The sequence below is a fragment of the Iodidimonas nitroreducens genome (assembly GCA_000710935.1).
GTDB lineage: Bacteria > Pseudomonadota > Alphaproteobacteria > Sphingomonadales > Rhodothalassiaceae > Iodidimonas > Iodidimonas nitroreducens.
Genome location: BAYV01000010.1, coordinates 1 through 57,671 on the forward strand (window position 1 = coordinate 1; position 57,671 = coordinate 57,671).

Sequence of the window (57,671 nt, forward strand, 5' to 3'; positions counted from 1 at the left end):
GCCGCCGCCGCCATCGCTGGCGACAACAGATGCGTGCGCGCCCCCGGACCTTGGCGCCCCACGAAATTGCGGTTAGAGGTCGAAGCGCAGCGTTCGCCCGGTGGCACTTTATCCGGGTTCATCCCCAAACACATGGAGCAGCCCGGTTCCCGCCATAAAAATCCGGCATCGGTAAAGATTTTATCCAGGCCTTCCTGCTCGGCCTGATATTTCACAAGGCCCGAGCCGGGCACCACCAGGGCTTCGATGATCCCGGGCGCCACGGCATGACCCTTAACCACGGCCGCTGCCGCCCGCAAATCCTCGATCCGGCTATTGGTGCACGATCCGATAAACACCCGATCCACCGCCAAACCATCGAGCGCCATCCCCGGTTCCAGCCCCATATAATGAAGGGCACGTCCGGCGGCTTCGCGCTTGCCTATATCCGCAAAATCATCGGGATCCGGCACCCGCGCGCCAATGGGGGCCACCTGTTCCGGGCTGGTTCCCCATGTTACATGCGGCTCTATCCCATTGGCATCGATGGTGATCTCCCGATCGAAATGGGCATCGGGATCGCTATAAAGACTGCGCCACAAAGCCACGGCCCCCTCCCACTGTCCCGCCTTGGGGGCAAAGGGTCTGCCACGCAGATAATCGAATGTTTTCTCATCGGGGGCGATCAAACCCGAACGCGCCCCGGCTTCGATGGCCATATTGCACAGGGTCATCCGCCCTTCCATGCTCAGGGCCTGCACGGCATCACCGGCAAATTCAATCACATGGCCAGTACCGCCATTGGTCCCAATCCGGCCGATGATCGCCAGCGCCATATCTTTGGCCGTAACCCCGATGGGCAAGGCACCGCTCACCGTCACCCGCATATTGCGCTGTTTTTTCAAAGTCAGGGTTTGGGTGACCAGCACATGTTCGACTTCGGATGTGCCAATGCCAAAGGCCAAAGCCCCAAAAGCCCCATGGGTTGAGGTATGGCTATCCCCGCAAACGATTGTGAGGCCGGGCTGGGTAAAACCCTGCTCAGGCCCGATGACATGCACAATCCCCTGCCGGATATCATCGATATCATAGATTTCGTGGCCCCATTTTTTGGTATTGCGGCGCAAAACCTCGATCTGTGTGCGCGACAGGGGATCTTCAATCGGCAAGCTGCGATCCGTGGTGGGGATATTATGATCGGGAACCGCCAAAGCCGCATCGGGGCGACGCACCCGATTGCCATCGGCCTCCAGCTTTTCAAAAGCCTGCGGGCTGGTGACTTCATGCACCAGATGCCGGTCGATATAGATCAGGCCCGATCCATCGCCAACATCGGCAACCAGATGCCGACGCCATATCTTGTCATAAAGCGTCAGTCCTTGCGACATGATCCACCTCCATCAACGGCCATTTGTGATATTTCCTGTGCCTATAGGGATGAAAGGCACTTGGCAATAAAAAAGCGGATGCTGTTGCGCACCCGCTTTATCCTGTTGATTGGCCGAGGCCGGATTGATTGGCGATCAGCGGGTTTGCGTGGGCCAATAACCTGATAGCAATCGCTCGCCAGTATGGCCCCCGCCGATTTCATCAATCACCCGACTGCCAATGCCCGACAGATTATCGCCATGCATGCGATAGGAAAACAGCGGTTCGGCGATATGCGTGCCGCGCCAGCCATTATCGATGATCCGCCGCCATTTATGATGCTTGGTCCCCTTGCGGATGCCTTCATCAAAAGGGCTGGCTTCCATCACGGCAGCCATCAGGGTCAACGCCGGTTCGGGAATGAAACTGAACCGTTCGATCAGGGTTGGATCGAAAGCGGTGGATTTACCGCGACCGATCTCGGCTCCGGTTTCATCCACCAATGTGCAATTGGTATAGATAAACCCAAGCTGCGGATCTGATTTCCGTGCCAGATTAAGCTCGGCAATGCAGCGGCTGGCATAGCTATCCGTCAGCAGATCATCGGCATCGAGAATAATCACATATTCCCCAACGCAATATTTCAGCCCCGCATTCATCGCGGCCAGCTTACCGGCATTGGATGGCATTTCCACCACCTCGATCCGCGAAAGATCATTCGGACGCTTGATGGCATCGCGAATGGCTTCCAGCGAATGATCAGTGCTGCCATCATCAACGATCACCAGTTCGATGGAATCGTAATCCTGACGGAAAACGCTGGCAATGGTATCCGCGATGAAACGGCCATAATTATAATTGGGGATGATAACGGACAAAAGGCCCGGTGAAGTCAGTGATTTCATTGGCGCTGTCTCGCAAAAGTCTCCGAAGAGGTCACGGCCCGGAGGCGGGTATCGGGAGCGAAAAGATTTCGCGTCGAATGGTCAAGTTGGTTCAAAAGGTCAGAGCATCGCATTTTGATCCGAGCCTTTTCTTCGTCAGTCAAAGCCATTTGCTTGGCTTTTCGGTCATCTTCAAAGCGGCTGGCATTGTTATCATCTTTCGAGTGATAACGAAATTGTTCAAGCATTTCCAGACGCTCATGATCATCGGGGAAAAGCCCAAGCCCCCGCTCGATGATCTGTGTAAAGCTGTTTGGACCCAAATCACGGTAATTCACAAGAGAAAGATTGGCTTTGCACCCCAGAACAGCTTCAAAATATTGTGCGTAGCATGCTGCCAGATAATCCACATCACTTAATTTTTTGCCAATATCCACGGGCAATCCGCTTAAAAAAGCCCCTTGCGCTGTTCCTTTGGTCAATAAAACGGCGGTCGTCTCTTTTTTCACCGAGGCGATCACCTCGATCGGATCGCGATAGAGAAAAAGCCCCGGAACATCGGGAAAGGCGGCGGCGATCAAATCGGCATAAACCACATTCCAGCTGATGAACTTCACAAAAGCCCGCCGCTCATTGCCCACGCGCCGCCGTGTCATCGCCAGAACAAGATTGCGCAGGCGCCGGAGCACCGTTGGGGTCGGCTCGGCCCTGTGCTGCCAATTCTGCGTGATCAAGGCCCAGAAGCCGCGCTGCAGGGGGGCACCCTGGCTGATCATCATATGATGGGCCGGACGGGCCAAGGCCTTGGTGGTCAGGGTCGAGCCACAACGCGACACATGATGAATGAAGGCCGATGGGTAAAGGCTATCGGCAAAAAGATCGTCCTGATCAAGAATATCCACAGGGCAAGAAAATGCCGTGCCGATCGCCTGCGCGCGGGCCAGTTCGGCAATCGTGAAAATATATTGCCATTCCCGAAATGGATGCTGGCCCAGATCGCCCCAGATCACCCGCCCCGCGCCCGCCGGGTCGATCGCCAAAGGCACCAGACCGGGGGTCAAACGGATCAGGCGCGCCGCCTCATCCACGTCCACATGGCGCTGGAACGCATGGGGGACGAGATCAGCCACGACCTCATGATCGGGCAAGGCATATAAAACATCACGGGGCTTTATGGGTAGAGCCTTTCATGCTGCGCGCTTTCAGAGCCAGCTTATAATTCTAATGGACAAAAAACGTCGCAAAAAAGATGGCCCAAAGACGGGAAAGACAAAAGCCACCGAAAAAAGGCAAAAAAATGGCAATTTCTGTCATTAAGGCGTTTTTGGGCGATGAGCGTTGATTTTGCAAGGCATCTGAGCGCCAAATCAACCCCGCCCCCGATAGGGCTGCACCCCGGTATCAGGAATCCAGAGGCCCAAGGGCGGCTTGCCGCTTTGGAAAAACACATCGATGGGAATGCCGCCCCGAGGATACCAATAGCCGCCAAGGCGCAACCATTTTGGCTGCAATTCTTCGATCAGCCGCTCGGCTATTCCAACGGTGCAATCCTCGTGAAAAGCCTGATGATTGCGAAAGCTGCTGAGATAAAGCTTCAGCGATTTGCTTTCCACCAGCAAACGCGCCGGCGCATAATCGATCACCAGATGGGCAAAATCGGGCTGGCCGGTGACCGGGCACAGGCTGGTGAATTCAGGACAGGTAAAGCGCACCAGATAATCCGAGCCCGGGCGTGGATTGGCGACCGTTTCCAAAATGGCATCTTCGGGCTTTTCCGGCTGCGAAGCGCTGCCGCCAAGCTGTGAGAGATTTTCATAAATATTATTTGACATGGATCGGTGTTTGCCTCCTTCAAAACGGCCTGATACAGGAAATAAAAGCTGAATGGTCAATGATCTGCTGACTTGGCACATTATCATAAAGTTTGTTCAGTTTTCGTTCAGAATATGATTGGCACAATAAGATCATGCGCGGCAATGGGGTGAAACGGGCTGTTTTGATCCCATGCACTGGTAAAATGCAGGCGGCTATCTGCATGATCGGAATTTGCAACACGACCTATGAAACGCCGGAGCAACATTTTTGATGCAGGAGCAACATATGGCTGAGCTGCCTCAGGCCCGTTTTTCAATCGGACAGGTCGTGCGTCACAGGATGTTTGGCTATCGGGGCCTGATTTTTGATGTCGATCCGTTTTTCTTCAATACTGAAACATGGTATGAGTCGGTCAAGGCGTCGCGCCCGCCCAAAGATTCGCCCTGGTATCATGTGATGGTGGATGGGGCCGATCACGTCACCTTTGTGGCCGAACGCAATCTGATTGCCTCGGATGATAGCGCCAGCCCCATCAGGCATCCGCTGGTGCCGGAATTTTTCCGTAATGGGCAATATGGCAGTTATCATCTGCGCACTCTGCCCAATTAATCGCTCTTGGCGTTTATCGGTTTTCTCCCTATGCGTTGCATCCTGAAGCATGCCATCTTAATGTGCTGGCTTTGATGGCCATGTCATCTTTCTCACTCGCTTCAAAGGTTGCCCGATGAAACGCCAAGCACCATCGCCACTGGTTTCCACCGATTGGCTGGAGCAGCATTTGTCTGCCCCCGATATTCGCGTTCTTGATGCCTCCTGGCACCTGCCGGATTCTGATCATGATGCCCGCGCCGATTATCGTACCGCCCATATTCCGGGGGCGGTTTTTTTCGATCTTGATGAAATTTCCGATCCCGATGCCGGATTGCCGCATATGCTGCCCTCCCTTGAAGCCTTTTCCAGTGCCATGCGGCGATTGGGGATCGGCGATGGCAGCACGATCATTGTTTATGATACCGGCGATCTGCATTCTGCCGCGCGGGCATGGTGGATGTTTCGGGTTTTTGGCCAGCGCGATGTGTTTGTGCTCGATGGCGGGCTCGGCAAATGGCGGCGCGAAGGCCGGCCATTAGAAGATTTACCCCCCGGCCCGCGGGAGCGGCATTTTTCCGCCCGGCGTCATGATAATCTGGTGGCCGATCTGGATGCCGTGATCAAAGCCAGCACCAAAAATACCGCCCAAATCCTTGATGCCCGTGGAAATCCCCGCTTTTTGGGGCTTCAGCCCGAACCGCGTGCGGGGGTGGAGCCCGGCCATATTCCCGGTGCCATCAATGTGCCCTATGCCAGCCTTTATCAGCCCGATGGCACGCTCAAATCACCGCAGGATCTGCAACAGATTCTTGAATCCGCAGGGGTCGATCTCAAAAAACCGGTCATCACAAGCTGTGGTTCTGGGGTCACCGCCTGCTCCATCGCTTTGGCCCTCACCGCCATCGGCCATCGGGATTGGTCGGTTTATGATGGCTCCTGGGCCGAATATGGCAGTCAGCCTGCCCTCCCTAAAGTTACCGCTGCCAAAGTCACCGAGGCCAATATCAGGGCGGATAGCGCTCGTCCCGCCTGATCTTCAATCTTTCTGATCTTTCAGAATAATAAGACCGGACCCCCAATTCCATGAAACGCGATACCCAGATCATTGAAGCCGGACGCCGGTCTGATTGGACCCATGGCATTGTCAATCCGCCTGTTTTTCGGGCATCGACCTGCCTTTTTGAAACCATGGATGATCTGCGGGCGGGGATCAAAAATCCTGATGCCAAGCTTTTTTATGGCCGCCGGGGCACCCCCACCCATTGGGCCTTGCGCGATGCCATCACCCAATTGGAAGGGGGCGTGGATAGCTGGCTTTATCCATCGGGCATGGCGGCCATCGCCGGGTCTATATTGGCTGTGGTGGCAAGCGGCGATCATATCCTGGTCACCGATAGTGTTTATGAACCCACCCGGGCTTTATGTGATCATATGCTCAAACGTTTCGGTATCGAAACAACATATTATGATCCCTGCATTGGGGCTGGATTCGCTGAGCTTTTCAAGAAAAACACCAAACTTGTGGTGACCGAATCCCCCGGTTCATTGACCTTGGAAATCCAGGATCTGCCCGCCATCTGTGCCATTGCCCATGATCATGATGCTTTGGTGCTTTTGGATAATACCTGGGCCACCCCCCTCAATATGAAGGCGCTGGAGCTGGGTATTGATATTTCGGTTCATGCCGCCACCAAATATATTGTTGGCCATTCCGATGTGATGCTCGGCATTGCCACGGCCAATGCCCGGGCCTGGCCAAAGCTGCAACAGGGCGCGGTGCAATTGGGGCAAACCACCAGCCCTGATGATGCATGGCTTGCTCTGCGCGGGCTTAGAACCCTGCCCATTCGCTTGAAGCAGCATGAAAAAAGCGCGCTCCAGATTGCCCACTGGCTGCAAAAGCACCCCATGGTTGATCGCGTGCTGCATCCAGCCCTGCCTGAAATGCCGGGCCATGACCTTTTCAGGCGAGATTTCACCGGCTCCTGCGGTCTGTTTTCCTTTATCTTAAAGCAGGGCAGCTATCAGCAGATCGATCATTTTGTTGATGATATGCGCCTGTTTAAGCTTGGTTTTTCATGGGGCGGTTTTGAAAGCCTGATCCTGCCCACCGATCCCGCACGGGTGCGCAGCGCCACCCGATGGCAGGCTATGGGCCCCCTTGTAAGGCTTCACATCGGCCTTGAAGATCCCGATGATCTGATTGATGATCTGGCTGCGGGCTTTGAGCGGTTTGAAAAGGCTATCGCTTAAGGTGCAGACGATTTTGCGGCTTCTGATGGGCGCTTGTTCGGGCTGGCAAGGGGTAATTCCGACGGGCTAACCAAGCCGGCCGAAATGATATATTTGATCGCCTGTTCGATGGTCATATCCAGATAGATACAATCACTTTTTCTCACAAACAGCAAAAATCCCGAGGTGGGATTGGGCGTTGTGGGCAGAAAAACATTCAGCATATCTTCCTTGGCGGTTTTCTGCTGAATTTCATTGGTGGTGTTCGACGAAACAAAGGCAATCGCCCATAAACCCGGGCGCGGATATTCGATCATCACCACATCGCGGAAGGTGGTGGAGCTTTGCGCCATCACCGTTTGGGCAATCTGTTTCACCGTTGTGTAAATACCGCGAATGACCGGCGTCCGCTCCACCAGCGCTTCGCCAAGCCTGATCAGGGATCGGCCGAGAAAATTGGCGGCCAGTGCCCCCAGCATGGTGAGAAAGACAAAAGTGATGAAAAGCCCGATACCGGGGATATTCACCGCCAGGTAGGTTTCAGGATTATAAGCCGTGGGCAAAAGACCGCGAACAAAGCCATCGATGCCCCCGATCACCTTCCAGGTCAGAAAAATCGTGATGGAAATGGGCGCAAAGACAACGAGCCCAGCAAGAAAATACGTCCTCAGCCGATGCCACACAAGCCTATCCGTTTCTATAAAATCCGGTTTCAGATCGCGCTCTTATAGCAGTGATTTCTGATAGATTCGATAGGTCTTGTAGATTTCACAGCCAATCTCGTCGAGAATATTTCGCATGCCAAAATTATCTTCCAAAATCCAGGATAATTCCGCCCATCGCGCCCCCCGGCGCACCACATCGCGGCGAGTATGTTCGATCATCATCAGTGCCAATGCTGCGGAATAGCGGCTTTTTTGCATGATCTTGCGCACACCCATCAGGGGAACCCGTAATCGTTTCGGATAGGATATGAATAATCCGCTGAGCAATCGCAGCCACCCCAAAGGAAGGAGCCTGCCATTAAAGGAGCGCAAAACCATATTCACATCCGGCAAGGTGACAAACATCCCCATGGGCTTTCCATCCACCTCGCATAGGCGCACACGATGCGGGGCAACGATCGGTTTGATGTCCTGCGCCAGATGGGTGGCTTCTTCTGCCGTCAGGGGCACAAAGCCCCAATTATCCGACCAGGCATCATTATAAATATCGATGATCTTATGCAATTCATCCTGATAGCGTCGCATATCGATCTGGCGCAGGGTAATTTTTTCATTCTGCTCAACCGTTTTGATAAAGCGCGCCAAGCGGGGCGGCAAAGGCTTGAGCAGATCAAGCTCATAAGCCAATAAATCCTTTGCCTTCGCATAGCCCAAAGCCATTAAATGCTTTTGGTAATAAGGCCGGGCATGGCCCATCATCAAAACCGGCGGGGTATCAAACCCATCCACCAAAAGCCCGCATTCGCCATTGCTCGATAGATTATAGGGCCCCTCAATCCGCGTGCAGCCTGCGGCCTTCAGCCAATCTTCGGCCTTGCCCAGCAAGGTGGCAAAAACCGCGCGATCATCGATGGCTTCGATCATGCCGAAATGGCCGATGCTGTCGCCCCTGTGCTTTTGTGCCAATTGATCGATCTGGGCACTGATCCGCCCCACCGGGCGACCATTTTTCCAAGCAATCCAATAGGCAGCCCGGGCATGATCGAAATAGGGATTTTTGGTGCGATCCAAAAGCGCCAGACGTTCGATCATCAATGGCTTCACCCAGCAGGGGTCCTGCGCATAGATTTCTTCGGCAACCCGAATGAATGTTTTAAGGTCTTTTTTCGCCTTCACTTCGGATAAAGCGATGGCTCCATATAATGACATGATCGGTCGCCCAGTTGATTAATGGGCGGGCCCATCATCAATGAAGCCCGCGCCGCGCAAAACGTGCAAGCCGCCCGAGCGCTTTGGCATCAGGGGCCGATAAACCATATCGGAGAAAAGCAAGAATACTCAAGACGAGGAGCATCAAAAGCACGAGGATTTGAACGGGCGCGAGCGTATTTTTCAGTAAAACCCCTGCAGTGAACAAGATAAGTGATAAACAAATAGAAACAAATAAAGGCTTCAACATTTCTTTACTATAGGGCCATAGACGGGAGAGAAAATAAACCTCGATCAATGCCACGCCCCGGCTGAGAATAAGGCCCGCCGCCGCTGCCAGCGCCGCCCCTGCCGGGCCATGGCTTTCCACCAGCAGATAAAGCAGCCCAAGCATCGCCAGCAAACCAAACAGGCCATTGCCCAATGTCCAATAAGTTGAGGACAGGCTGCGGACCATGGCCGGGGCCTGTCCGAAAAAGAAGGTGAGCAATCGCCCCAGAACCAGAATAACCAGCGCCACCGCCGCGGGTTCGGATTCAGGCCCCAGCATATCAAGCAAGGCATGATGGCTGCCCACCATGGCACCGGCCAAAATCACCCCAAAGGCAACCATCAGGCGGGTTGAATAGGCATACATATCCGCAAGGGTTTCGCGATCCCCCCGCCCTTTTTGGAAAGCCGCAAGGGGTGCCACCACATAATCAAAGCTATTGTGGATCACCTGCATAACACTGGAAAGCTTACGGGCGATGGAATAAAAGCCCGCCGCCGAAGCGCCCGCAGCGCCCGGAATGATGATATTGAGCACCAGCACCGGAAATTCTGAAAAAATGCGCTGGATCAGGGTTGCAGGCATCATCGGCAGGGCAAAATGCAGCATGGCTTTAGCAAGCTTTGGATCATAGCCAGCCATGAACAAGCGCTTATAATCATAAAAGCGGGCGACCAGAAAAAACGACAGAAGGGCCGCAATGGCCAAAGACAGTATATGCGCCAGAAAAAGCCCATAAATGGTGAAACCGGCAAAGGCTAAACCAACCGCAATCAGAATACGCAAAATCTGTTCGTAGAAAAACCTGATCCTGATTTCCGGCCCGAATTTCCGCCGCGATCTCACACTGGCGGTCAGCACTTCAACACTGGTCCAAAGCGGCAGGGTCACGGCATAAAGGCGGATCACCGTCACGATATGCTGGTTATCCTCGCCATTGCCATTGATCATCTGCGCCAGCAGCGGCGCATAGATGATCAAGAAAAGCGCGCCGATGATCCCCGCACCCATAGTGATGACAAGGGCAATCGCCAAAGTGCGGTGGATCACATCTTCATCATCATAAGACGGGATAAAGCGCTGCAAAGCCACATCCATGCCCATCTGCGTCACCCCGCTGGCCATGCGCACAATGGCATAAAGGGTGGCAAACAAGCCAAAGGTGACAGACCCATAAAGCCACAAAAAGATCGGAAATCCAGCCGCTTCAACCAAAGCCCCCATCCGCCCGAGCAAGGCAAGCCCCGCGCCTCGGGTCATTTCCTTTCTGGATTGATCCTGCCCCGCCCGGCTCGGCGCGGACTCCTCCGCGCCGGATGGACCGCCCTTTTTCATGCTCATTCCTCGGAATAGAAAATAACGGCGAGCCCGAGGCTTGTAAAAATCAGCATCGGGCCAAAAGCCGCCAGAAAGGCAGGTGCGGCCCCGAATTTCCCCATCGCCAGCATGAAATTATCCGCCACGAAAAAAGCAAAGCCAAGCCCCATCCCGGCAGCCACGCGGGCAAAGATTTTGCCGCCCCTTTGCACCCCGAAACCTGCAATCGCCCCCAAAATCGGCATCAACAAAGTGGCGAGCGGACCGGCAATTTTTTGATAAAGGGCGGCTTGCAGTTCCGCCACGGGCTTGCCTTCCAGTTTTAATTGATCAATCTGTTCCTCCAAGCGGCTGAAAGAAAGCTGTTCGGGGATCACGCGCAAGGAAAAAAACCGTTCCGGTGGGGATTGCAGGGTCCAGGGCAAAGATGGCTCGGTGGTGATAGCGTGGGTTTCAGCATCAAAGCGGCGCACGGCATATAAGGTCCAGGCGCCATCGGTATGCCATGCAAAATCGGCCCGCACGATCCCGGCAAGCTGGCCTTGATCATTGCGCTGATAGATCGTCACCTTATCCAGAATGACCCGGCTGCCCGATCGGCTGACCGCCTTCACCAAAACCAGCGCATTGCCATCCACCAGCCACAGATCATCAAGAATATCGGGTGCAGGGGGCAGATCAGACGCATAATCAAAGCGCTTCCAATATTCCAGTTCCGCCGTGGAAGGTGCCACCAGCTTTTGATCGAGAATGAAATGCACCACAGAAATCGCTGCTGATGCCAGCAATAAAGGCAGCAAAATGCGGTGCGCCGACATGCCCGACGCCTTCATCACCACAATCTCGCTATGCTGGGAAAGGCTTGATAAGGTCAAAAGCACGGCAAGCAGCGCGCTGAAGGGAATGAAGCGGCTGAGCAATTCGGGAAAGCGCAGGCCGATATAGCGCCATAATTCTGCATCGCCATTGCCCGGCGCGGCCAGAATGGCATCGGATTGCGCCAGCAGATCCAGCATCTGCAACACCACCACAACCCCGATGACAAGCCCCAGAAAGCGGACGAAAAAAACCTTGCCAATATAGCGCCCCATGGTGCGGGACGGCAGAAAATAGCGCCGCAATGGCCGCAAAATGCTCATCATCAAGCCCTTTTCATGGCCGCGAAAACCTGCCGCACCGGCCACAGGATCACTTCAAAGCCGCGATCGATGATCCCGGCGGCCCCGCGCCCGGGGCGGATCACCGAAGACCAGAATAAAAAGCCGCTGAAGCCCGCAAAAAGTGCAAATGGCCCCCATAAGGCGAGATAAGGGGACATGCCATCAAACCCCACCAATCTTTCCCCGGCTTCCAGAAATTCGTTAAACACAATCAGCCCGGATAATCCGGCAACCAGCCCCCCGGCCCCACCGGTTCGTTTATTGGCCAGGCCCAAAGGCGCCGCCAGAAAGGGAATGACCAGCAAAATCATAATATTGATCACCCGCCAATGATAGGTCGCCCGATAGCGCTGCTGCATGGTTTGTGCATCGGATTGCACACTCTTTTTTTCCGATGATCGGCCCATATCCTGAGCCGCCGCGCCATTGGGTGCGATGCCCTTGTTTGGCTGCACATTCGTGGCAGCGGTTTGGGGCATGATGCCGTGCATGGCCCAATAAAGTTCGGGCAGGGTCATTTCCAATTCCTCGCCACCCCGGCGGCGAAATTCCTCGATTTCGGGCAGATTGATGACAATGTCTTGGGATTCAAAGGATAAAACACGGGGCTTTATCTTACCCGGATCAAAATCGATCAGCCGTCCATCATAAAGCCGCAACAAAACCGTTTGCGTATTATTGGTGGCAAAAAAAGCGCCCCGCTTGGCGGTAGCAACGATTTCTTCCGCGCTTCCCACCCCACGTCGGAGAAAAATATCCTTCAGTTCCTGCCCATCGGATTGGGTGCCGCCAACCCGCAGCAACAGGCCATCCGACAAGGACACAAATTCCCCAACATCGACGCTGGCCCCCAAAGCCCCACTGCGCAGTTCGAAATCCAGATGCCGATATTCATAGCGGCTATGGGGCTGCACAAAACCCAAAAGGCCAAATTCAAGCAAAGCCAGAAACAGGCTCAAAAAAACCATCGGACGCACCAATCGGGGCAAGCCGGCACCGCTGGCCATCATGCCATCAAGCTCGCTATTCAAGGATAAGGTGCGAAATGCCAGCAAAGTGCCTAGAAACAACCCAACCGGCAAAGCCATTCCCATATAATGAGGCACAAGATGCGCCAGCATCTGCCATACGATATCGATGGGGCCATTTTCATTGACCACGAAATCGAACAAACGCAGCATCCGCTCCAGCAAAAGCAGGGCGGCAGTAATGACTACGGTGGATAGCAGGGGCACGACCGCCTTGCGCAACACATAATGATCAAGACGGCTAAATCCTGGCAGCATCAAAGCCCCCTTCAAAGGCAATCAGATCGAACAACACACCCACAGGGATCAGAAAAGCGTGAGATTGACGCCTGATCATGTGATTAAGGCCGGAAAAGGCTGGTAAAAGGGCTTTAATTATGAGCAAACAGCAGTTCAACATATTTATGACACGAAGATCCTATCATGAACACCCGAGCAAGGCGCGAAAGGCTCTTTCTCTTTTGCCGCCGGATCAAAGCCCTTCAAAGGCTATAGCAGAGGTTTAAAAGCAAAGCGATCCCTATGCCTCAACCCTGTTGCATTTGCAGTCACCTGCTTAATGCGCATATTGGTTCAGATCACTTTTGATTTTTCTGATAAACCCTTATCGACCGAGGAAGCGACAGACCACAAATGCGGCAACAATCTTTTTCAGCAACAAGCCACCGGCCCTCGCAGGCCCTGATCGGTATCATCTCCAATTGTGTAAGCAGCACCAATCGCGAGCAGCTTGACCGCGTGCGGACAGTGATCGGTAAAAGCCCGCATCTGTTTCATTATGAATTCGACGATATCAACGCCCTGCCCGAAGGCCTGCAATTAATGGCCGATGCCGGTGTTGCCCTGCTCATCATCAATGGCGGCGATGGCACCATTCAGGCAACGCTCACCCATATCATCAATGATCGGCCCTTCACCATCATTCCCCCCATCGCCATTCTGCCCGGCGGCAAAACCAATCTCATTGCCGATGATCTGAAATGCAAAGGCAGCCCGGCCAGCGTGCTCAAGCGCGTGATCAAAACCGTGCGCCGAGGCAAATTAAAAAAACATCTGGTTGAACGAAATCTGATCGCCCTTGATCTGGCGGATGGAAAGCCCCCTCGCTATGGGATGTTTTTTGGCGGTGCTGCGGTGATCAAAGGTATTTTATGGAGCCGCACCCATATCCATCAAAGCAAAGTTCCCACCCGCTTTGGCCATGCTCTGGCAATTATTCGGCTGATTTTAAAGGCCGCTTTCAGCAATGAGGCGTCGCCCTTGCGCTCGGGCCAAACCACGATCACTATGGGTGATGAACAGCGTTATGATGGCGAATTTTATCTCATCCTCGTCACCACCCTCTCCCGGCTGATGCTGGGTTTGCGTCCCTTTGGCCGAGACGGCAATGGGGGATTGAAAACCGCAATCATCGATTCCCGGCCCAAAGTGATGCGCCAAGCCTTGCTGGCCCTTCTGACCCGCCGTTTTCATCAGGGAAAAGTAGCCGGGGTTTATACCGCGCGCACCGATCATATGCTGATCGATGGGGATGATCCGGTGACCCTGGATGGGGAAATCTATACCCCCACCCCGGGCAAACCGATCCACCTTGATTGCGAAAAATCATTGAATTTTTTACGCCTCTAGGGCCATAAACCGGCCATGAACACATCACTGACAAGGACCAACCCCCATCCATCGGCGGGTTCCAATGCCGATCAGCGGCTGGAAAGCCTGATTGCCGCCGAATTATGCCGCCCGCAGCCCGAAGCGGTGTTGGCCGCCGCCCGCCATGCTGCAGCCCGGCTTCAGGGGGCGGATGCTGAACGATCCTGCGTTTTGGGTGTTTTATTTTATGGATCATGTCTGCGCACCGGGCTTTTAACCGACAAAATCCTCGATTTTTATGTGATCGTCAGCGATTATCCCTCAGCTTATGATAAACGCTGGCTGGCCGCAGCCAATCAATGGCTGCCCCCCAATGTTTTTTATGATGAATGCCAATATGATGGCCAGATCATCCGCAGCAAATACAATATCATCAGCCGCGATCATCTCCATCAACTGGTCCGCCCCGAATGCCGCACCGTTTCTTTATGGGCGCGCTTTGCCCAGCCTTTGGCGCTGCTCATCCCCCGCGATGATCGGGTGCTGCCCGATATGACCAAAGCGGTGGCGCAGGCCATTCGCACCACATTGGGGGCCACCCTGCCCCTGTGCAGCCATGGGGATGGGCCGGATCGGATTTGGCCCAAAGCTTTTTCCCATACATATGGCGCCGAATTGCGATCCGAACCGCCCGGCAAGGGCGCAGAGCTTTATGCACTGGATGCCACGCGCTATCAGCGCTTTTTTGCACCGGCGCTTGATGGTTTGGGCATCGCTTATGGCCGCGATGAAAACGGCAAGCCCATCATGGCCCAAAAATTTTCAGAGTCCGCCCGGGGCCGGGCCCGGCGCGCCTGGGCGCAGCGGCGGATGGCTGGCAAGATCATTACTTTCCTGCGCCTGATCAAGGCCAGCGCCACCTTTGATGGCGGCATCGATTATCTGGCCTGGAAGATCGAGCGCCATTCAGGCGTGAAGCTGGTCGTCAGCCCGTGGCAACGGCGGCATCCCGTGCTTGCGGGGCTTTTGCATTTTCTGAAGCTGAAGCGGCGCGGAGCTTTTCGTTGAGCGGCAATTGAAGGGTGTGTGCCGCCGCCTTGAAGGCCTCCAGAATGCGATCCACCTGATCAGCGCTATGCCCGGCACCTAAGCTGCACCGCAAAAGATAAAGCCCCGTAGGCGTTGCGGGTGGGCGGGCAACATTCACATAAACCCCTTCCAGCAGCAAAGCCCGGCACATGCCAAAAAGCTGATCCTGCGTTTCCAGACACACCGCAACAATCGGGCTTTCAACGCTTTCGGTACCCAAATTAAAGCCCAGCTTTTTCAGCCCGCCATGCAGGCGTTCCACATTGCCCCACAGATGCGCCCGCTTGTTATGCGCATTTTTTAACGAGCGAATGGAACTGATCGCCGACGCCACCACCGATGGCGGAAGCGATGCGGTGAACATATAAGGGCGGCAGGCAAAGCGCAGCACCTCGAATTTCGGGTGGTTTGAAAGGCAAAAACCCCCCACAGTGCCAACACTTTTGGAAAAGGTGCCGACGATGAAATCGACCTGATCCTCAACCCCCAATTCCTGCGCCACACCGCGCCCGGTTTCGCCGCAAAAACCCATGGAATGCGCTTCATCCACCAGAACCTGCGCGCCGGCCGCCTTGGCCACCGCGATCAATTCACGCAATGGCGCGCGATCCCCCAGCATCGAATAAATGCCTTCCAGCACTACGAGCTTGGCGCTCTCGGCTGGCAGCCTTTTCAGGCGCTTTTCCAAATCCTCGACACTATTATGGCGGAAACGCAGCACATCCGCATTGCCCATGGCGCAGGCATCATAGATCGAGGCATGGCTATCGGCATCGATGATCACATAATCGCCCCGCCCGGCCAAGGTGGAGATCATCCCCAGATTGGCCTGATAGCCGGTGGTAAAGACCATGGCATGATCCATGCCGTAAAAATCCATCAGCGCCTGTTCCAGCGCTTTATGGCCCTGATAGGTGCCATTCAGAATACGGCTGCCGGTGGTGCCGGTACCAAAGGCATCCAAGGCATCCTTCGCGGCTTCGATGGCATCGGGATCAAAGGTCATGCCCATATAATTATTGGTGCCGGCCAAAATGATCTTGCGACCGCCGATCATCGCTTCGGTGGCCGAAAGCATCTCATCCATCACGATATTCAAGGGATCGGGCTGGCTATCGCCCATCCGGGCGCGCTCGGCGATAAGGGGATCAAATTTATCGAGCAAATCCATGAGATGATTACCTTTTGATGATCTTTTCGACAGCATCGCTCAATTGCTGAATGGTTTCCAGATCGGGCAACATATTCAAGGGCAAAACAATATCAAACTCATCCTCGATGGCCGCAACCAGATCCATCACCGTCAGTGAATCGAAATCAAGATCATTGGCAAAGCTTGTGGCCGGGAAAAGCGACACATCTTTCTGATTGAAAGGGGCAACGATCTTGCAAATACGCTCATAGATGTCTTTGTTGGTCAAATCTTTATTGCTCATCGCTGCATGGTCCTCATCAAATATCAAAATATCAGCCGCGCCAAAATGCCCTTTGGCAAAGCCAGCCACTGCCCTTCATGCCATATAAAGGCCCTAAGCTGAAAAAAACAGGGCTAATCGCCCCGCTTCAGCCAAGCCAGGGTCTCAGCCAGCCCGGCCTTAAAATCGCGCGGGCGCGGCATAAGATCGGCCAAAGCCGGTGGCAAGGGCCGCGCCACCCAATCCCCATGGGCCAATTCGCGCATCTTGCCACGGCTGATGATCAGCGGCTGACCGCTCAGCTTTGAAAAAGCGTCCCCAGCACCGCCGATCAGCGACAAAAGCCCCTTTGGCACCGGCACTGCCCGCACCCGCCGCCGCAAAAGCGCTGACAAAATAGCCGCCAGATCCCGATAATCATAGCCGCCCCGCCCATCAGCCCCGCAGGCTTGATCATCGATCTCCCATATGCTGCCCGACCAGAACGCGGCATCGCCCAGATTAGCGCTTTCGCCGCTTACCTGTTTGGCAAGGGCGCATAGAAATGCGGCAAGATCAGGGGCATAAATCAGGGAAACCCGATGATCAACTGCAATCGGTGCGGGCAAAAAGCCGCCTCTGGCTGTGCGGATGAGCTTCAAAATCTCCACATCCCCCGGCCCGTAAATGCCCGGCGGGCGCAGGATTAATCGCCGCAATGCTGTTGCCGGGCCTTCCAGCAAAAGCTGCTCTGCGGCCTGTTTGCTGGCAGCATAGGGGGAAAGATGCGGATGCCGAGCCGCCAAGCTTGACACATGAATGATCCGCGCCTGCGGTGCTTTTTTGACAATCGCCGCCAAAAGTCTTGCTGTTCCATCGCGATTGGTGACCATGAAATCCGATGCCCGCCGCGCCTTCACCAGCCCTGCCAGATGCAGCACCAGATCGGACCCATCCACCAAAGCTTCAAGGGCTGCGGACTGCTCCAATGAGCCGGTGATCCAGCGCACATGAGCCGACATTGCCTGCCCGGGAGGAGGCGCAGACCGCGCCAAAGCACGAACATCAAAACCGGCATCAACCAAGGCGGCAATCAGATGGCGGCCTAAAAACCCGGTTCCACCCGTGACCGCAACCCTTTTCGGATGCGGACCTGTGGGGGAGACGGAAGACACCGAACCCCCGGGATCAGTATGCAAGGGCAATAAGGCTGCCAGCCAGAAACTGCTGCCGTGCTTTCGACCGGCTCAGTTTGCCCGATGAGGTGCGCGGCAAGGAACGCGGCTGCACCAGTTCGATCCGGCACTGCACGCCCGTAACGCTAAGAATCTGCTTTTTGATCTGTTCGACAAAAGCCTGACGTTCATGGCTTTCGCGCAAGCGGCATTGGACCAGAACGGTGGCGATTTCCAGATGATCGGGGCCGGGTAAAGACAAAGCGGCCACATCGCCACTACGTACCCCGGCCAATTGCTCCACCGCCCATTCGATATCCTGCGGCCAATGATTGCGACCATTGATGATGATCATATCCTTGGCGCGACCAATCACATAAAGCGCGCCTTCGCCCATATAGCCCATATCGCCGGTATCGAGCCAGCCACTTTCCGATAAAACCGCCGCCGTGGTATCGGGATCGCCAAAATATTCGGTCATCACACTGGCGCCGCGCACATAGATACGGCCAATTTCGCGTTCATTCAAAACGGCGCCATCCTCATCGCGGATTTCAATGTCATATTCCGGCAAAGGAATGCCGCAATTAACGATCTCGCGATAGCGGGTGCCTTGGGATTCATGATGTTTGAGCGCCGCCCCCGCAGCCCCCCGCAGGGCCTCGGATGTGGCCTCAAAATGCCGGGCAACCCTGATGCTGCCGTCATATTCGCCCGACAACACCCGCTCATCGACCAGATCCACCTCCATCCCCCGGCCGATTGGCGCGAAGCTCACCGCAAGGGTGCATTCCGCAAGGCCATAGCTGGGCACGAAGGTAGTGGGCTTGAATCCCGCCGGACCATAGATATCGGCAAAGCGGCGGATCACTTCAGGGCGGATCATATCGCCCCCGATCCCCGCCACCCGCCAGGCCGAGAGATCGAGTTCCTTCAGCTGATCATTGCCCACCCGCCGGGCGCAGATATCATAGCCAAAGCTGGGGCTATAGGTGATGGTGCCGCGATTGCGCGACATCAGGCCAAGCCATTGCATCGGCCGTCTGGCAAAATCTTCAGTGGCCAGAAAATCAACCGAAACCTGATTGGCAATCGGCGTGAGCAAGGTGCCCACAAGGCCCATATCATGGTAAAAAGGCAGCCACGAAATGCAGCGATCATCATCGATAAGCTGCACACCATCCCGGCCCTGGCCCGCACAATTGGCCATCAGGGCCTTATGGGTGATGGCAATACCATGGGGAAAACGCGTGGAGCCGGAAGAATATTGCAAATAGGCAAGGCTACCCGCCATGGGCCGGATCGGCTGGCCATCGCTATCGGCAAAAGGCCCATCCAGATCAACCGGCAAAGCATCGAAATCTTCATAAGAGCCACAGAATTTAAGGCCCAATCCGGCAGAAGCCGCTTTGCCGAAATCATCCATGGCATCAGGGCCGATGATGGCGCTGGCCCGGCAGCTTTCCATTTGGGTATGCAATTGGCTGATATAGCCATCCCGGCCGCCAAAAGACGTAGGCAAAGGCAAGGGCACCGGCAGCACTGTGGCATATTGGCAGCCGAGAAAAAAGGCAACGAAATCAACATGGGTAACGGCGATCAAAGCCACCCGGTCACCCGGCGCAAATCCCATCGCGATCAGCTTGCGGCCAATTTTTTCCGCCCGCACTCGCAAATCCGCATAGCGCGCCGAGACCAGAAGGTCCCCGCGTGCCGAATAAAAATTCACCCCGCGCGCGCCCAAGGCAGCATATTCCAAAGCATCGATCAGGGTCGGAAAATCACCAAAACGACGCGGAAGATCATCCTGCGTCGGGGTTGGCAATGCCTCTGTCGCGCCATGGGTTTCTTTTAAAGCCGTCAAATTCAATGAAAAGCCTCAGATTTGGATCATGATAAGGATAGAAAGGCCGGATCGATACATCTGTAAAAAATCTGAAAGAAAGCAAACCGATCCTGCCCGATAGCAAGCTTGGCTTCCAATCACTCTCATGGTCAAATACAAGAGAGTGCAGATGATCCGCAAGCTTTTTGTCTGCCTACATCTTATTGATGAGGCCGCTTAAATGGGAAATATGACCAAAGCATGACCAATCCACCGAATGACCAACGGAACAACGACCCATCCAATAATCTGGATCTGGACAGGATCTACGCCGATATTGTGGGCTTGGAAAACCGGCTGCATTTCGATCATGCGGGATCATCGCTGATGCCGCGCCCGGTGGTGCAATGCATGGTCGATCATCTGGAATTGGAATCAAGGCTTGGCGGCTATGTGGCACAGGAACGCAAAAGCGCCGCACTGGCCGAAAGCTATAGCCTGATTGCCCAACTGATCCATGCCCAGCCATCCGAGATCGCCTTCCTGCCCAGCGCCACCGATGCCTGGGGGCGGGCTTTTTACAGCCTGAAACTCGGGCCCGGCGATAAGGTCGTCACCGCCTTCAACGAATATTGCTCGAATTTCGTCAGCCTGCTTGATCGGCAGCGAAAATCGGGGATCGAGATCATCGTGATCGGCCCCGATGAGTCGGGCGATCTGGATTTGGCAGCGATGGAAGCGGCCCTTGATGATCGCGTGAAAGTGATCGCTATCAGCCATGTTCCCTCATCCTCGGGGCAGATCAATCCGGTTCATGAAGTGGGCCGGTTGGCCCGCCGCCAACAGATCCCCTTTTTGCTCGATGCCTGCCAATCGGTGGGGCAATTGCCCATCGATGTAGAGGCCATCGGCTGCGATATGCTCACCGCCACCGGCCGCAAATTTTTGCGCGGCCCGCGGGGATGCGGATTTTTATATATCCGCAAAAGCCTGCAATCCCGGCTCGAACCGGTGATGCTGACCAATCAGGCAGCTCTTTGGGTTTCCGCCCACAGCTATCAGCTTCGCACCGATGCACAGGTTATGGAAGCATGGGAGCGCAATGTGGCAGCCCAGCTTGGCTTGGCTGAGGCGGTTCGCTATTTGCTGAACATTGGCGTGGAAGCGGCATCGGATCGCAGCCAGATGTTGGCCCGCAAGCTGCGGAAAAAGCTGCACGACCTGCCTGGCATTCGCCTGACTGATCCGGGCCGCCAACATTCAGCGATCATCACCTGCCAGCATGATCGGTTGTCGCCTCAAGAGATCAAAGAGGCCCTTGAGCAGCGCAATATCGCCGTGCAGGTGGCATCGGTAATGCACACGCGCCTTGATCTGGAGGCCCGGGGGATTGAAAGCGCCCTGCGCCTATCGCCCCATTATATCAATCATGATGAAGATATCGGCCTTTTGTGCAAGGCTTTAGCCGCTTTATAATGCCGGCCCCGCTTATAAACTTTTGCGCAGGCGGCGTAATTGGCGGCGCTGCACATATTGGGTGAGCAAAATACCCGACAGGATGAGCAAAAGGCCAAAGCCCCGCAGCAGGCCGAAATCTTCCCCCAAAATGAACACACCGAGCAGGCTGCCCACCACCGGCACCAGATAATTATTGAGCGCCACAAAGGTGGCCCCGATCCGCCCCAGCAAAATCACCAGCACCAGAACCGCCAGCGCCGAAGGCATCAGCCCCAGCCAGATCACTGCCAAAAGACTGCGGATATCAACATGCGATAGCTGCAAGGGATTATCGAAAACAAGGGCAAAGGGGATGATCATCACGGCGCTCACGATCATCACCCCGGCTGCGCTGGAAAAGCTCGACATCCGGCTGGCCTTGCGCAAAAGCAGGCTGGAAAAGCCATAGCCAAGGGCGGCTGTCAGCACTGCGATCCGCCCCAGAACAGGCCAAAGCCCGCCATCTAGATCAAGGGCCTCACTGCCCCCAACCAGAATGATCACCCCGATAAAACCCAGCAAAAGACCGAAAATCTTACCGCCGGTGATTTTTTCATCCCGTGTCATGAAATGCGCAAAAAACAGGGTGGAAAGGGGCGAAAAGGCCATCAAAATAGCGGCATCCGAGCTGTTGATATGGGTTTGCCCCCAGGCAATCAGGCTGAACGGGATGCTGGTGCCCACAGCGCCTGCCAAAATCAGCAGGCCCCAATCCTTGCGATTATCCGGCAGGCGATGGCCCTTTATGCGGGCGATCAGGAAAAGAACGAGTGCGGCAATGCTGATGCGGCTGGCGGCAATGGCCAGCGGGCCAAAGCTGATCAGGGCAAATTCCACAAAAAAGAAAGACGACCCCCAAGACAGTGCAAGGAGCGCAAGCCCCATAAAATCAGCCGGTTTTGGGGCATTGATCGGTTTCACGATAATCCATTTCTTGCTGATCTTGTCTTAAGGCCAATTTATGCGCCATGCTGGGGCCATGAAACAGCGAATGACCATGCGGCCCGCCTCAGGCCGAACCGATCCCCGCGCCCAGCGCCCCTTAAAGCCCCAGCGCCCCTTAAAGCCAATGACGGCGGAAAGGCTGGAAAAGGCGGCCTATCATTATCTGGAACGCTTTGCCAGTTCCAGCGGCAATTTGAAGCGGGTGCTGGAAGGCAAGATCAGACGCCGCAATGATGATTTTGCCCCCTTGAGCGCAGAACAAGCGGGGTGGATCGATGATCTGGTGGAAAAATGCATTCGCCTTGAATTGATCGATGATGAAGCCTATGCCCGCGCCCGGGTGAATGGTTTGCGGCGGCAGGGGAAATCTTCCCGCGCCATTCGCCAATGGCTCAAATCCCGCTTCATCCCTGATGATCTGATCGAACAGGCAATAGAGGAAGCCGATGCGGCGGGTTCCTTCTTGATGGGAGACACAGATGATGATCTGCATCCCGATGCCGAGGCCGCCCTCACCCATGCCCGCAAAAAACGCCTTGGCCCCTGGAGGCGATCAGACAAAGAAAAGCCTGATAGAGAGCCAGAGGACAGGAAAGCGATGCTAAACCGCCGAAACAGGGAAGTTGCCTCTTTTGCCCGGGCCGGGTTCTCTTTTGATCTGGCGCAGAAAATCATCGATAGCCCCGATCAGGAAACGGCCCGATCGCGTTTATTGGGTGAACCATCTTTTCATGAGGATTTAGAATGACCCAAACCCAATGGCAGCTTGATGGCGGTCTTGGCCTTGATCATCTGGCGCAAAAGCCCTGCCACCCCATCGATCCCGGCCCTGATGAGGTGCGGGTGCGCATGACCGCGCTCAGCCTGAATTTTCGCGATACGCTGATCGTGCATGGCATGTATGGCGGCAAACAGCCTTTGCCCCTCACCCCCTTGTCCGATGGGGCGGGCGTGGTCGAGGCGGTGGGGGAAAATGTGCGCGATCTGAAAGTGGGAGATCGGGTGAGCGGCGTTTTTCATCAGGGCTGGCAGGCCGGTCCGCCTGATCGGGAGCGCCTGAGCCATGCTTTAGGGGCAGGGGAAACCCCCGGCCTTGCATCTTATTGGCGGGTGTTTCCGGCTTTGGGCCTTGTGAAAACGCCTGATTATCTCAGCGATCTGGAAGCCGCCACCCTGCCCTGTGCGGCCCTCACGGCCTGGGCGGCGCTGGTCGAGGATTGCCCGGCAAAACCGGGGGAATGCGTGCTGATCGAAGGCACCGGCGGAGTTTCGATCTTTGCGCTGCAAATCGCCCATGCCATGGGCCTGCGCACCCTTATCACCTCATCATCCGATGAAAAGCTCGAGCGCGCCAGGGCTTTGGGGGCCGATGAAACGATCAATTACAAAACCAACCCGCAATGGAGCAAAAACGTCCGCGATCTGACCGATGGCCGGGGCGTTGATCATGTGATCGAAGTGGGCGGCGCCGGAACGCTGGAACAGGCCCTGCGATCCATTCGGATCGGCGGGCGCATCGCCTCGATCGGGGTTTTGAGCGGGATCAAAACCGATTTGACCCTGCCCCTTTTATTCATGCAGCATGCGCATATCCAAGGCATCAGCGTGGGCAGCCGCGATATGCAGATCAATATGAACCGCTTTTTCAGCCATCATCAGATCAGGCCGGTTCTGGATGAACGCACATTCAGCTATCCTGAATTGCCCCAAAGCTATCAGCATATGATCAGCCGCAAACATTTTGGCAAAATCGCCATCAGCATCGATTGATCCCTCATTCTGTGTTCATTTCGCGCCGATTGCTCCACGGCCTTGAAAAGGACGCAAGGGGCCCTTAATGATTGCAATATCGCCGGGATGGCCATAAAGCCGGGGCGGTGATGGATCTGGAAGAATGATATGGCACGGCAGGATACCGAACTGAAAGCCCCGGAGCAGGACTTTCCCCTGAAAGAAGCGCGCGAGATCGTCAAGGGTCTGGCGCGGCCAAAGCCCCTCATTTACTGGGTGGATTTTTTGTTCAGCGCCGGGCTTGGCTGGGCAGCCTTCATCTATGCCGTGATCGCCCCCAGCTTTAGCGCCGGGCAGTTTGCTGCTATTTTCATCGCCACCTTTGCCCTTTATCGGGCGGTGATCTTCATTCATGAACTGGCGCATTTAAAGCGCGGCACCTTTAAATTCTTTCGTCTGGCATGGAATATTCTGTGCGGCTTTCCCATGCTGGTGCCGGCCTATACCTATTCCGGCGTGCATACCGATCATCATCTGCGCAAGATTTACGGCACCCATGAAGATGGTGAATATGTGCCCTTTGCCACCGGCTCGGGGCTGAAGCTGATCGGCTATGTTTTGCTGTCGTTCTTTTTGCCGCTTTTATTTGTTGGGCGCTTTCTCATTCTCACCCCGATCAGCTATCTGCTGCCACCATTGCGGCGCTGGCTCTGGGCCCGCGCCTCATCGCTGACCATTGATATGAGCTATGAACGCCCGCCGCCTGCCAAGCGCGATGATAAAAGCTGGGCCTGGCAGGAAGCCGCCACCATGCTCACCGCCATCGGCTTTACCATCCTGTTTATCAACGGGATTTTGCCGCTGGCCGCCCTTGCCATCTGGTATGTGGTGACGGTTCTGGTGTTTTTGTTCAATTCCCTGCGCACCCTATGTGCCCATGCCTATCGCAATCCCGGCGATCAGCCCATGAGCACGGCCGAGGAATTTCTCGATAGCGTGAATGTGCCGGGCAATCCTTTATGGACCCCTTTATGGGCGCCGGTGGGGCTGCGCTATCATGCCACCCATCATCTGTTTCCATCTCTGCCCTATCATGCTCTGGGCGCGGCCCATCGCAAGCTGGTGGCCGAATTGCCCGATAATCGGCTTTATCTGAAGGCCAGCCGCAACAGCATGTTCGATGCCCTGAAACGAATCTGGGCCGAAGCCGAAGCGGCGAAAAAAAACCGCCGCACACCCATCAGCCCGGGGCCTTCTTCTCTCTCTTCATCTGATCCATCGTCATCCACGCCCGTCTGAGGGCTTCGGGATCATCCACATCCCAATGAATGGCGGGATCATTCACCGCCACCTGCAATAGCGCATCGGGCTTGGAGCGAAGCAGCGCCCCCGCGCCATGGTCCCCTTCAAGGCGGCGGAGATCATCAAACATCGCCGCCCCGCACAGCACCGGATTGCCCGCGCCCCCGGCGGCCATCGGCCTTGCGGCGATGATCCCGGCAGTCTGCAACCCGGCCTTCGCCCTACAAAATCCATTATAAACCGCCCGGATGGTGGCGGCCCGCACAAGCGGCATATCCCCCAGATGGATCATCAAACCGGGGCTATGTGCTGGCACAAGGGCCATGGCCGCACGGATCGAGGTGGAAAGCCCCTGCCCATGATCGGGATTATCCACAATCTGCACGGGATAGGCCGCAAGGGCTGCCCGCACGCTTTCGGCTTCATGCCCCACAATCACCCACACCGGGCCAATATCGGCTTCAAGGGCAGCCGCAACGCTATGTGCCAGCACCGGATGCCCGTGCAAATCCGCTAAAAGCTTGTTCGGCCCGCCCATGCGCCGGGACAGGCCCGCCGCCAGAATGGCGCAAGGAATTGGCCAAAGGTTTGGAGGATAATCGGCCATCAGGCGTCTTTTGGCCTTGGCGCGAAAGGAATCGGGTTCTCCGGGCCTGATCGCAGATATTGGGTCATCTGAGCCATGATGGAAATGGCGATTTCCGCCGGTGTTCGCGCCCCGATTGCAAGGCCAACGGGCCCGCATATTCTTAAAAGTGTGTCATTCTTGCCAAAATCAGCAGAAAGTCGTTCCAATCGTGCTTTATGGGTCTTTCGGCTGCCTAGGGAACCGATGTAAAAGACTTTTGAGTCGAGCGCCACCCTGAGCGCCGCATCGTCCAGTTTCGGATCGTGGGTCAGCGTAACCACAGCGGATCGTTCATCGGGGCGCTCGGCCAACAAAGCCTCATCAGGCCAGGCTTCCAAAAGCCGCACATCGCTAAAGCGGGCGCTGGTGGCAAAGGCCCCGCGCGGATCGATCACCGTCACATCATAGCCCACAGCTTTTGCCATGGGGGCCAAAGCCTGGGCGATATGCACGGCACCAATCAGATAAAGCCGCAGGGCGGGTTGCTCGATCTGGAAAAACAGGCGTTCACCATCCTGTTCGATCAGCTGCGACCGGGCTGATTGCAGGGCCTGAACCAGCGCTGCACTGGATAAAAGTGGATCAGGATCGGATGGCGGCCCATCTGCCGGATCAAAGAACCATGATTTTTGCTGCCTGAGATCGATCAGCCGAACAAGACTGCGCCGGGCTTTTTTTGCCGCCAGCAGGGCCTTGGCCGCTTTGAAGCCATCGCTTTTCAGGGATAAAGGCTCGATAAAAATGGCGATCCGCCCGCCGCAGGCCAGCCCCACTTCAAAAGCGGTGGCATCGGCCACCCCGAATTCAACGATTTTCGGCACGCCGCTTTTCATCACATCAAGGGCATCAAGGATCACCGCCCCTTCCACACAGCCCCCCGATACCGAGCCTTCAAACGCTTCGTCATCGCGAATGACAAGCTGGCTACCCACCGGGCGCGGGGCCGATCCCCATGTGGAAATCACCGTCGCCAGTGCCACGCCATGGTCCTGTTCCGCCCAAGCCACCCCATGAACCAGCGGATCATCCGCCCCCCTACCGTGATCCGGCCCGAAATCATGCTGCGCTTTCATGATCTCAAGCCCCATAGGCATAAAGCACGGCCAGGATGAGCAGCAGCAAAACCGAAACCCATATCCAGGAGGACAGCCCCGGGCGCAGCTTTGGCTCCAGCTTTGCTGATGATGGCTGATCTTCGACCGTTTCGGCCTGCGCTGCATCCTCGACGGCACGAGTCTGGGCTTCAAGCGCCTCTGCTTCACGCGCTTGGGCCGCGCGGTCCTCGGTGAGGGCGGAAAAACTGCCGAAAAATCCTTCGGCATATTTTTTGGCAGTGCTATCGATCAGTCGCGCCCCCATCTGCGCCAGCTTGCCGCCAATACTGGCTTCTGCCGACCAATCAAGGCGGGTTTGATCATCCGATAGCGCATGCAAAGCCACATCGGCGCGGCCCCGGGCAAAGCCCGCCGCCCCCTTGCCCTGCCCGATCAGGGTATAAGACAGCGGCGGATTGACATTCTCAAGGCGCACCTCGCCTTTGAATTTTGCCGTAACCGGCCCCACTTTCGCGGTGATCGCTGCAGCCAGTTCATCATCGCTGATGCGTTCCAAAGCCTCGCACCCCGGAATGCATTCGATCAGCAGGGTTTCATCATTCAAGGCATCCCACACAATCGCGCGCGGGGCTTTTATCACCGTTTCGCCGCTCAATTTCATCTCTCGCTCCTAAAAAGCTGAGCCCATCAAGGCAGATTTCGAGTCAGGCTTGAAGGCCCATCAAGCCCGGCTGATGAACACCACCATCCAACCTGATAAAATCACCCGCTATGATTTAAGCGCTTTCTCGCCGATTACAAAGCCTTGGCTTTGCCTTGAGGATTGCAGCATTCTTTTTTCTGGTGATACTATTTGAAGAACAGATAGACGTGATGAGGGAAGCAGAGGATGGCACCTCTTGGGCACAAGCCTTTAAAGGATATCGAGGCATCGGCCGTTACGGTGAGCGGCGTTGTCAAATGGTTTGATGCGATGAAAGGCTTTGGCTTCATCGAAACCGATGATGATAAAGGGGATATTCTGCTGCATTTCTCGGTTTTGCGCGATGTGGGGCGGCGCTCGGTTCCCGAAGGCACCAGCGTTGTCTGCAAGGCTGCAAAACAGGCGCGGGGATGGCAGGCCGTGCGGGTGATCACCCTTGATCTTTCCACGGCCCGATCCCCCGATGATGAACAGATCAACCATCGGGATGGTTTTATCCGGCAATCCCCGGCCCGGCAGATGGATGATCACCCGCCGCCACCGAAATCCACCGATGATCCGGTTGATTGCACGGTCAAATGGTTCAATCGCTTGAAGGGCTATGGCTTTGTTTCGCAAGGTGATGGCTATCAGGATATCTTCGTGCATATGGAAACCGTGCGCCAAGCCGGATTTCTGGAACTTTTTCCCGGCCAAAAGGTGAGAGCCATTCTGGGCCACAGCGAGCGCGGCCCGCTTGTGACCCATATCCTTCCCCCTGCCGATTGAAATCAGCGCCGCAAAGCGCCCAAATGGATCTGAACATGTCCTTTTTTGCCCATCTTCTCCGCTCTTCTCATGCCTTGCCCAAAGCCTTGCAGCCGCGCATTTTTCTGCTTGGTCTTTTGCTGCTTTTGGTGCCTTTGTCTTATGCCAATGCCCAGGAGCCGCAATCCCTGCCCCTTTCGGATCTTTTGATCGAAACCGATCAGGGGCCGGTGCATTTTTCCGTGCAACTGGCCAATGACGAGGAGAAACGCACCATCGGGCTGATGTATCGCCGGGACATGCCCGAAAATGAAGGCATGCTTTTTGATATGGGCATGCCGGTGCGCGCCAGCTTCTGGATGAAAAATACCTTTCTGCCCCTTGATCTGATTTTTATCCGCTCGGATGGGCGGATTGCCAATATCGAGCCGGGCACCCCGCATCAGATCAGCCCGCCGGTGCAGTCTCGCGGCCGGGTTTTAGGCGTTTTGGAGCTTAATCAGGGCACCGCCCAAAAGCTTGGGATCAAGCCCGGCGATCTGGTTCGCCATGCTATTTTTGGCAATATGGAGCCTGAAAGCAAAGCCGACCAACCACAGCCTTGAGATTTTCCAGAGCGATCAGCGCAGATCGCCCCTTGCGCTGGGCTTTGATGCGCCTTATGAACGGCGCTGTCGGGGAGTAGCGCAGCCTGGTAGCGCATCTGCTTTGGGAGCAGAGGGTCGCAGGTTCGAATCCTGTCTCCCCGACCATTCCCCCCCTTAAAAGCCTGTGATCCGGCGCTTGAACATTTCAAGACCTGTGCTAAGATGCGTCAACACAAACGTTTGCGTTCTCACCACAAGGAAGCATTTCAGAAGAAGCGAACACGCATCCATAACATAAAGCATAAGGGACAAATGATGACAGGGGCCAAATCCAGCGATCTGCCGCAGCTTTCCTTCGTCGGAAAAATCACCATCCTGCTGGCGACAGCCGTGGCGCTGCTGTCCACCCCATTGGCGGCCCCCGCCATGACCGGGATCGTTGAAGCCTTTACCGATCAGGCACAGAACGAGCCCTTCGCGCTGGCCATCATGGCCCTTGTGGAAGCTATTTTTGGGGAAACCGGGCCGCGCTTTCTGGTTAAATTCGTGCTGCTTTCGGTGCCCGCTTTGTTCATCATCATCGGGGCGCCGATTACCGGCTGGATCTGCGATCGCTGGGGGCGGAAATCCCTGCTCAATGTCTCTTTGGTGGTATTTGGCATCAGCGGTGTTTCCACCTATTGGGCCGATAGCTTCCTCTTCATGTTCATCGGCCGCGCCATCCTTGGGATTGCCATTGCCGGGATCAAAACATCCACCGTTGCCATGGTTGGCGATTATTTTGTCGGCGAAGAGCGCAAAAAATTTCTGGGCTGGCAGGGTTCGGCGGTCAAATTCGGCGGCCTTGGTTTCATGCTCATCGGTGGCTATCTGGCCGAACTGGATTGGCAATCGCCCTTTTTGGGCTATTTGCTGAGCTTCGTGCTTTTGCCCTTCGTGATTTTCAAAATTACCGAAAGCATGCCCGAAAAAGGCCCCTCCACCATAGCATCCCGCGCCGCCTACAAGCTCGAGGCCATCCCCAAAGGCCCGGCTTTGTTCGTGTTCATTTCCGCCACATTGGCCTCTGCGTTGTTTTTTGTAACGCCCGTGCAATTGCGCTTTTTTTACGAAGATAAATTCGGGCTTTCACCGCTTTATTTCAGCTGGGCCGTGGTTGTGGCCAATGGCATGGGGGCGCTGGTTTCGATCTGGTATAACAAGGTCAAGGCGCGGCTCAATTACACGTCGATCTATGCACTGATCTTTGGCACCATGGGGTTTGGTTATCTGATCCTCACTTTAATGCCAGGCTATTATTCAACTTTGCTCGGCATGTTGATCGCCGGAATTGGATTTGGGCTTTTTATCCCTAATCAAAGCGATTGGATCATGTCCTTTACCGCCCCCAGCCGCCGGGGCATGGCCGTGGGGCTCGTGACCACAGCCATGTTCATGGGGCAGTTTCTCTCTGCCTTGCTGATCGAGCCTTTTGTGGTTGAAAATAATCCCGATGCCGTATGGCAATCTTTGGCCGTCTTTTTGGCTGTGCTCACCGTGATTTACATAATTTTCGGCCTGATCGAAAAGAAGCGCGGAAGCTGGCAGGTCAAAAAACACCCGTCATAGACTTGCCAATCACAGCCTTGCGGTGCGGAGCCGCAAGGCATTGGCGATCACCGAAACCGATGACAGGCTCATGGCCGCTGCCGCCACCATGGGAGAGAGCAAAAATCCAAAAAACGGATAAAGCACCCCCGCCGCCACGGGCACACCCAATCCATTGTAGATGAACGCGAAAAAAAGATTCTGGCGGATATTGCGCATGGTCGCCAAGGCCAATCTTCGGGCCCGCACGATCCCGTTCAGATCGCCCTTTACCAAGGTGATCCCGGCACTTTCGATGGCCACATCAGCGCCGGTGCCCATGGCGATCCCCACATCGGCCTGCGCCAGGGCCGGGGCATCATTCACCCCATCCCCGGCCATGGCCACCCGATGGCCCTGAGCCTGAAAATCCTTGATGATGCGGGCCTTATCTTCCGGCAATACCTCGGCACGAATATCATCGATCCCCAGCTTTCCGGCCACCGCTTTGGCCGTGCGCTGATGATCGCCCGTCGCCATCACGATCCTGAACCCCAGTTCATGCAAGGCGGTAAGGGCTGCGGGCGTGCTTTCTTTCACCGGGTCGGCCACGCGCACCAATCCCGCCACAGCCCCATCGATCACCACAAACATCACGGTTTCGCCCTCATCGCGCCGGGCGTCGGCCCGGGCAGACCAATCACCGGCCTTGAGCCCCAAATCATCGAGCAAAAGAGCCGTGCCCAAGGCAATATCATGATCATCCACCCGGCCTTTCACGCCTTTGCCGGTGATGGCTTCAAAATCCACTGTTTTGGAAAGTTCATGCCCGCGATCCATGGCTCCTTTCACGATAGCTTCGGCCAGCGGATGTTCCGATCCCCGTTCAAGGCTTGCGGCAAAATGTAAAAGATCCTGCTCCTTATAATCGGCCCCGGCCTCGATCCCCACCAGCCTTGGATGGCCTTCGGTCAGCGTGCCGGTTTTATCAAGGATCAGGATATCAACCCTGGCAAAGCGCTCCAGCGCTTCGGCATTGCGGATCAAAACCCCCGCCTCGGCGCCGCGCCCGGTCGCGGTCATGATCGACATCGGGGTGGCCAAACCAAGGGCACAGGGGCAGGCAATGATCAAAACCGCAATCGCCGAAACCAGCGCATAGGCATAAGCCGGGGATGGCCCGAAAACCGCCCATGCCATAAATGCCAAAACAGATGCCCCGATCACCGCAGGCACAAATTTGCCCGCCACCGCATCGGCCAGTTTTTGAATGGGCGCGCGCGACCGCCTCGCATTCGCAACCATCTCAACAATCTGGCTCAGCGTGCTGTCTTCGCCTATTCTTTTAGCCTCGATCACCAGCGCGCCGGTGCCATTGAGGGTCGCCCCCGTGACCGGATCGCCCGCTGTTTTCTCGACCGGCACGGCTTCCCCCGTGATCATCGATTCATCAACCGATGATCGCCCTTCGATCACCACCCCATCGGCGGGCACCTTTTCCCCGGGGCGCACGCGCAGATGATCACCCACGGCCACATCCTCGATGGCGATCATCTCCTCGCGGCCATCCGCACGGATCACCAAAGCCTGTTTGGCGGCCAGATCAAGCAGAGCCGAAAGCGCCGCACCGGTGCGATCCCGCGCCCCCAATTCCAATATCTGCCCCAGCAAAACCAGCACCACGATCACCGCCCCGGCCTCGAAATAAACGCCCACATGGCCATCGGCCCCGCGAAAGCCCGGCGGGAAGACCTCTGGTGCCAATACCGCCACCACGCTGAAGCCCCAGGCCGCCAGCACCCCGATGGCAATCAGGCTGAACATATTGAGATGGCCGGTTTTAAAGGATATCGCCCCGCGCTTGAGGAACACCCAGCCGGAATAAAAAATCACCGGGGTTGCCAGCAGCATTTCAAGCCAAAGGGCAAAGCTCGTGCCCAGCCAATCGCGGATCGGCAGGCCCAGCATCGGCCCCATGGCCAGCAGCAGAACCGGCAAGGTGAGCGCCACCCCCACAAAAAAGCGGCGTTTGAAATCGCGCAGTTCGGGATTATCGGGCTCTTCCCCTGTGGGCAGACCGGATCGTTCCAAAGCCATACCGCAAATGGGGCAGGATCCGGGGGTGGATTGGCGGATTTCAGGATGCATCGGGCAGGTGTAAAGGGCATCTGCGGATGGATCATCCTTGACAGTTTTGGGGGCCTTGTTTGATGCTGGACCGGATGCTGCCGCGCAACAGGCATGATCGGAATGTGGATGCGCTTGTTGGGTCATTTAAAATCCTGAATTCACGATTTTTTTCTGTTCCATGATTAAGATGCAAACAAGGATCGGCAAATTCAAGGCTGACAAGCATCGCCAAGCCATGCTAAGCACAATGAAAGCGTGATGGCCGATCCGCATTTTCATGTTTGCATTTTCATGGATGACGCAAAGCAAATTGACGACATGAGCACAGCAAGACAGCATAAAATGCGCTTGAGCGCTGTGATCGGCTTGCTCTCTATGCTGCTGTCAATCCTTGTTGCGCCTTCAGCCTATGCCTTTTGCTCTATGGAAAGCGGGATGCATTCCGTTGATATGGCGACAGACAGCACTGCATCCCAGGGCCTTCCCGATTGCACAGCCGCGGCGCAAAGCTGCGATATGTCGGCCACCGATTGCGCCCAGCATTGCGCACAAGCCCTGACGGGCATTACCCCCTTGAGCCCACAACAGGCCGATCATCCGATCCCCCAAAGCATTGCCCATCATAGCGGATTTCATCTCATCGGGATGACGATGGCAACCATGCTCCGCCCCCCGCGAACCGCCTGACAATGAACCCATAGGCGCGCCCCGATAAAGGCGGCGCAAAGCCTGTGATCCTCATCAAAATGTCAGACACCCTCTTTGAGGTGCGGTATGCAATCGATCCGTCTCCCCTTCTACCTGCCGGGGCTTTTGAGCGCGTTATTCGCTTTCAGTGCGCCACAGGCTTTAGCCCAAACACAGCCGCTTCATCTTGATGAGGCGGTGATGACAGCACTGCAAATCGATGATCCATCGGTCGTGCTCCATCGCGAACAGGCAAAAGCCCTTGATGATCAATCGGTGGCGCAATCCCAGCTTCCCGATCCGCAGATTTCGGTCAGGATGCAAAATCTTCCCACCAGCTTTGATCCCGATCAGGAAGCCATGACGCAATATCAAACCATGGTGCGGCAAAGCTTTCCGGCTGGTCGCACCCTTGCCCTGCGCCATGATCAAAAACAGGCCGAGGCCCGGGGTGCCAACCTTGCCGCCAGCTTGCGGCAATTGGAAATCATCCGTGATACCCGGCTGGCGTGGCTTGAAATCTTTTATTGGACCCGGGCCCGGGAACGCATTTTAAAAAGCCGGGACGCCGTAACCGATCTGCTGCAATCGAGCGCGGCCAGCTATGGATCGGGTTCGGGAAGCAGCCAAAGCGTGTGGCGCACGGATCTGGAATTGAGCCTCTTGGATGATCGCCTGATCGAAGCCGAACGCAAGCTCGATATGGCCAAAGCCGATCTCGCCCGCGCCATCGGTGCCACAGAGGCAAGCCGCCCTGTGCCGCCCAATCTGCCCCCCTTGAAACACCCCGAGATGATCGATGCGCTGGAAGCCGGCCTGATCAACCATCCGGTGATTTTAGCGGCCGATAGCCAGATTGAAGCACAGGATCATGCCGTGGATCTGGCCCGCCAGCACTATAAGCCCGATTGGTCGGTTGAGGCGGGATATGGTGTGCGCGGCGGCAATCGGGATGATTTCATCAGCGCCGGGATCACCCTTGATATTCCCCTTTTCACAGCTAAGCGACAGGATCGCAGCCTTTCTGCCGCCCGCCATGAGCGACAAGCGGCCCGGCTTTCCCGCGAAGCCCGCCTTCTTGATCTGAAGCAGCTTTTGCAGCGCAGCCATGCCGCCTGGCAAAGGCTGGCCGAGCGCAAGGCCCTGTATCAAAAGGCGGTCATCATCAAGGCCGAGCAAACCGCACAGGCCTCCGCGCTCGCCTATCAGAACGGGCTGGCCGATTTCCCCGAACTGATCCGCGCCCGTTTGGCCGAGCTTGATGCCCAGCTCACTTTGGATCGGCTCAGCATCGATCATCTGCAAGCCCAAGCGCATTTATTGTTTTTTGAAGGCCGCCTGCCATGAGCCTGTATTCCAAGCCTTATTTAATGCCCATCCTGATCACAATCATCATGATGGCTATCCTCGTCTTTTGTTATTTTGCGCCGATCAGTGGCTTTGGGAGCGGTGAAAGAAATCTGGCACGAAGCACCGATTGCCCCTCCGGGCGCGAAGCCCTTTATTGGCAGGCCCCGATGGACCCAGCTTTTCGATCCAGCAAACCGGGCAAATCGCCCATGGGGATGGACCTGATCCCGATCTGCGATGATCCCGCCAATGGCCGCGATCCCACCAGCATTCAGATCGACCCAAGGATGGTGCAAAATCTGGGTATTCGCACGGCACCGGTTGAGGAGGGCCCCATCGCCCGCAGGATCAGCGCCGTGGGGATGCTCACTTATGATGAAAGCACCATCATCAGCATCGATGTGCGCAGCGAAGGCTGGGTGGAAGATTTAAAGGCCAATGAAACAGGCCAGCCTGTCGCCAAAGGGGATCTGTTGTTCCGGCTTTATTCCCGCCCGCTGATCGCCAGCCAGGCCGATTATCTGCAAGCCCTGGATGCGGGCCATCCTATGGTGCGCGATGCCGCCAAAGAACGGCTGTTGTCTTTGGGCATGACCAAAGCCCAGATCGACATGGTGCGGCGCGAGGGCAAGGTGATACCCCATATCGATATTCTGGCACCCCGGGATGGCATTCTTCTCTCTCTCAATATCAGCGAAGGGGCCTTCATCAAGCCGAGCGAGCCCGCCATGCGCATTGCCGGGCTGGAACGGGTCTGGGCCCGGATGGCGGTGCATGAAAGCCGGATCAACTGGGTCAAAAAAGACCAGCAGGCCATCATGACCCTGCCAGCGCAACCGGGTGTGCGCTTATCGGCCAGCGTTGATTATGTGTATCCCGCCATCGACCCCAAAAGCCGCACGGGACAGGTGCGGCTGGTGCTAAACAATCCGGATCAGGCCCTGATGCCGGGGATGTATGCGAGCTTTGAAATCATGGCCGATCCCCAGCCAAACCGCCTTTCCATCCCATCCATGGCCCTTATCCGCACCGGCGATATGGAGCGGGTGATCGTGGCGCTGGGGGAAGGCCGCTTTCGCCCGGTCGAGGTCAGATCAGGGATTTTATCGGGCGATGAGATCGAAATTCTCGAAGGCCTCGCACCCGGAGACCGCGTGGTGACATCGGGGCAATTCCTGCTCGATTCCGAAGCCAGCATCCAAGGCGGGCTGCTGCGTCTTTTGAGCCATGAAGACCAAGGGGCCAGCCGCCATGATTGATTTCATCATCCGCTGGTCGGTCAAAAATCGCTTTGCCATGATCCTGCTTGCCTTATTGCTCACCGGCTGGGGGATCAACAGCCTGATGCGCACCCCCCTCGATGCGATCCCCGATATCTCGGATGTGCAGGTGATCATCAAAACCACCTATGCCGGACAAGCCCCGCAGGTGGTGGAGGATCAGGTGACCTATCCCCTGACCACAGCCATGCTGGCGGTGCCGGGGGCGGTGACGGTGCGGGGCTTTTCCTTTTTCAATGATTCCTTTGTTTATGTGATCTTTGAAGAAGGAACCGATCTTTATTGGGCACGGTCGCGGGTTTTGGAATATCTTTCCCAGGTGGTGCCCAATCTGCCCGACGGCGCACGCCCGGCTTTGGGCCCCGATGCCACAGGGGTTGGCTGGGTTTATCAATATGCCCTGATAGATCGCAGCGGCACCCATGATCTGGCGGCCCTTACCAGCCTGCAGAACTGGTTCTTGAAATTCGAGCTGCAAATGGTTGAGGGCGTGGCCGAAGTGGCCAGCATCGGCGGCATGGTTCGCGAATATCAGGTGGTGGTCGAACCTGATCGTTTGCGGGCGCATCAAATTCCCTTAAGCCGGGTGATCAGCGCCATCCGCCGGGGCAATCAGGAAACCGGCGGGCGGGTGATCGAGATGGCCGAGGCCGATTATATGATCCGGGCATCGGGCTATATCGATGATCTGGATGATCTGCGCGCCATTCCCTTGGGCGTTGATGCGATGGATACGCCCATCACCCTTGCCGATGTGGCCGAAATCCGCTTCGGACCGGATCTGCGGCGCGGCATCGGAGAATTGAATGGCCAAGGCGAAGCGGTGGGCGGTGTGGTGATCATGCGCTTTGGGGAAAACGCCCTTGCCACCATCGATCGGGTGAAAGAGCGGATCAAGGCGCTGGAAGCGGGCCTGCCCGAAGGGGTCGAGATCGTTGAAACCTATGATCGATCGGATCTGATCGATCGGGCGGTAAAAACCCTGGGCACAACGCTGACCGAGGAACTGATCATCGTGGCCCTGATCTGTGCCCTGTTCCTGTTTCATCCCGGATCATCGCTGGTGATCATCATCAGCCTGCCTTTGGGGGTGCTCACCGCTTTCATCCTGATGCATATCCAAGGGATCAACGCCAATATCATGTCACTGGGCGGGATCGCCATTGCCATCGGGGCGATGGTGGATGGAGCCATCGTGATGATCGAAAATTATCACAAACATCTGGATCGTGCCCAGAAAGGCGATCCGCGCTGGCCCATCGTGGCCCATGCCGCGGCCGAGGTAGGACCTTCGATCTTTTTCTCGCTATTGATCATCGCGCTGAGCTTTGCCCCCATTTTCGCCCTTGAAGCGCAGGAAGGGCGGTTGTTTCACCCCCTGGCCTTCACCAAAACCTATGCCATGGCGGCGGCAGCGGGCATTGCCATTACGATCTTGCCGGTTCTGATGGGGCTTTTGGTGCGAAGGCCCTATGGGAAAAAGCGGGATAATCCGGTCAGCCGCGCTGTGATCGCAGGCTATCGGCCGCTTTTGCATTTTGTTTTGCACCACCGAAAAGCAACCCTCGCTTTATGTTTTCTCGCCCTGATCAGCATCCTCATCCCGTTCACCCGCATCGGCAATGAATTCATGCCTGCCCTTGATGAAGGTGATCTTTTATATATGCCCAGTGCTTTTCCCGCAGTTTCAGCCGGGAAAATGGCGCAGATCGTGCAGCAAACCGATAAGCTGATCAAAAGCCTGCCCGAAGTGGCGAGCGTTTATGGCAAGGCGGGGCGGGCCACCAGCGCCACCGATCCCGCCCCCCTTTCGATGATGGAAACCACCATCAGGCTGAAACCGCGATCCGAATGGCGACCGGGATTAAGCATGAAAGACCTGATTGCCGAGCTTGATGCGCGGGTGCAGATACCGGGGCTGGTGAATGTGTGGACCATGCCCATCAAAAATCGCACGGACATGCTGGCAACCGGCATCAAAACCCCGGTGGGCATCAAGATTTCCGGGCCTGATCTTTCGGTCATCGCGGATTTGGGCCAGCGGATCGAAACGGTAATCGCCCCCCTTCCCGGTGTGGCTTCGGTGTTTGCGGATCGGGTGGTTGGCGGGCGCTATGTGGATATGTCCATTGATCGCCAGGCCGCCGCGCGCCATGGGCTCAATATTGCGGATATTCATGATATCGTGCGATCCGCCATCGGTGGGATGACGATTGGCGAAAGCATCGAAGGCCGTGAACGCTATCCGATCAATATCCGCTATCCCCAATCCCTGCGTGATCAGATCGACCATCTGCGCCTGCTGCCCATCCTCACCGCCGATGGCGCGGATATTCCCCTTTCTGCTGTGGCAGATTTGCAAATCACCGATGGCCCGGGGATGATTCGCAGTGAAAATGCCCGGTTGAATGGCTGGGTCACCATCGATATCGCCGATTATGATCTGGGCCAATTCGTGGATGAGGCGAAAAAGGCGGTGGCCCAAAAAATCGATCTGCCCGCGGGCTATGCCCTTAAATGGTCGGGGCAATATGAATATATGGAGCGCGCACAAAAGCGCCTTTTGACCATCATTCCGCTGGTTCTGGCAATCATCGCCTTCCTGCTTTATCTCAATTTCCGGGCTTTCAGTGCTGTGGTGATGATCATGGGCACCCTGCCTTTGGCGCTGGTGGGGGGCTATTGGCTGATGTATGGGCTTGGTTATAAAATGTCGGTGGCATCGGCGGCGGGCTTTATCGCTTTGGCCGGGGTGGCGGTGGAAATCGGCGTTTTGATGATCGTCTATCTGGATCAATCCGTGGCACGGAAAAAGCTTGAAATGAGCGAGTCCGGTAAGATATTTGGCCCCAATGATCTATTGGCGGCGGTCAGCGATGGGGCCTTGCAAAGAATCCGCCCGATTGTGATGACGGTCGCCTCCACCATGATCGGGCTTTTCCCGGTGATGCTGGGGGATGGCACGGGGTCTGAGGTGATGCGCCGGATTGCCGCCCCCATGATCGGCGGGCTTGGCAGTGCCTTGCTGCTGACAACGCTCTTGCTGCCGGTTGTTTATTACGAATGGAAGAAATATCTGATGGAGAGGACAAACTGAGCGAAAAATATGGCTTTGTCCCTTTAATAATTCTATAAGACGATGTGTTTTATAGAGTGTTCTCGTCGTCCTGATTTTTTCTTATGGTCTAAAGAAAGCTACGCTCTAGAATGATTTCGCAAAAAGCCAAATATGCCTTGCGGGCGCTGATCGAATTGGCCCGAGCCAAAGAAGGCGATGCGCAATTGATCACGGATATTGCCTCGCATCAGCGGATCCCCAAAAAATTTCTGGAACAAATCCTGCTCGATCTCAAGCATGATGGCCTTGTTTATAGTCGTCGCGGACGGAATGGCGGCTATGGTCTTTTGAAAGATCCGTGCCACATCACCTTTGGCCAGATCATGCGGATCATCGATGGCCCCATGGCCCCCTTGCCCTGTTTGAGCCGGATGGCCTATCGCCGCTGCGAAGATTGCCATGATGAAACGATCTGCGAAATCCGACGGGTTTTTTCCCGCGCCTATGATCAATCAGCCAAAATTCTCGATAGCACCACCTTGGCCGATGCCCTGATCAACCGCCCGAAAGACCTGCTCACGGATGGCGAAATCGAGAGCGCCGAGCGCGTTACCGCCTAATCGGCGGGCCTTGCAACGTCCACCGCAATAAATCACATAATTAATTGTTTTTTTGTGTTTAGATGTTCTTATGCATCTACATAAAATTTTTTGATTGATAATCTCTATTAATTCTGTAGAGATTTAAAAGTAATCAAAAAACAAGGATCAACTCATGTCTCTTATGCGTCATATTCTCAATCGTGGCTCTGGTCTGGCCTTGGCCATAGGCCTTGCCACAAGCCTGTCCTTGCCCACCCTCAGCACCAGCGCAATGGCCAAAGATGTGACATTGCTCAATGTTTCTTATGATCCTACGCGGGAACTCTATCGCGATTTCAACGCGGCTTTCGCCAAATACTGGAAAGACAAAACCGGAGACGACCTATCGGTGCGGATGTCTCATGGCGGATCGGGTAAACAGGCGAGATCGGTGATCGATGGTCTGCAAGCCGATGTGGTCACTTTGGCTTTAGAAGCCGATATCAATGCCATAGCCGAAAAAACCGGCAAAATCCCTGCCGATTGGCGCGGCCAGCTTCCCAATAACAGCGCCCCTTATACCTCCACCATCGTTTTTCTGGTGCGCAAGGGTAATCCCAAAAATCTCAAAGATTGGGATGATCTGATCAGGCAGGATGTGGCCGTTATCACCCCCAATCCGAAAACATCAGGCGGGGCGCGCTGGAATTTTCTGGCCGCATGGAGTTGGGCTTTGAGGGCCTATGATGGCGATGAAACCAAAGCCCGCGCCTATGTCGGCAAGCTTTATAAAAATGTTCCCGTATTAGATACCGGCGCCCGGGGATCAACCACGACCTTTGTACGCAGAGGCATCGGCGATGTTTTATTGGCCTGGGAAAATGAAGCCTTTCTGGCTTTAGAAGAACTTGGCCCCGATGCCTTTGAAATTATCGTGCCTTCGGTCTCGATCAAGGCCGAACCGCCTGTGACACTGGTGGCTGGCAATGTTGATGAACGGGGCACCCGCACCGAAGGCGAAGCTTATTTGAACTATCTTTACAGCCCCATCGGTCAGCGCTTGGCGGCGAAGCATTATTATCGCCCCTATCAGCCCGAATATGCCGATCCCAAGGATTTAGAACGCTTTCCCGATCTCGATCTCGCGTCCGTTGATGATTTCGGGGGATGGCCCAAAGCCCAACCGCATTTTTTTGGCGAGGGCGGCGTTTTCGACCAAATCTATCAGCCGCAGCGTTAAGCGGCTCCACCCACGAGCAAATGAGATCAATCATGCACAAGCACGTTTCTTCCATCACAAGGACGACCTCCCCCAATCTTCGTCTCGTTGTCAATGCCTCAGCCGCATTGCCTGCCTGTCGTTCGATGATGGGAGAAACGTGCACGGACCGGCTGCAATGGCTTGAGGAGCAGATGTCTGTTGCTCAGGCTCGTCTGGAAAGCCTGCAAAAAGAACGCAAACAGCTTTTGCTGGCACGCTGGCGTGGTCTTGATGCCGATGGCAAAAGCCCGCTCGCCTGATCAATCATAAAATCTGACAAAAAATCTGAAAAAATTGGAAACGCTTATGTTCCCCCATGATCAAACAGGCACGCGTCATGCCCAAAATCCATCCAAGCTGCGGCCTTCGCGCCGCCTGTCCTCTCTGGCGCTGACCACGGCCATCTCTGTACTTGGGGTGTCCTTTGCCTTTGGCGCATTGCCCGCGCAGGCCGAAGATGGAAAGCCCTTTCGGATTGATGAGATTCTCGATACACCGGACTGGCTGACTTTAAGCGGCGAACATCGGGTACGCTATGCAACCTTACACAATCAGTTTCGTGCCAATCTTGATGAGAATGATGAAGCGCTGAGCTTTCGCACCCTTCTGAAGGCCGAAGCCAAATTCGGCAATATCAGTTTTGTTGGTGAAATGCAGGATAGCCGCGCCGCATTGACCGATGAGAACAGTGCGATTTCCCGATCGGATGTCAATACGGTCGAGCTGTTGCAAGGCTATATGAATCTGCGTCTGGATGATGCTGTAACTCCAGGGTCGACACTGGATGTCACCATCGGGCGGCAAACCTTCGATCTGGGCAGCCGCAGATTGGTGGCAAGAAATCGGCACCGCAATGCCATTCAATCCTATACGGGCATCAGATCGCTATGGAAAGGTGCCGATAAATCCGAACTGACAACATTCTTTCTCTTGCCAATCACCACCCGCCCCAGTGATAGCGATAGCGTGAGGCGCAATGCGTCTCAATTTGATGAGGAAGATTTCGATCTGCGCTTTTGGGGCGCATTTTACAAACGTCCTGATGTCTTCTTGGGTGCCAGTGCTGAATTTTATATTTTTGGCCTCAATGAAGATGATGACGAGGAAAGACAGACCCGTAACCGCGAGATTTTCACTCCGGGTTTTAGATTAATTAAAGCGGATAAGCCCGGGCAGTGGGATTTCGACATTGAAAACACCCTGCAATTTGGCACAAGGCGCGCGTCAACAGCGGTGACCGACACCGAAGATCTCGATGTGTTTGCACATTTCCATCATTTCGAGATTGGCTATACATGGAAGGCCCCCTGGTCGCCGCGTCTTGATTTCGAGTTTGATTTTGCCAGCGGTGAAAGCTCCACCACCGATGGTGACGCGAATCGCTTTGATACTCTGTTCGGCCCGCGTCGTTCAGATTTCGGTCCCACTGGTATTTTTGGGATATTGGGGCGCGAAAACCTGATTTCTCCCGGCTTGAGAATATCGGCAAAGCCCAATGCCCGAACCACCGGATTCATTTCCTATCGCGCAAACTGGCTCGATGAAAATAACGACACCTTCGCGCGTTCGGGTGTTCGCGATGCCAGCGGCCAATCCGGCAGCTTTGGCGGCCATCAGATCGAGGGGCGTGTACGCTATTGGTTGCTCAAAGATTCGGTGAGACTTGAAACAGGCGCTGCCTATTTCATTGAAGGCAATTTTTTGAGAAATGCGCCTGCAGCCTCCGGCAATGGCGATCCCCTGTTTTTCTACACCGACATCACTTTACGCTTCTAACAAAAAAATAAATGGGCAGATGGAAAATCCTTGCATAAGGACCGTCTGCCCATCATCATATCTCGACAAAATCAATAGATATTATTGGTTAAAAGAGAACAGCCCTTTAACAAGATGAAAGCCATGCGCATGACTTTATCTGCCGCACAGTCCCAAAGCTGGTTTCGCGCCCCAAGCATCCTGCCCGGCTTTGGCCTGACCATGGGGGTCACGATTTTCTGGCTCGGCTTCATCGTGCTCATTCCATTGGGTGCCCTTCTTTTTAAAAGCGCCTCTTTGGGGTGGACAGAATTTTGGGAAATCGCCTTCAGTTCTCGCACCCTTGGGGCCTTGAAACTCAGCTTTGGCACCGCTTTTGCCGCCGCCATGGTCAATGCCGTAATGGGTTTGTTATTGGCCTTTGTGCTGGTGCGGTATCAGTTTATCGGGAAAAGGATCATTGATGCCGCCATTGATCTGCCCTTCGCCCTGCCAACGGCGGTCGCCGGTATTGCGCTCGCCACATTGTACGGGCCAAATGGCTGGATCGGCAGCCTGCTGGCCCCATTGGGGATCAAGGTCGCCTATACGCCTTTGGGGATTACCATCGCTCTCATCTTCATCGGCCTGCCTTTCGTGGTGCGGACCGTGCAACCGGTTTTGGAAGAAGTTGAAGTCGAACTGGAAGAAGCCGCCGCAACCTTAGGTGCGAACCGTTTTCAAACCATCACAAAAGTCATTCTCCCCACAGTTCTGCCTGCTCTTCTCACCGGCTTCGCCCTCGCCTTGGCGCGCGGCGTGGGGGAATATGGCTCGGTCATCTTCATTGCCGGCAATATCCCTTATGTCAGTGAAATTGCGCCTCTTCTGATCGTGATCAGGCTCGAAGAATTTGACGTGCCCGCTGCCACCGTTGTTGCGGCAACCATGTTGATGATTTCATTCTCCATTCTTTTGCTTATCAATCTCATCCAAACTATTAGCCGGCGGAGATTTGGCCGTGGATAATCCCACCCATTATGATGGCCATCCGGGCGCAAAACTGCGCCGTGGCAGCCTGCAGGAAAGCCGCTTGGTCACCGGGCTTTTGATCGGAACCGCCCTTATTTTTCTGGCGCTCCTGCTTTTTTTACCCCTGATCATCGTTTTTACCGAAGCCCTGCGCGAAGGCTGGGGCCGGTTTTTCGAAGCCTGGGGTGAAGCCGATGCCATCGCAGCCATGAAACTGACTGTGCTGGTCGCAGCCATTTCGGTTCCCCTTAATATGGTGTTCGGGGTGTGCGCGGCATGGGCCATTGCCAAATTTGAATTCAAGGGCAAAAGCCTGCTCACCACCTTGATCGATCTGCCTTTTTCCGTCTCTCCGGTGATTTCGGGCCTGATCTATATCCTGCTGTTCGGGGCTCAGGGGCTTTTGGGTCCATGGCTGCATCGGCATGGGATCGAGATTATTTTTGCTGTTCCGGGTATCGTTCTGGCCACCATCTTTGTCACCTTTCCTTTCGTGGCGCGGGAATTGATCCCCCTGATGCAGGAACAGGGCACCGAAGAAGAAGAAGCGGCGATTTCCCTTGGTGCCGGGGGCTGGCAAAGCTTTTGGCTTGTCACCCTGCCCAATATCAAATGGGGCCTGCTTTATGGCGTTTTGCTGTGCAATGCCCGCGCCATGGGGGAATTTGGCGCGGTTTCCGTTGTTTCCGGCCATATTCGGGGGCTGACCAACACCCTGCCCCTCCATGTGGAGATTCTTTATAACGAATATAATTTCATGGCGGCCTTCGCCATTGCCTCTTTGCTTGCCTTGCTGGCGCTTGTCACTTTGGGGCTGAAAACAGCCTTGGAATGGCGGCATGGGGCCGAACTGGCTGCCAATAAAACTCATTAGGAAGCCGATATGGATGTCAGCATCAAAAATATTCGCAAGGAATTTCAGGGTGCCATTGCCTTGAAGGATGTCAGCCTCGATATCCGCTCGGGAGAATTGATCGCCCTTTTGGGGCCATCGGGCTCGGGCAAAACCACCCTGCTCAGATTGATCGCCGGGCTGGAATTTTCCACCCGTGGTTCGATTTATTTCGGGGGCGAGGATGCCAGCGCCAAAAGCGTGCGGGATCGCCATATTGGTTTTGTTTTTCAGCATTATGCACTGTTCAAACATATGACCGTGTTTGACAATATCGCCTTTGGCCTCAAGGTTCGGAAAAAAGCGGTGCGGCCCGATAAGATGCTGATCGCGAAAAAGGTTTATGAATTGCTTGAACTGGTGCAATTGCAGGGCCTTGAAAAGCGCTATCCATCCCAGCTTTCCGGCGGTCAGCGACAGCGTGTGGCCCTGGCCCGGGCGCTTGCCATCGATCCCACGGTTTTATTACTCGATGAACCGTTCGGGGCTTTGGATGCACAGGTCAGGAAGGATCTGCGGCGTTGGCTTCGCGCCCTTCATGCCCAAACCAAACACACCACGGTTTTTGTCACCCATGATCAGGAAGAAGCTTTGGAACTGGCTGATCGCGTGGTGGTGATGAGCGCGGGGGCCATCGAGCAGGTGGGTACCCCCAATGAGGTTTATGATCATCCGGCCACGCCTTTTGTTTATGAATTTCTCGGCTCGGCGAATGTTCTGCCCGTTCATGTGCGCGATGGGCACATTCGCCTCGAGGGCTTTGAAACCACCATCGCCACCCATCATCCCAATGGATCGCATCAAACGCTGGTTGACGGGCGCGGCGAGCTTTTTGTCCGCCCCCATGATTTTGAGCTTTGCGATGAACGCCATCATGCCATTCCCGGTATCATTCGGATGATCCGCTCTTTCTCAGGGATGACCCGATTGGAAATTGCGGTGACCGGGCTGGAGCGGCTGATAACTGTCGAAATGCAACGCAATCATGCCAAAGAAAGCGCAGCCTTGGCTGTGGGGGCGCGCATTCTGATCCGTCCGCGCCAATTCGGGCTTTTCCCCAGCCGCAGTGATTCCGCAGCCAAAAGCGCTGAAATCAGCCAGATCCATCCGCATCTCAGGGTGATCCAGGATGGTGCAGGCTGAACCCATGAACGCGCGCATGAGGATCGAAATATAATTGATGGAGGCTTGATGACCTATCCGCCAATAAAGGATATGAAGGATGGACGCAATCCCCGCTATGCCATCATCGGCGGTGGTCTGACTGGCATTGCCACGGCGATTGCCTGCCTCAAACATATCGAAAATCCGGCTGAACTCTGGCTTTTCGAGCCAAGCGGCTGTGTCAGTGGGGGCATTGCTTATGGTGAAGCGGCTCCCTATCATCTGCTCAATATCCGCGCTCATGAAGTCTCGGTGATCCCCGATCAGCCCGATGATTTTCTCGTCTGGTGTTTGGGGCGCCTGGGATGCGGCCATGAAGAAAGCGATCTGAAGACGGAACTCAGCCATCGCTTCCTGCCACGAAAATTGCTGCGTGATTATCTCGAAGATCGGCTCAATGAAGCGCGCCTGGAAAATCCCCATGTCAATATTTTATATGTGAACCAATCTGTTGATGCCATTCATCCTGATGCTGAAGGCTATCATCTTGATGTTGCCGATGGTGATGGCCTGTCTGTTGATAAGGTTATGCTGGCTGCGGGCTATCATCGCCCGCTCAGCCGCCATCGCAAAGGACTGCTGGGCCCTTATGATCGGATCACCAAAGATATGGCCGCAGAAGCCCAATCAGCCCTGCTTTTAGGCACCGGGCTTTCCATGGTTGATGCTTATCTGTCCTTGCGCGAGGCGGGTTATGAGGGTGTAGTCACAGCCTTATCGCGCCGGGCTCTGATGCCCCAACCCCATGAGCCGGTTTGCGCCCCGGATTATAAGCTGCCTAATCTCAAGGGCCTGAGCATCAATCAAGTGACTCGCCTTGTTCGCACCGAGGCCCGCCGCCTGCAGGATTCAGGCTATGGCGAACAGGCTATTTTCCGCAGTCTGCGCAAACAGGCCAGAATCTTATGGCAAAATATTGATATTAAACAACAAAAAAGATTTTTGCGGCATATCAAACCCTATTGGGACAGCTTCCGCCATCGGATGCCCACGCATCTGCGCAAGCGCTTATTGAAAGATATGGAAAAAGGCAACCTTCGGATCGAACGCGGCCGCATCACCGGGCTCGACCCCGAAAAAGGCAGTGTTTCCTTTCGCCGCAAAGGGGCGCAGCCCGACCAGAAAGATGAACAACTGCAATCGGATATTATCATTGATTGCCGAGGCCATCGCCCGAATATTGCGCATAGTGCGGTCCAAACGCTCATCAATCAGGAACTCGCCTTTATCGATGATCATCATCTGGGATTGAAAGTGAATCAGCGCGGCGCGATCATCAAGGCCGATGGCACAGCATCAAAGGATCTCTTTGCCCTTGGTCCTTTGGGCCTTGGCAGCCTGTTTGAAATCAGCGGAATCCCTGAAATTATCTCTCAAGTCGATCAAACCGCCCGGTTTTTAGCGGCAAAATAAATGCTATCATGGTTTGATCGATCGCTATGGCAAAACGGCCCCGGGTGATCCGGGGCCGCTTTTACCTGGTTATTGGGAAATGATCTAGAAGCGCATCGTGGCGTTCATGAAGAATGTACGCCCAAGCAGATCAAAACCCGATGAGGTCACAGCATTATTGCGATTGGGGCCTTCGCTTTCATCAATCAGGGGTGGCGATTGATCGGTGACATTATTAACACCCACTGTGAGCACAAATTTGCTGTAATCGGCAGACAGCGAGATATCATTATAAAGGCGCCGATCCGCAATTTCGTCATCACGGGTGAGGATGCTTCCGGCCAAATCAGGATTATCGAGGAAATTTTCCACCGGATCCTGAATATCCTCGTCAAATTCCGTTTGGCCAATATAGCGCGATTGCCAAAGCAGTTGATACCGATCCCACAGTAGTGAAACTGTAGAATTAAACTGCCATTCCGGATTGCCGATACGACCGGCATTATCCACCAGATCATCACGGGTAAAGGTTAGGCGGTTGGTTTCGATCAGATAATTCCCCCCAAAAGCCCAAGTGAAATCAAGGGGTTTACCCAAAACATCATCGAAAACCTTGTGGAATCGTGAGGTCAGATCCACACCCGTTGTGGTTTCAAGGCCCACATTGATGAAAGACGCATCAACGAGTGAAATCGAATTATTCCCCCGATTACCGGTATCCGCACGGGTCACCCGATCACAGAAAGGACTGGCGAGATTGGGATCATCAAGGAAGCACCGGGCAACGATGACGCCGGCATCAAGTTCAGACACCGTATTTTTGATCTCGATATCATAATAAGTGGCTGCGATATCCCAATCAAAGCTTTTGAACCATGGCTGGCTGAATTGCACCGTTCCCGTGACCGAGGTTGACGTTTCCGCAACGAGATCATCAGCCCCCCCAACCGTGACAGGAATGGTGACAACACCTGTTTCACCAAGCGATGTGGTATCGGCACCGCTCAATTCACAATTGTTGATCAGAATTTCCGTCGTCGGGTCATTGGGATCGAGGGTGATGATATTCTGAGCCCGGCATGGATCAATGGCACCGGAAACCCCCTGCCCCTGATCAGCCAGGAATTGTTCGCGCAAATTGGGCGCGCGGAAGGATGTGCTGCGCGAACCGATGAAGGTGATATAATCGATCGGCCGATAAATCGCCATCAGCCGCCATGTTACTTCCGAGCCGAAATTTTCTTCTTCGGTATAACGCAGGGCCCCATCAATCTGGAACAGATTAACCAAGGGCTTATTGGTGACCAAAGGCGCTGAAAATTCGCCATAAACATCATAGATCCAGCGCTGGCCAATGGTTTGACCTTCCTGCAGCGGATTTTCCGCAGCATTAAGGCCATTCGTGCCCACGATACCATTTTGGGAATTGATTGTATCCTTGCGCCATTCAAGACCAAAGGCGGTTCCGATAGTATCCCCCCACGGGCTTTCCATCACATCCCCAGTCACGAAAAGCTGAGCATTATATTGCTGTGTGATCGTGCGATTGCTGCGCAGGCCAAAGAGAAAATCACGTTCTTCCTGGCTAGAAAAGCGACCATCCCCATCTTCAAAGACCGATGGAGCAAAGAAATTCACCGGCACACATTGATTGGGGGTAAGGAACCCATTGGCATTTTCCCGCAAAGCCACGCCGCAAATGGGATTGCCATCCGCATCCAATCGAAGCGTTTGCTGCGACAGGATCAGATTGGGCTCAAACAGAATAGTTTGGGTTTGGTTGCCCGTGCCACGGTCATAGGCAAAGAAAGCATCATAGGTCCAATTTCTTTCTTTGAACCAATCTGCGCCCACATCGCCCCGGAAGCCCGCAACACCGCGAAATTGTTGAACATTCACATTAAATTCTTGCGGTAAGTCATCCAAAGTGATGATGGGCGCAATCGCAACCGGGAAGGGATTGAGCGGATTATCCGCAAGAACCGGATTGCCATCGGCATCCACGATGATATTCCCATTGGCATCTTCTTGTGGGATCAGCGCCGGGATATCGGGAAAGATCTGTTCTTTTGCAGCAATCACATCATTACGACGGTTGAAATAATAACCTTCATAATAAAATTCTTCGTTATTGCCCCAATCCATATTCAAATGGCCGTTCAGCACCAGCGAAAAACGCTCGACTGGCCGCACCAGATCGGCTTGACGTCGTTCGTCCTGATCATTGAAAAAATCAAGAAAGGGAAAAACCGAACCGGCATCGGGGTCTTCACCGGGAAAGGCACCAATTTGTGGATCAGGAGCCGGAGGCAGTGCAAAGCCAGACGAGAAATTCGGCACGCCAATATCTGATTGACCGGGGGTATAGAAAAAGAATGAGGAATCAAACCCTGTCAGCCCATCGGCTCCAGCCCCGGGAAAGGGCGTTCCGGGCTCCAATCCGGGCAGGAAATCATTGCCCACCACAACGATATTATCGAAAAATCCGCTGCGGCAGGGATCAAAGCGCTGCCCATCTTCGGAAACTTCGATATCGCGCTGGCACTCAGAAAATTTCCGATTTCCCGTGGCAACATTCTCTTGCCTGAAATACTCAAAACCCAAAGTGATATTGCCGCGTTCACTGGAAATCCCACTGACCAATGATGTCTGATAGATTTCGCCGCCACCCGCTTCAGGAAGCTCGACATTACCAAAAATCTCCAGCCCTTCCACATCCGAACGCAAGCGCACATTAACGACCCCGGCAACGGCATCCGCCCCATAAATCGTGGAATAACCACCGGTCAAAAGATCAACACCTTCAACCATGCCCAAAGGAATGAGGCCAATATCAGGCTGTGCCGGTGCGCCGCGCGCCCCTGCCGTGCCAAGCCGGCGACCATTAACCAGCACCAATGTGCGTTCCGGCCCCAAGCCGCGCAAATCGATATTGGATGAGCCGATCCCCCCATCGGGTGGGGCTTCCGTGGCATTGGAATTGCCCGCATTCGTATTCAGGGTGCCATCGATCTGCTGACCAGACGACACGGTGGAGCGTTGCAGCATTTCGGTCAGTGAACTCACCCCAAGCTTGCGATTTTCCGATGCATCGAGCACCTGAATAGGGGTTGTTGCCGAAAAAGCATCGCGGCGGATACGCGAGCCAGTGATAACGATCTGCTCGACCTCGCCCGAAGCATTTTCATCCTCATCATTAGAAGCATCGGCCTCTTGTGCCTGTGCGCCAACCGCTCCGGTCACAGCCATCAGTGCCATGGCAGCAGAGCCCAAAAGAAGCCGCCGCCAATCAGCATGCACTGTCTTTGTCATAATATTCTCCCTATTAAGATTATACTTTTCGATTGAGTGCCAAATAGCCTGACACTGTTTCCGATTATATTTAACGTTTTAGAAAGGTAAATAAGAGCCTGACCAATCAGTAAAATTACAAATTTATGATGCTATTTTGCCACAGCGTAAAATCCCCCCATAAGCCCTGCTTTGGGGGGAGCAAAATCAGCCATCAGATTTGAAGGGGCGAAGGCCCAGATCAGGGGGTATCGAGCCAGATGGCCAGAGGTCGCAGATTAAAAGCAGCACGATAAACCGGACGCGAAGGCTCAAAAGCTGCGGGGGTGCGAAAACACAGATGCCGCTGTGTATAAAGCGTTTCATAAAGGGTGCGGCGCAGATGATCGGCGTGCGTGATCAGCCCATAGGTTCGGCATTGCGCAGCAAAGCTCATGGCAATACCGGTGATCACCTCATGGCGCTGCACGTCGGGATCGCCATGATCGCCGGTTTTATCCTCTACCGGCAGGCCACTGAGCAGCACAGGGCCAATCCCGTCCCCCGCTTCGATAAAATTATGCTGATAAAGATGCATGAGTGCCGTGCGGGCATGATCCACGGGCACGATATCACCAAGCCCATATTTTCGCGCCAGAAAGGGGCCAAAAAGCTGCTCCAGAAACAACGCATCCCGATAGGGTCCATCGCGATCAAGGCGATAATGGCTGCCGGTCCATAACAGGCATTCAAAGGCCGCGCGTCCCTTTTCCAAAAGGCCCGCCCAATGCGCCTCTCGCGCCTTTTCCCCCGCAATGGCAGCGATCCGCACACCGGCGCTGAGGGCCGCAAGCCACAGCCCCCCGCAATAGCTGCCCGGCCCCAACATGGGAAGATTATCAAAGGTTTGATCGGGGAACCCCTCATGCTCGATCAAACCATCCCCATCCCGATCAAAAACAGCCAGATGATCGATGGCCATGGCCACCGCAGGAAACTGCGCGCGCAAAAAATCATCGTCAGCCCGCAGCCCCACCCGCCACACAGCCAGCACGAACTGGCTGTTAAGATCTTTCCATCGGGTGGAATCCGCCAAAGCATAGCCATTGAGAATGCGGAAAGGCGCTTCCCCGGGCGCGCCCATATCATGGGGCAGAAAGCCGCTTTTCTTGATCCGAAAACGCGCATCGCTGTTCATCGCTTTGCGCATGCGGGGATCATCGAGCGCCACCGTTGCGGCATAATCCTCGATCACCCGATGATCAAGGCCGGGAAAACAGGCCGCCAAGGCAGGGCCAGCATAGCCATAAAGATCAAGGGTATTATAATAAGGATAATCCGGACATTCGAGCAGACCGAAATGTTTTCCGCCCCCTTTGTCACCGGTTTCATCATCTGGAATTCGATCAGCGGTGGCATGATGGGTTGCGCCATCGACCAAAAGATAAAGCTCATTCAGGGCAAAGCCAGCCTGATGGGGGGCGGGGCCCAGCGTCTGCTCGATCTGGCCATGCCAATCATCGATCGCCGACGACCAACATACCTGATGCTTTAACCCATAGGCCCCAATGGCTGCCGCTGCTTTGCCCGCACGGCCCCATTGATCGCTGTAGGCACGCCAATGGCGATCCCCCAAGGCATAGCACATGGCAGGCTGATCCCACACCAGAGCCATATCTATCTGGCACTGCGCGCCGGGGGCCAGATTGCAGCCGGCACTGATCGCCGCTGTTGGCAGCCCGGTTTCATCGGTACTAAAGCCACAATCGGCCAGCCATTGGCGATCATCAGGGCCAATCCGGCCGGTGGTTAGAAAATCGTTCCAAAGATCGGCCCCATCGCCCAAGCCATCAAACATCACCACCCGACCAAGCCGCAAAGACGGATCGCATCGGGTCAGCAAAGCCCATTGCCCATGCCCCGGCGCGATGGGATCATCAAGAGCGGCGCTTTCAAATAAAACACCAAAATGATCGCCATCATCATAGGCCCGATTGCTACGCCCGGCACTATTGCCACCCGAACGCCGATCCTCATGAGTTTGAAATCGGCCCAGCATATTCGCCCAATGGCCCAATAAAGCCACATCGCGCGGCGCATCGCTGATATTTTCGATCTGCCAGCGAAACAGGGCCAAAGGCAGGCTGGCAGAATCAAGATCACCGGCGACCACCGGCGAAAATGCCTCGCAGGAAAGCCGCAGCCCCATGTCCGGCAGGATAAAGCTTCGCCAGATTTTGGGAAACAACGCCGCATAATCACCGGGCATCTGATCATCGGCAAAATGAAAAGCCGCAAGCTGGCCCACCCGCTGGGGCGGTGGCTGCAAAGCGCTGGCAATGGGGGCACGGCCCGGCTGCTGGCTGCGGATGGCAAATCCGCAGGCGGGCTCGGAAAAATGCTGCACCACCCTTGATCCCAATGACCAGCGATTGAAACGGCCATCGGGGCTCCAGCCAACACCGCCGGTGCCGATGCCGCCTAAGGGCAGACCGCTGATGGACGCGGGATCATCGGGCACGATCCGCCGCAACCGCTTATCAGCCGAAGAAATTTTCCGCGCCTGAGGGATAGGCACATGCCGCCAGCCCATGCGAAATGCCGAAGCCGCTATAGCTTTCGTGCCGGCCTGTTTTGTGGCTCTATCCATGTGGGGTGCACTTTTTTCCAAGGCCATGACAATCATAGTCTACGGAAAATAAGTGCAGATTACACTCTAAAAGCCCACTGAATTTCTATAGGCCTAGCGTAAAACCAGCAGGGGGCGCAGGGTGTTTTCGATCATTTTCAAGGTGTTGCTGCCCAGAAAAACGGTGGCCAATTTAGAGCGTGAAAAAGCCCCCATCACCAGCAAATCCACATGCTGATCTTTTTTGTAATCCATCAGCACATTAAAAACATTGCCTTCCAGAAAGCTGGACTGCACATCAAATCCATGCGCCACCAGCATGGCTTCGGTGCTTTTGAATTTATCGAACAGGCCCGCCTGATTATTATTCACCGTCACCAGATGGCAGGTCATATTATAAAGCAATCCGCCTTCGATGATCCGTTTAACGGCTTTATCCGCCGTTTCCCGGCCATCATAGGCCAGCATGAAATTTTTGGGTTCAACAAAATCCCGGCTCACGATCAAAACCGGCGTGTGAACCCGACGAATGATCTGTTCGATATGCGATCCAAGCGCCTTCACATTCTCGCCGCTGCCTGCCCCCTTTCGCCCCATAACGATGATCCGCGCATCCGCTTCCAGGTCGCAAATAGCATCCACAATCCCGCCATGGCGCTGAATTTTTTCGATATGCTCCCGGGCTTGGGCTGATGCCATTTGGGCGGCATGGTCAAGGATTTCCCTGCCAAGCTCCAAAGCCACTTTGCCGCGCTGCTCATCCAAAGACACCATTTCCTGCAAAAGCGTGGTACGCGCCCCCAGGCCGATGGCTCCGCTCAGATCTTCAGCCGAAGGCGTGTTCGATTTTTCAATGGCATGAAGGAGTAAAAGGGTTTTGCTGAGTTTATTAGAGGCCCAAACGCCTGCCTGACACACCCCATGAGACAAGGCCGAGCCATCGATACATGTGATTATTTTATTCATTCTATGTCCTTAATGACCAGCCATCAGCTTTTCAACTTTTTCGGGATCATTATAAACCCCGAATTTGTCAACAATCGTTTCGGTGGCTTTGCTCATCCCCACGATTTCAACCTGCGCCCCTTCGCGCCTGAACTTGATCACCACCTTATCCAAAGTCGCCACGGCGGTAATATCCCAAAAATGCGCGCCATCAAGATCGATGATCACCCGGGGCACCGCTTCCTTGAAATCAAATGAGCCGATAAAGGATTGCGACGAGGCAAAGAAAACCTGCCCGATGACCTCATAAACGCGCGTATCTTCATCGGCTTTCCGTGATTTCACCACCATGAAACGGCCAATTTTATGGGCAAAGAACAAGGTCGCCAAAAGCACGCCCACCAAAACGCCAATCGCCAGATTATGCGTGGCCACCACCACGATCACCGTGGCAATCATCACGATATTCGTTGAAAAGGGGTGTTTTTTGATATCTTTGATCGAGCTCCAGGAAAAAGTACCGATGGCCACCATGATCATCACCGAAACCAAAGCGGCCATAGGGATTTGTTGCAGCCATTCCCCCAAAAACACCACCATCACCAAAAGATAAATCCCGGCGGCAAAGGTCGATAAACGCCCCCGCCCTCCGGATTTTACATTGATGATCGATTGGCCGATCATGGCGCAACCAGCCATGCCGCCCAGCAATCCGGCCCCGATATTGGCAATCCCCTGGCCTTTGCATTCACGATTTTTATCGCTGGGCCGGTCTGTCAGATCATCGACGATGGTGGCGGTCATCAGCGATTCCAGCAAACCAACCACCGCAAGCCCTACGGAATAAGGCAGGATGATCATCAGTGTTTCAAGATTAAGCGGCACTTCGGGCCATAAAAAGATGGGCAAGGTATCAGGCAACTGCCCCATATCGCCCACAGTGCGGATCTCAAGGCCAAAGAAAATAGCCGCCAATGTCAGAACCACAATCGAGACCAAAGGCGACGGAATGCTTTTCCCGATATAGGGCAGATAGGGGAACAGATAGATGATCCCCAGCCCCGCCGCAGTCATGGCATAAACATGCCATGTCACATGGGTCAGCTCGGGCAGTTGCGCGATGAAAATCAGAATGGCCAGGGCATTGACAAAGCCGGTGACCACCGAGCGCGAAACAAAGCGCATCAAACTGCCCAGCTTCAAAGTCCCGGCCAGAATCTGGATCACCCCGGTTAAAAGGGTGGCGGCCAGCAGATATTCCAGCCCATGTTCTTTGACCAAAGTGACCATCAACAGGGCCATCGCCCCGGTAGCCGCAGAAATCATCCCCGGTCGCCCGCCAACAATGGCGATGATCACGGAAATTGAGAATGAAGCATATAATCCCACCTTGGGATCAACCCCGGCGATGATGGAAAAGGCAATGGCTTCCGGTATCAGGGCTAAAGCAACGACAAGCCCGGCCAGCAGATCCCCCCTGATATTAGAGAACCATTCTTCTTTTAATTTCAGCAGCATAGAAACCCTTATCAATGAATCGAGAACGCAAGCCCAACACAAACAAAGCGGGCAAAGGCACATATCGGATGCTAGCCCCCCGGATCGGCCGGGGAGATGAATGGCAGATGAAGATGATGCGATGTTTTTAAAACAAAGATGCCGGTGCACAGGCAGCATAGGCGGCACAGGCTGATATCTTGCTCATTTTTAAAGAGCTAAACGCGACAGAAATTGCGCTTTGCTCTTTATCTGTTATTTAAATCCCGATCAAAATCCTGTCGTCAATCATCTAACATAAACGGTTTATGATGCGCTGCACCATTTTTCAGGTCTCTCCATATGCCACTCTGCGCCATCAGGCAAGGCACGATTGCCCCCCTCATGCATAATCGACCCTTGCACTGTAAGAATGCGCGCAAAAGATGGTTTGGATGATAGGAATTTTCCGCTTGAAGGTCTCATAGAAAATAGTAAAGATATTTTATTAGTTGTTATTGTTATAAATATTCTCCATTTAAGATATTATGCAGTTAAAATTAGTCATATTTTTTATAAAAATCTAGAAAGTGACATAAGATGGCAACAAAGAGATTTTTCGAAGAGCGAACGGATCAATCCGAAGTCAAAGCTCGCATCGTGAACAAGTACTTCTCCACTTGGGCGCAGGTCGTCATGCCAACGGTGGCGAAGCGGGGCGGAAAGATCGCGTATATGGACCTCTATGCAGGCCCAGGCCGTTATAAAGACGGCGCAGCCTCCACACCCCTGCTTGTCCTGCAAACGGCCATCAATCATCCGCAGATGTCGCAAATGCTCACTGCTTATTTCAATGACGCGGATGGCGATAAAACCTCAACGCTTCAGACGGAAATCGAAAAGCTGCCCGGTATCGAAAAGCTGAAATACAAGCCAGTTGTGACGTGTGGTGAAGTCGATGACGACGCTGCCACTTATTTCAACGAAACACGGCTTGTCCCATCATTCTCGTTCGTCGATCCCTTTGGCTACAAAGGCCTATCGTTGCGGATCGTAAAGGGTGTCATAAAAGATTGGGGTTGTGACTGCGTCTTCTTCTTCAACTACAATCGGATCAATGCGGGGATCAACAATCCCGGTGTGAAGAAGCATATGGATGCACTGTTCGGAGAAGAGCGCGCGGATGCCCTGAGGGCAAGGCTGCCCGGTTTGACGCCAGAGTTGCGAGAAGCTGCCATTCTTGAAGAGCTGGCCAACGAAATCCGGTCTCTCGGCGGCCAGTACGTGCTGCCGTTTACGTTCCGGAACAGTGAAGGCACACGCACCTCGCACAAACTGATTTTCGTCTCAAAGCACTTCAAAGGCTATGAAATTATGAAGGATATAATGGCGGCGGAAAGCTCGACGCTCGACGAAGGTGTCCCGTCGCTCGCCTACTCCCCCGCTGATGCGTCGATGCCGCTGCTTTTTTCGCTGACCCAGCCAATGTCCATGCTGAAGCAAATGTTGCTGGAAGACTTCGCGGGGCAAACTCTGTCGCTCACCGAAATCTACGAGCGACACAGCGTCAGCAAGCCTTATGTCAAGAAGAATTACAGGGAAGCTCTAAGGGCCTTGGAAGATTCTGGCAACGTGTTAGCATGCTCGACAAAGGATAGACGTCGAAAAGGCACATATCCTGACCATGTTAAAATTAAATTTAAGGATGGGGATTGAGCTTGGCCACCAATTCATCAATCGAATGGACAGAAGCCACTTGGAACCCAGTCGTGGGCTGTAACGTGATCTCGCCAGGCTGCACAAATTGCTACGCCATGCGAATGGCGCGGCGGCTCGAAGCCATGGGGCAACCGAAATACGGGGGCACCACGCGGATGTCTGGCGGACGGCCGAAGTGGAACGGAGTTGTGCGGGTTGACGAGGATAGCCTCAAGTTGCCCGCAACATGGCGCACTGGCCGCATGATTTTCGTGAACTCAATGTCAGACCTGTTCCACGACAAAGTGCCGCTCGAATTTGTGAAACGGGTTTTCGAGACGATGAGAGCAACCCCACAGCATACCTACCAGATTTTGACGAAGCGCGCGGAGCGTCTCGAAGAGATCGCTCTTGATCTCGATTGGCCGCACAATGTCTGGATGGGGGTCAGTGTCGAAAATGCTGATTATCTTTACCGCATTGACCATCTGCGTAGGACTGAGGCCGCGATCAAGTTTCTAAGTTTAGAGCCGTTGCTGGGTCCGCTTGAGAATATGAACCTTGATTACATTGACTGGGTAATCGCGGGTGGGGAAAGCGGCCCAGGCGCAAGACCGATGAACCCAACTTGGGTGCGATCAATACGCGATCAATGCCTAACAGCTGGTGTCGCCTTTCATTTTAAGCAATGGGGCGGCGTTAACAAAAAGAAAACAGGACGTACACTCGATGGTCTAAC

At 54.8% G+C, this 57,671-nt stretch carries 48 protein-coding genes and 1 tRNA gene (1 of these 49 running past the window's edge); 27 read left to right on the plus strand and 22 right to left on the minus strand.

The annotated features are described in order from the left end of the window. From leuC to queF, 4 genes are all read right to left on the minus strand, one after another. On the minus strand, window positions 1-1,367 hold a 1,367-nt coding region (gene leuC / locus AQ1_RS04265; protein ID WP_042084660.1), incomplete at its 3' end, for a 3-isopropylmalate dehydratase large subunit. A gap of 135 nt (window positions 1,368-1,502) precedes the next feature. After that, the gene (locus AQ1_RS04270) at window positions 1,503-2,252 is read right to left on the minus strand and encodes a glycosyltransferase family 2 protein (RefSeq protein WP_081837070.1); all 750 of its coding nucleotides are present in this window, start codon (window positions 2,250-2,252) and stop codon (window positions 1,503-1,505) included. Further along, window positions 2,249-3,361: a hypothetical protein gene (locus AQ1_RS04275; protein WP_150006915.1), complete on the minus strand. Its 1,113-nt coding sequence runs from the start codon at window positions 3,359-3,361 to the stop codon at window positions 2,249-2,251. Before AQ1_RS04275 ends, AQ1_RS04270 begins: the two co-directional genes overlap by 4 nt. A gap of 237 nt (window positions 3,362-3,598) precedes the next feature. After that, the gene (gene queF, locus AQ1_RS04280; RefSeq protein ID WP_042084664.1) at window positions 3,599-4,063 is read right to left on the minus strand and encodes a preQ(1) synthase; all 465 of its coding nucleotides are present in this window, start codon (window positions 4,061-4,063) and stop codon (window positions 3,599-3,601) included. A gap of 268 nt (window positions 4,064-4,331) precedes the next feature. Here queF and hspQ point away from each other — a divergent pair, with 268 nt between their 5' ends. The 3 genes from hspQ (at window position 4,332) to metC (ending at window position 6,890) form a co-directional block, all read left to right on the plus strand. After that, entirely contained in the window at window positions 4,332-4,655 is a 324-nt protein-coding gene (hspQ, locus tag AQ1_RS04285) for a heat shock protein HspQ (RefSeq protein ID WP_042084789.1), read from the plus strand. 115 nt (window positions 4,656-4,770) lie between these two features. Beyond that, window positions 4,771-5,670 carry a 3-mercaptopyruvate sulfurtransferase gene (sseA, locus tag AQ1_RS04290; protein ID WP_042084666.1) on the plus strand — a complete coding sequence of 300 codons (900 nt, stop codon included), beginning with the start codon at window positions 4,771-4,773 and terminating at the stop codon, window positions 5,668-5,670. 50 nt (window positions 5,671-5,720) lie between these two features. Then, a complete protein-coding gene (gene metC, locus AQ1_RS04295) occupies window positions 5,721-6,890 on the plus strand; it encodes a cystathionine beta-lyase (RefSeq protein WP_042084668.1) in 1,170 nt (389 codons plus the stop codon). Here metC and AQ1_RS04300 read toward each other — a convergent pair. Genes AQ1_RS04300 through AQ1_RS04320 form a run of 5 tightly spaced genes read right to left on the minus strand, consistent with a single transcriptional unit; the run spans window position 6,887 to window position 12,777 of the window. Continuing rightward, the gene (locus AQ1_RS04300; RefSeq protein ID WP_313979628.1) at window positions 6,887-7,552 is read right to left on the minus strand and encodes a DUF502 domain-containing protein; all 666 of its coding nucleotides are present in this window, start codon (window positions 7,550-7,552) and stop codon (window positions 6,887-6,889) included. The two genes, metC and AQ1_RS04300, sit on opposite strands and share 4 nt — an antisense overlap. Window positions 7,553-7,594: 42 nt before the next feature. Then, complete coding sequence (locus AQ1_RS04305; RefSeq protein WP_052370922.1) at window positions 7,595-8,743, minus strand: hypothetical protein; 1,149 nt, start codon at window positions 8,741-8,743, stop codon at window positions 7,595-7,597. Window positions 8,744-8,780: 37 nt separating this feature from the next. After that, window positions 8,781-10,349 (minus strand): lipopolysaccharide biosynthesis protein, encoded by a 1,569-nt coding sequence (locus AQ1_RS04310; RefSeq protein WP_042084672.1) that lies wholly within the window; start codon window positions 10,347-10,349, stop codon window positions 8,781-8,783. Between the two features lie 2 nt (window positions 10,350-10,351). Next, on the minus strand, window positions 10,352-11,473 hold the full coding sequence (gene lptG / locus AQ1_RS04315) for an LPS export ABC transporter permease LptG (RefSeq protein ID WP_150006912.1): 1,122 nt from the start codon (window positions 11,471-11,473) through the stop codon (window positions 10,352-10,354). After that, window positions 11,473-12,777, minus strand: a complete 1,305-nt coding sequence (locus AQ1_RS04320) for an LptF/LptG family permease (RefSeq protein WP_042084673.1) — start codon at window positions 12,775-12,777, stop codon at window positions 11,473-11,475. Before AQ1_RS04320 ends, lptG begins: the two co-directional genes overlap by 1 nt. A 375-nt stretch (window positions 12,778-13,152) precedes the next feature. Between AQ1_RS04320 and AQ1_RS04325 the strand changes: the two genes are divergently transcribed. After that, entirely contained in the window at window positions 13,153-14,148 is a 996-nt protein-coding gene (locus AQ1_RS04325; RefSeq protein ID WP_042084674.1) for a diacylglycerol/lipid kinase family protein, read from the plus strand. 15 nt (window positions 14,149-14,163) lie between these two features. After that, the gene (locus tag AQ1_RS04330; RefSeq protein WP_052370928.1) at window positions 14,164-15,177 is read left to right on the plus strand and encodes a hypothetical protein; all 1,014 of its coding nucleotides are present in this window, start codon (window positions 14,164-14,166) and stop codon (window positions 15,175-15,177) included. Here AQ1_RS04330 and spt read toward each other — a convergent pair. The 4 genes from spt to AQ1_RS04350 form a co-directional block, all read right to left on the minus strand. Continuing rightward, window positions 15,095-16,369: a serine palmitoyltransferase gene (spt, locus tag AQ1_RS04335; RefSeq protein WP_313979617.1), complete on the minus strand. Its 1,275-nt coding sequence runs from the start codon at window positions 16,367-16,369 to the stop codon at window positions 15,095-15,097. The genes AQ1_RS04330 and spt overlap by 83 nt on opposite strands. A 7-nt stretch (window positions 16,370-16,376) precedes the next feature. Beyond that, window positions 16,377-16,619: an acyl carrier protein gene (locus AQ1_RS04340; RefSeq protein ID WP_390624382.1), complete on the minus strand. Its 243-nt coding sequence runs from the start codon at window positions 16,617-16,619 to the stop codon at window positions 16,377-16,379. A 128-nt stretch (window positions 16,620-16,747) separates the two neighbouring features. Next, window positions 16,748-17,767, minus strand: a complete 1,020-nt coding sequence (locus AQ1_RS04345; protein WP_052370930.1) for an NAD-dependent epimerase/dehydratase family protein — start codon at window positions 17,765-17,767, stop codon at window positions 16,748-16,750. A 13-nt stretch (window positions 17,768-17,780) separates the two neighbouring features. Continuing rightward, window positions 17,781-19,631 carry an AMP-binding protein gene (locus tag AQ1_RS04350; RefSeq protein ID WP_462687003.1) on the minus strand — a complete coding sequence of 617 codons (1,851 nt, stop codon included), beginning with the start codon at window positions 19,629-19,631 and terminating at the stop codon, window positions 17,781-17,783. 222 nt (window positions 19,632-19,853) lie between these two features. On the opposite strand from AQ1_RS04350, the gene AQ1_RS04355 reads away from it, so the two are divergent. Further along, a complete protein-coding gene (locus AQ1_RS04355) occupies window positions 19,854-21,068 on the plus strand; it encodes an aminotransferase class V-fold PLP-dependent enzyme (RefSeq protein WP_042084677.1) in 1,215 nt (404 codons plus the stop codon). 12 nt (window positions 21,069-21,080) lie between these two features. Here the strand turns inward: AQ1_RS04355 and AQ1_RS04360 are convergent, their stop codons facing one another. Next, window positions 21,081-22,010, minus strand: a complete 930-nt coding sequence (locus AQ1_RS04360) for a DMT family transporter (RefSeq protein ID WP_150006909.1) — start codon at window positions 22,008-22,010, stop codon at window positions 21,081-21,083. Window positions 22,011-22,080: 70 nt separating this feature from the next. Between AQ1_RS04360 and AQ1_RS04365 the strand changes: the two genes are divergently transcribed. The 3 genes from AQ1_RS04365 (at window position 22,081) to AQ1_RS04375 (ending at window position 25,064) form a co-directional block, all read left to right on the plus strand. Further along, a complete protein-coding gene (locus AQ1_RS04365) occupies window positions 22,081-22,782 on the plus strand; it encodes a RecX family transcriptional regulator (protein WP_052370932.1) in 702 nt (233 codons plus the stop codon). Next, on the plus strand, window positions 22,779-23,804 hold the full coding sequence (locus AQ1_RS04370) for a zinc-dependent alcohol dehydrogenase family protein (protein ID WP_042084678.1): 1,026 nt from the start codon (window positions 22,779-22,781) through the stop codon (window positions 23,802-23,804). Before AQ1_RS04365 ends, AQ1_RS04370 begins: the two co-directional genes overlap by 4 nt. Window positions 23,805-23,933: 129 nt before the next feature. Then, the gene (locus AQ1_RS04375) at window positions 23,934-25,064 is read left to right on the plus strand and encodes a fatty acid desaturase family protein (protein WP_042084680.1); all 1,131 of its coding nucleotides are present in this window, start codon (window positions 23,934-23,936) and stop codon (window positions 25,062-25,064) included. Here AQ1_RS04375 and AQ1_RS04380 read toward each other — a convergent pair. The 3 genes from AQ1_RS04380 to AQ1_RS04390 are packed head-to-tail and all read right to left on the minus strand — an operon-like array spanning window position 25,006 to window position 27,411. Further along, the gene (locus AQ1_RS04380; protein ID WP_042084682.1) at window positions 25,006-25,674 is read right to left on the minus strand and encodes a nucleotidyltransferase family protein; all 669 of its coding nucleotides are present in this window, start codon (window positions 25,672-25,674) and stop codon (window positions 25,006-25,008) included. The two genes, AQ1_RS04375 and AQ1_RS04380, sit on opposite strands and share 59 nt — an antisense overlap. Further along, complete coding sequence (locus AQ1_RS04385; protein ID WP_081837088.1) at window positions 25,674-26,768, minus strand: XdhC family protein; 1,095 nt, start codon at window positions 26,766-26,768, stop codon at window positions 25,674-25,676. Before AQ1_RS04385 ends, AQ1_RS04380 begins: the two co-directional genes overlap by 1 nt. 4 nt (window positions 26,769-26,772) lie before the next feature. Further along, entirely contained in the window at window positions 26,773-27,411 is a 639-nt protein-coding gene (locus tag AQ1_RS04390; RefSeq protein WP_042084683.1) for an SRPBCC family protein, read from the minus strand. 228 nt (window positions 27,412-27,639) lie between these two features. On the opposite strand from AQ1_RS04390, the gene AQ1_RS04395 reads away from it, so the two are divergent. The 4 genes from AQ1_RS04395 to AQ1_RS04410 all read left to right on the plus strand — a co-directional run bounded on the left by AQ1_RS04395 (window position 27,640) and on the right by AQ1_RS04410 (window position 30,395). Further along, window positions 27,640-28,221: a cold-shock protein gene (locus tag AQ1_RS04395; protein WP_042084685.1), complete on the plus strand. Its 582-nt coding sequence runs from the start codon at window positions 27,640-27,642 to the stop codon at window positions 28,219-28,221. Window positions 28,222-28,256: 35 nt separating this feature from the next. Next, a complete protein-coding gene (locus tag AQ1_RS04400; protein ID WP_042084807.1) occupies window positions 28,257-28,805 on the plus strand; it encodes a DUF192 domain-containing protein in 549 nt (182 codons plus the stop codon). 70 nt (window positions 28,806-28,875) lie between these two features. Then, window positions 28,876-28,952 (plus strand) — tRNA-Pro (locus tag AQ1_RS04405). A gap of 150 nt (window positions 28,953-29,102) precedes the next feature. Next, window positions 29,103-30,395 (plus strand): MFS transporter, encoded by a 1,293-nt coding sequence (locus AQ1_RS04410; RefSeq protein WP_161760421.1) that lies wholly within the window; start codon window positions 29,103-29,105, stop codon window positions 30,393-30,395. A gap of 9 nt (window positions 30,396-30,404) precedes the next feature. Here AQ1_RS04410 and AQ1_RS04415 read toward each other — a convergent pair whose 3' ends face one another. Continuing rightward, window positions 30,405-32,627 (minus strand): copper-transporting P-type ATPase, encoded by a 2,223-nt coding sequence (locus AQ1_RS04415; RefSeq protein WP_081837076.1) that lies wholly within the window; start codon window positions 32,625-32,627, stop codon window positions 30,405-30,407. 174 nt (window positions 32,628-32,801) lie between these two features. Between AQ1_RS04415 and AQ1_RS04420 the strand changes: the two genes are divergently transcribed. From AQ1_RS04420 to AQ1_RS04470, 12 genes are all read left to right on the plus strand, one after another. Next, window positions 32,802-33,170 carry a hypothetical protein gene (locus AQ1_RS04420; protein ID WP_152550387.1) on the plus strand — a complete coding sequence of 123 codons (369 nt, stop codon included), beginning with the start codon at window positions 32,802-32,804 and terminating at the stop codon, window positions 33,168-33,170. Between the two features lie 201 nt (window positions 33,171-33,371). After that, window positions 33,372-34,517, plus strand: a complete 1,146-nt coding sequence (locus AQ1_RS04425; RefSeq protein WP_161760422.1) for a TolC family protein — start codon at window positions 33,372-33,374, stop codon at window positions 34,515-34,517. Further along, complete coding sequence (locus tag AQ1_RS04430) at window positions 34,514-35,779, plus strand: efflux RND transporter periplasmic adaptor subunit (protein ID WP_052370937.1); 1,266 nt, start codon at window positions 34,514-34,516, stop codon at window positions 35,777-35,779. The genes AQ1_RS04425 and AQ1_RS04430 overlap by 4 nt, the downstream gene beginning before the upstream one ends. Then, window positions 35,772-38,897 (plus strand): efflux RND transporter permease subunit, encoded by a 3,126-nt coding sequence (locus AQ1_RS04435; protein ID WP_042084691.1) that lies wholly within the window; start codon window positions 35,772-35,774, stop codon window positions 38,895-38,897. Before AQ1_RS04430 ends, AQ1_RS04435 begins: the two co-directional genes overlap by 8 nt. A gap of 110 nt (window positions 38,898-39,007) precedes the next feature. Beyond that, a complete protein-coding gene (locus AQ1_RS04440) occupies window positions 39,008-39,478 on the plus strand; it encodes an RrF2 family transcriptional regulator (protein ID WP_042084693.1) in 471 nt (156 codons plus the stop codon). A gap of 154 nt (window positions 39,479-39,632) precedes the next feature. Beyond that, on the plus strand, window positions 39,633-40,679 hold the full coding sequence (locus tag AQ1_RS04445; RefSeq protein WP_313979586.1) for a sulfate ABC transporter substrate-binding protein: 1,047 nt from the start codon (window positions 39,633-39,635) through the stop codon (window positions 40,677-40,679). A 32-nt stretch (window positions 40,680-40,711) separates the two neighbouring features. Then, window positions 40,712-40,960 (plus strand): hypothetical protein, encoded by a 249-nt coding sequence (locus AQ1_RS15070; RefSeq protein WP_150006904.1) that lies wholly within the window; start codon window positions 40,712-40,714, stop codon window positions 40,958-40,960. A 46-nt stretch (window positions 40,961-41,006) separates the two neighbouring features. Continuing rightward, window positions 41,007-42,476: an alginate export family protein gene (locus AQ1_RS04450; protein WP_052370939.1), complete on the plus strand. Its 1,470-nt coding sequence runs from the start codon at window positions 41,007-41,009 to the stop codon at window positions 42,474-42,476. 129 nt (window positions 42,477-42,605) lie between these two features. Continuing rightward, window positions 42,606-43,463 carry a sulfate ABC transporter permease subunit CysT gene (gene cysT, locus AQ1_RS04455; RefSeq protein WP_042084813.1) on the plus strand — a complete coding sequence of 286 codons (858 nt, stop codon included), beginning with the start codon at window positions 42,606-42,608 and terminating at the stop codon, window positions 43,461-43,463. A 49-nt stretch (window positions 43,464-43,512) separates the two neighbouring features. After that, window positions 43,513-44,340 carry a sulfate ABC transporter permease subunit CysW gene (gene cysW, locus AQ1_RS04460; RefSeq protein WP_390624380.1) on the plus strand — a complete coding sequence of 276 codons (828 nt, stop codon included), beginning with the start codon at window positions 43,513-43,515 and terminating at the stop codon, window positions 44,338-44,340. A 9-nt stretch (window positions 44,341-44,349) separates the two neighbouring features. Beyond that, complete coding sequence (locus AQ1_RS04465; protein WP_042084697.1) at window positions 44,350-45,501, plus strand: sulfate/molybdate ABC transporter ATP-binding protein; 1,152 nt, start codon at window positions 44,350-44,352, stop codon at window positions 45,499-45,501. Window positions 45,502-45,549: 48 nt separating this feature from the next. Further along, entirely contained in the window at window positions 45,550-46,935 is a 1,386-nt protein-coding gene (locus tag AQ1_RS04470) for an FAD/NAD(P)-binding protein (RefSeq protein WP_081837077.1), read from the plus strand. A gap of 84 nt (window positions 46,936-47,019) precedes the next feature. Here AQ1_RS04470 and AQ1_RS04475 read toward each other — a convergent pair whose 3' ends face one another. The 4 genes from AQ1_RS04475 to AQ1_RS04490 all read right to left on the minus strand — a co-directional run bounded on the left by AQ1_RS04475 (window position 47,020) and on the right by AQ1_RS04490 (window position 55,276). Continuing rightward, window positions 47,020-50,226 carry a TonB-dependent receptor gene (locus AQ1_RS04475; RefSeq protein ID WP_042084701.1) on the minus strand — a complete coding sequence of 1,069 codons (3,207 nt, stop codon included), beginning with the start codon at window positions 50,224-50,226 and terminating at the stop codon, window positions 47,020-47,022. A 220-nt stretch (window positions 50,227-50,446) separates the two neighbouring features. Beyond that, the gene (locus AQ1_RS04480) at window positions 50,447-52,834 is read right to left on the minus strand and encodes a GH116 family glycosyl hydrolase (RefSeq protein ID WP_161760425.1); all 2,388 of its coding nucleotides are present in this window, start codon (window positions 52,832-52,834) and stop codon (window positions 50,447-50,449) included. Between the two features lie 93 nt (window positions 52,835-52,927). Beyond that, window positions 52,928-53,779: a universal stress protein gene (locus AQ1_RS04485; RefSeq protein WP_042084703.1), complete on the minus strand. Its 852-nt coding sequence runs from the start codon at window positions 53,777-53,779 to the stop codon at window positions 52,928-52,930. Between the two features lie 9 nt (window positions 53,780-53,788). Beyond that, window positions 53,789-55,276 (minus strand): SulP family inorganic anion transporter, encoded by a 1,488-nt coding sequence (locus tag AQ1_RS04490; protein WP_042084705.1) that lies wholly within the window; start codon window positions 55,274-55,276, stop codon window positions 53,789-53,791. A gap of 558 nt (window positions 55,277-55,834) precedes the next feature. Between AQ1_RS04490 and AQ1_RS04495 the strand changes: the two genes are divergently transcribed. Then, a complete protein-coding gene (locus AQ1_RS04495) occupies window positions 55,835-56,950 on the plus strand; it encodes a three-Cys-motif partner protein TcmP (RefSeq protein ID WP_042084707.1) in 1,116 nt (371 codons plus the stop codon). 2 nt (window positions 56,951-56,952) lie between these two features. Further along, window positions 56,953-57,671, plus strand: the 5' portion of a protein-coding gene (locus tag AQ1_RS04500; protein ID WP_042084708.1) for a DUF5131 family protein. It continues 64 nt past the right edge of the window; the window shows 719 of its 783 coding nt (coding positions 1-719); it begins with the start codon at window positions 56,953-56,955; the stop codon falls past the right edge of the window.

Excerpts from the sequence above, each read along its gene's own strand:
- AQ1_RS04490 (WP_042084705.1), bottom strand. The coding sequence starts at position 55,276 with ATGCTGCTGAAATTAAAAGAAGAATGGTTCTCTAATATCAGGGGGGAT.
- AQ1_RS04470 (WP_081837077.1), top strand. The coding sequence starts at position 45,550 with ATGACCTATCCGCCAATAAAGGATATGAAGGATGGACGCAATCCCCGC.
- AQ1_RS04495 (WP_042084707.1), top strand. The coding sequence starts at position 55,835 with ATGGCAACAAAGAGATTTTTCGAAGAGCGAACGGATCAATCCGAAGTC.
- AQ1_RS04450 (WP_052370939.1), top strand. The coding sequence starts at position 41,007 with ATGTTCCCCCATGATCAAACAGGCACGCGTCATGCCCAAAATCCATCC.
- AQ1_RS04475 (WP_042084701.1), bottom strand. The coding sequence starts at position 50,226 with ATGACAAAGACAGTGCATGCTGATTGGCGGCGGCTTCTTTTGGGCTCT.
- AQ1_RS15070 (WP_150006904.1), top strand. The coding sequence starts at position 40,712 with ATGCACAAGCACGTTTCTTCCATCACAAGGACGACCTCCCCCAATCTT.
- AQ1_RS04320 (WP_042084673.1), bottom strand. The coding sequence starts at position 12,777 with ATGCTGCCAGGATTTAGCCGTCTTGATCATTATGTGTTGCGCAAGGCG.
- AQ1_RS04270 (WP_081837070.1), bottom strand. The coding sequence starts at position 2,252 with ATGAAATCACTGACTTCACCGGGCCTTTTGTCCGTTATCATCCCCAAT.
- metC (WP_042084668.1), top strand. The coding sequence starts at position 5,721 with ATGAAACGCGATACCCAGATCATTGAAGCCGGACGCCGGTCTGATTGG.
- AQ1_RS04400 (WP_042084807.1), top strand. The coding sequence starts at position 28,257 with ATGTCCTTTTTTGCCCATCTTCTCCGCTCTTCTCATGCCTTGCCCAAA.
- AQ1_RS04390 (WP_042084683.1), bottom strand. The coding sequence starts at position 27,411 with ATGAAATTGAGCGGCGAAACGGTGATAAAAGCCCCGCGCGCGATTGTG.
- sseA (WP_042084666.1), top strand. The coding sequence starts at position 4,771 with ATGAAACGCCAAGCACCATCGCCACTGGTTTCCACCGATTGGCTGGAG.
- AQ1_RS04385 (WP_081837088.1), bottom strand. The coding sequence starts at position 26,768 with ATGAAAGCGCAGCATGATTTCGGGCCGGATCACGGTAGGGGGGCGGAT.
- AQ1_RS04445 (WP_313979586.1), top strand. The coding sequence starts at position 39,633 with ATGTCTCTTATGCGTCATATTCTCAATCGTGGCTCTGGTCTGGCCTTG.
- AQ1_RS04425 (WP_161760422.1), top strand. The coding sequence starts at position 33,372 with ATGACAGCACTGCAAATCGATGATCCATCGGTCGTGCTCCATCGCGAA.
- AQ1_RS04440 (WP_042084693.1), top strand. The coding sequence starts at position 39,008 with ATGATTTCGCAAAAAGCCAAATATGCCTTGCGGGCGCTGATCGAATTG.
- AQ1_RS04480 (WP_161760425.1), bottom strand. The coding sequence starts at position 52,834 with ATGGATAGAGCCACAAAACAGGCCGGCACGAAAGCTATAGCGGCTTCG.
- AQ1_RS04310 (WP_042084672.1), bottom strand. The coding sequence starts at position 10,349 with ATGAAAAAGGGCGGTCCATCCGGCGCGGAGGAGTCCGCGCCGAGCCGG.
- AQ1_RS04365 (WP_052370932.1), top strand. The coding sequence starts at position 22,081 with ATGACCATGCGGCCCGCCTCAGGCCGAACCGATCCCCGCGCCCAGCGC.
- AQ1_RS04395 (WP_042084685.1), top strand. The coding sequence starts at position 27,640 with ATGGCACCTCTTGGGCACAAGCCTTTAAAGGATATCGAGGCATCGGCC.
- AQ1_RS04435 (WP_042084691.1), top strand. The coding sequence starts at position 35,772 with ATGATTGATTTCATCATCCGCTGGTCGGTCAAAAATCGCTTTGCCATG.
- AQ1_RS04420 (WP_152550387.1), top strand. The coding sequence starts at position 32,802 with ATGAGCACAGCAAGACAGCATAAAATGCGCTTGAGCGCTGTGATCGGC.
- cysT (WP_042084813.1), top strand. The coding sequence starts at position 42,606 with ATGACTTTATCTGCCGCACAGTCCCAAAGCTGGTTTCGCGCCCCAAGC.
- AQ1_RS04380 (WP_042084682.1), bottom strand. The coding sequence starts at position 25,674 with ATGGCCGATTATCCTCCAAACCTTTGGCCAATTCCTTGCGCCATTCTG.
- spt (WP_313979617.1), bottom strand. The coding sequence starts at position 16,369 with ATGGATTTGCTCGATAAATTTGATCCCCTTATCGCCGAGCGCGCCCGG.
- AQ1_RS04370 (WP_042084678.1), top strand. The coding sequence starts at position 22,779 with ATGACCCAAACCCAATGGCAGCTTGATGGCGGTCTTGGCCTTGATCAT.
- AQ1_RS04375 (WP_042084680.1), top strand. The coding sequence starts at position 23,934 with ATGGCACGGCAGGATACCGAACTGAAAGCCCCGGAGCAGGACTTTCCC.
- AQ1_RS04355 (WP_042084677.1), top strand. The coding sequence starts at position 19,854 with ATGACCAATCCACCGAATGACCAACGGAACAACGACCCATCCAATAAT.
- AQ1_RS04430 (WP_052370937.1), top strand. The coding sequence starts at position 34,514 with ATGAGCCTGTATTCCAAGCCTTATTTAATGCCCATCCTGATCACAATC.
- lptG (WP_150006912.1), bottom strand. The coding sequence starts at position 11,473 with ATGATGAGCATTTTGCGGCCATTGCGGCGCTATTTTCTGCCGTCCCGC.
- AQ1_RS04410 (WP_161760421.1), top strand. The coding sequence starts at position 29,103 with ATGACAGGGGCCAAATCCAGCGATCTGCCGCAGCTTTCCTTCGTCGGA.
- AQ1_RS04325 (WP_042084674.1), top strand. The coding sequence starts at position 13,153 with ATGCGGCAACAATCTTTTTCAGCAACAAGCCACCGGCCCTCGCAGGCC.
- queF (WP_042084664.1), bottom strand. The coding sequence starts at position 4,063 with ATGTCAAATAATATTTATGAAAATCTCTCACAGCTTGGCGGCAGCGCT.
- hspQ (WP_042084789.1), top strand. The coding sequence starts at position 4,332 with ATGGCTGAGCTGCCTCAGGCCCGTTTTTCAATCGGACAGGTCGTGCGT.
- AQ1_RS04330 (WP_052370928.1), top strand. The coding sequence starts at position 14,164 with ATGAACACATCACTGACAAGGACCAACCCCCATCCATCGGCGGGTTCC.
- AQ1_RS04465 (WP_042084697.1), top strand. The coding sequence starts at position 44,350 with ATGGATGTCAGCATCAAAAATATTCGCAAGGAATTTCAGGGTGCCATT.
- AQ1_RS04415 (WP_081837076.1), bottom strand. The coding sequence starts at position 32,627 with ATGACCCAACAAGCGCATCCACATTCCGATCATGCCTGTTGCGCGGCA.
- AQ1_RS04485 (WP_042084703.1), bottom strand. The coding sequence starts at position 53,779 with ATGAATAAAATAATCACATGTATCGATGGCTCGGCCTTGTCTCATGGG.
- AQ1_RS04305 (WP_052370922.1), bottom strand. The coding sequence starts at position 8,743 with ATGTCATTATATGGAGCCATCGCTTTATCCGAAGTGAAGGCGAAAAAA.